Here is a 57,671-nt window from a genome sequence, read left to right as displayed (position 1 = left end):
GCATCGGCCCACTTGCAAGCGTTGTCCAGCAGATTGCCCAGCAGCTCCAGCAGGTCTTCCCGGTCCCAGGGCAGTTGCAGGCCGGGAGCCGCCTGATAGCTCAGGTCCAGGTGCTCGCCATGGATCATGCTCAGGGTCGCCAGCAGCCCCGGCAGCTCGGCGTCGCAATCGAACAGCGCGCCGGGTAACGCATCGCCGGCCAGGCGCGCGCGGTTCAACTCGCGGTTGAGCCGCTGCTGCACCTGCTCCAGCTGCTCCTCAAGCAACTGGCGCAGCTCCGGGTGCGCCTGCAACTTGGGGTTGGACGCCAGGCTCAGCAGCACCGCCAGCGGGGTCTTCAGCGCGTGCCCGAGGTTGCCCAGGGCATTGCGCGAACGCTTCAGGCTGTCTTCGGTATGGGCCAGTAAATGGTTGATCTGCGCCACCAGCGGTTCCAGCTCCAGCGGCACCTGCTCGTCCAGTTGCGAACGCTGGCCGCGTTGCAGCTGGGCGATCTGCTCGCGGGCCTGCTCCAGCGGGCGCAAGGCGCGGCGCACGGTGACCCGCTGCAGGATCAGGATCAGCAGCAGGCCGGCCAGACCCAGGCCCAGACCCACCTGTTGCATGCGCAGGAAGCTCTCGCGCACCGGGGTGTAGTCCTGGGCCACGCTGATGGAAATCGACTGCCCGAGGCGCCGGTAGTCGGTGCGCAGCACCAGCAGGCGTTGGCCTTCCGGCCCCAGTTGCAGGTTGCTGTGCAGGCCGGTCTGCGCCAGTGCAGGCAGGTCCTGGTCCCACAGCGAGCGGGAGCGCCAGTGCACGTCATCGAAGTCGATGCGAAAGTAATGCCCGGAAAACGGCCGCTGATAAGCCGGCGACAACCGCCGCTCGTCCAGCTGCAAACCCTGGGGGCCCCGGACCAGCGCCACCAGCAGGCTTTCGCTGTCGTTGCGCAGGCCGGCTTCCAGGTAGCGTTGCAAGCCCATCTCGAACAGCCACAGGCTGGTCTGCGCCAGCACCAGGCCGACAATCACCATCACGCTGATCAGGCCCAGGCTCAGGCGGCGCTGGATCGACCTCACTGGGCGTTCCCGCCGAACAGGTAGCCCTGGCCGCGGCGGGTTTCGATCACGCTGCGCCCGAGCTTGCGCCGCAGGTGGTTGACGTGGACTTCCAGCACGTTGGAATCGCGCTCGGTCTCACCGTCGTAGAGGTGTTCGGCCAAATGGCTTTTCGAAAGGATCTGTTCCGGGTGCAGCATGAAGTAGCGCAACAGGCGGAATTCGGCGGCGGTCAGCTGGATATCCACGCCGTCGCGCACCACGCACTGGCGGCCCTCGTCGAGGTGCAGCCCGGCGGCCTGCAATGTCGGCTGGTTGGCCTGGCCGTGGGAACGGCGCAGCAGCGCCTGGATGCGCAGGTGCAATTCTTCCGGGTGGAAGGGTTTGGTCAGGTAGTCGTCGGCACCGGCCTTCAGGCCTTCGATGCGCTCGGCCCAGGACCCGCGGGCGGTGAGGATCAGCACCGGGGTCGCCAGGCCGCCGGCGCGCCATTTGGCCAGCACTTCCAAGCCCGGCACCCCGGGCAGGCCGAGGTCGAGCACGATCAGGTCGTAGGGCTCGCTGGCACCCTGATACAGCGCGTCACGGCCGTCGGCCAGCCAGTCCACGGCGTAGCCCTGGCGGTTGAGCCCGGCCAGCAGTTCGTCGGCCAGGGAGACGTGGTCTTCCACCAGGAGCAGGCGCATCAGTCATCTTCCTTGTCTTTCAGTAAGCGGCCGGTGGTGGCCTCCAGGTCCAGCTCGCGGACCACGCCCTCGGCGGTCAGCAGCTCGACTTCATAGATGTAGACGTCGTGTTTTTCTTCCAGCTCGGCTTCCAGCAACTTGGCCCCGGGATAACGGTCCAGGGCCTGCTGCAGCAATTGTTCCAGCGGCAGGATCACCCCTTGCTGGCGCAGGCGCAGGGCTTCGTCCTGATCCAGGTCGCGGGCCAGCGCCACCGAGCAAAAAGCCAGAAACGCCAGGGCCACCCTGCTGCCGGCGCGTAGATTCACCTTCATTACGTATCCTGATGATCCTTGAGCACCTGGCCGCTCACTGCGTCCAATTCCAGGTCCCACTCAACCCCTTGAGGGTCGCGCATCTCGATCTGGTAGATGTACTTGCCGTACTCCTCTTCCAGCTCGGTTTCGGTGATGGTCGCGCCCGGGTGCTTGGCCAATGCCGTGGCATTGAGTTTTTCAAAGGACACAATGGTACCAGCGTCGCGCAGTCTCAGGGCCTCGTCGGGCCCCAGGTCGCGGGCATGGGCCAGGCTGGCGGTCATGCCGATGAGGGTCGCGGTGAACAGGGCAGTCAGGGTTTTCATGGGGTGTCTCCGAATTTCTCGTTATGTGTTGCTACGGGGCTCACGATAGCCGGTCGAACTTAATTGAAACTGAATGGCCATCATCGGCGCCGCGCAGGTTTCATTCGGCGCCGCGGGCCCGAGCTTTTATACTCGGCTGTCGCTCGAGATTGAGGCCGGTATGACCGCTATCCACATCAAGTTCCCTGCCCTGACCCTCAAGGCCGGCCCACGCGCCCTGGCGCGCATTCGCGCCAACGGCCTGAGCGCGGCCGAGGTCGGCACCCTGCCCGGCGCCGCCGGCGGGCCGAAAGCCCTGGGCATCCAGGGGCTAGACCTGGCGCTGTTCGGCGAATGGCTGCCAGCGGCGCCACGGGAACGCTCGCTGATTGGCGCCTCGGTGGGTTCCTGGCGCTTCGCCAGCGCCTGCCTGCCGGACGCCGCCGAAGGCATCCGGCGCCTGGGCCAGCTGTACAACGCCCAGAGTTTCGCCAAGGGCGTGACCATGGCGCAGATCAGCCAGAGCTCGCAGCGCATGCTGCACGAGCTACTCGACGGCCGCGACGCGAGCATTCTCGACAACCCGCACTACCGGCTGAACATCATGGTGGTGAAAAGCCACGGCCTGCTCGCCGACGACCATCGCGGGCGGCTGGGCCTGGGGCTGTCCTCGGTGATCGCCGACAACCTGCGTGGTCGCGCGCGCCTGGCGCGGCACTTCGAACGCCTGGTGCTGCATGACCCGCGCCTGGCGCCGCCGCTGCATGCCCTCGAAGACTTCCCCTCGCGCTTCGTGCCGCTGGACACCGGCAACCTGCGCCAGGCCCTGCTGGCCTCGGGTTCGATCCCGATGGTCATGCAAGGCGTGCGCGACCTGCCCGGCGCCGGGGCCGGCACCTTCCGCGACGGCGGCCTGCTGGACTACCACCTCGACCTGCCCTACAGCGGCGACGATATCGTGCTCTACCCGCACTTCACCGACCGGGTGATTCCCGGCTGGTTCGACAAGACCCTGCCCTGGCGCCGCGGCAACCCGGGCCGTTTGCAGGACGTATTGCTGCTGGCACCGTCGAAGGAATACCTGGCGCGCCTGCCCTACGGCAAACTGCCGGACCGCAACGACTTCAAGCGCTTCATGGGCGACGACGCCAGCCGCCAGAAATACTGGCGCAGCGCGATGGACGAAAGCCGGCGCCTGGGCGACGAGTTCCTCGAGCTGGCCGGTAGCGGTCGTCTCGGCGAACAGCTATTGACCCTTTAGTCAGTGTTTTCCCGCAACCGTATAACCAAGCTGGTAAACTCGCCGCCTGCCTTACATCGCCCGCGGCGATAGCCACCTGACCGAGCTGACCGACACTGTGGAAATCTTCAAAGAATTTACCTTCGAATCCGCCCACCGCCTGCCCCACGTGCCTGCAGGCCACAAGTGCGGGCGCCTGCACGGCCACTCGTTCAAGGTGGCCATCCACCTGAGCGGCGACCTCGATCCGCACACCGGCTGGATTCGCGATTTCTCCGAGATCAAGGAGATCTTCAAGCCGCTCTACGAGCGCCTGGACCACAACTACCTGAACGACATCCCCGGCCTGGAAAACCCCACCAGCGAAGTGCTGGCCAAGTGGATCTGGAACGAGCTCAAACCCCTGCTGCCGGAGCTGAGTGCGATCCGCATTCATGAGACCTGCACCAGCGGCTGCATCTATCGCGGCGAATAAACCGTCGCCCGCCTGAAAAAAACCACCGCCCGCGGTGGTTTTTTTATGCCTATGCTTGCCCGCTCGGCCCTCGGGTCATAGCCACATCCGGCTTTACACCAACCCAGCCATGAGCAAAAACATCGCCTGTGCTCGCGCCGCGCTTACACCGAGACTCAGCGCGCCGAGGAGCATGGGCTGCGCCGGGCCTTGCATGAGCAAGGCGCCGGACCGATCACCCGCAGAGGACCACAACATGAGTGACTGGCCGCTGGATCGAACCTACAGCTTCAACGGACAAAAGGTGCGCTACGCCATTCAGGGTGACGGGCCGCCTCTGGTGTTCGTGCATGGCACGCCGTTTTCTTCCTACGTCTGGCACCGCATCGCCCCGCACTTCAGCGCCAGCCACCGGGTGCACTATTTCGACCTGCTGGGCTATGGCCAATCGGAACAGGCCGCCGGCCAGGATGTGTCCCTCGGCGTGCAGAACCGGCTGCTGGCCGAACTGCTGGAGCACTGGGGCCTGGAACGCCCGGACGTGGTGGCCCACGACTTCGGTGGCGCCACCGCCCTGCGCACCCACCTGCTCAACGGCAAGGACTACCGCAGCCTGACCCTGCTCGACCCGGTGGCGCTGTCGCCCTGGGGCTCGCCGTTCGTGCAGCACGTGCGCCAGCATGAACAGGCCTTCAGCGGCGTGCCGGACTATATCCAGCGCGCCATAGTCCCGGCCTACATCCGCGGGGCAATCCAGCGCGAAATCCCCGACCGGGAACTGGCGCCCTACGTCCAGCCCTGGCTCGGCGCCAGCGGCCAGGCCGCCTTCTACCGGCAGATCGCGCAAATGGACGAGCGCTATACCGCGGAGGTGGCCGGGCTTTATCCGAGCATTCGCTGCCCGACCCAGATCCTCTGGGGCGAGGACGATCAGTGGATCCCCATCGAACGCGGGCGCCAGTTGCACCGGCTGATCCCCGGCTCGCGCTTCCAGGCGGTGCCCAACGCCGGCCACCTGCTGCAGGAAGACGCCCCGGAAGCCATCATCGCCGCGCTGCTGCGCTTTCTGCCCCAGGCCGGGAGCCAGGCATGAACCCACGCATCTACCTCGCCGGCTTCGACCTGTTTCGCCGCGATGCCATCGCCCGCGGCGAATACCTCAAGCACCTGTGCCACGCCCAGGGCCTGCAAGGCCTCTACCCCTTCGACCAGCAGGTGCCGGCCCAGCCGACGCCGGAGCAGACCGCGCAGCTGATCTGCCAGCAGAATATGCAGATGATCCGCGACTGCGACGCGGTGCTGGCCAACCTCAACGACTTTCGCGGCCTGGAGCCGGACTCCGGCACCGCCTTCGAGGTGGGCATGGCCATCGCCCTGGGCAAACCGGTGTGGGCCTGGTTCGAGGTGCCCGCGACCCTGCGCGAACAAGTGCCCCATGACGCCGACGGCCGCGACGTCGAAGGTTTCCTGGTGGAGGACTTCCACCTGCCACGCAACCTGATGCTGGCCTGCACCTGGGCCGGCCACAGCCGCAGCGCCGAAGAAGCCCTGCCGCGCCTGGCCGCCTACCTCGCCCAGCAACCACCGCCCCGTCCCCTGTAGGAGCGAGCTTGCTCGCGATAAGTCTTCAAGGCCGATGCAATACTCAAGGGCCTCATCGCGAGCAAGCTCGCTCCTACAGTGATGGATTTGGCCCCAGCGATTACGTAAGGACACGCACCATGGAAAACACCTGGCTCACCCACGCCAAACGCTTGCAGGCCCTGGCCTCCACCGGGCTGCATTTCTGCAAGGACCCGTTCGATCGCGAGCGTTACCAGGAAGTCGCCGACATCGCCCACGACATGCTCGCGCAACTGGCCGACGTGCCCCTGGAACGCATCGCCGGCCTGGTGTCGGACTTCGCCAAACGCTACTCGACACCCCTGGTGGATGTGCGCGGCGCCTTGATCGAAGACCAGCGCATCCTCCTGGTCCGCGAACAGACCGACGGCCGCTGGGCCATGCCCGGCGGGTATGCCGACATCGGCCTGTCGGCCGCCGAAAACATCGTCAAGGAGATCCACGAAGAGGCCGGGCTCAGCGTCTCGGCCCGCGCCCTCTACAGCGTCCGGCACAAGGCCAAGGGCCCCTTCACCCCCGACACCCGGGACTTCTACAAGCTGTATTTTCTCTGCGAGCGCAGTGAGCGCAGCGCCCCGGTGGCCGGCTCGGAAGTCAGCGACGCCGGGTTCTTCGCCCTCGACGCCCTGCCCGAACTGTCCCGCGGCCGCACTGTGGAAAGCGATATCGAAGCCGCCTTTGCCTTCCACCGTGGAGAAACCCGCCTGACCCTGTTCGATTGATCGGGCGTCCGTGATCCAATTTGTCTCACCGACGCACCGCTTTCGCGCCTGAGCCGGCCAATCGGCCACGCCGGAAAGCAAAAATCCCCTGCTTGTCTATAAATCTCCTGCAGGTTGCACAACGCCAGCCGGGCGCCCCTGACCCTGGGGGCGTTGGCACGGCGACTGCAGCAGATGCCTGCGTCGCTTACGCACCAGGCCACGCCTGGGCCAATCAGGGGAAGGCAGATGACGCAGAACGATCCAGGTAACGACTACCCGCTCAGCGAAGTGCCGATGCATGCGCGCAAGGGCCTGGCCTCCACGGCCATGGTGCTGCTGGGCTTCACCTTTTTCACCGCCACCATGTTCGCCGGCGGCAAGCTCGGCGTGGCCTTCAGCTTTGGCCAGATGCTCGGGGTGATCGTCCTCGGCAACCTGCTGCTGGGCCTGTACGCGGCGGGCCTGGGCTATATCGCCTTCAAGAGCGGCCTGAACTCGGTGCTGATGGGGCGCTTCTGTTTCGGCGAGGTGGGCAGCAAGCTCAGCGACCTGATCCTCGGCTTCACCCAGATCGGCTGGTACGCCTGGGGCACCGCCACCGCCGCGGTGGTGCTGGGCAAGTATTTCGAGCTGGGCCAGGACACTGTGCTGGGGCTGATGGTGCTGTTCGGCCTGATGTTCTGCGCCACCGCCTACGTCGGTTATCGCGGGCTGGAAATCCTCTCCTGGATCGCGGTGCCGGCCATGGCCCTGCTGCTGTTGCTGTCGATGTGGGTGGCCACGGTCAAGGTCGGCGGCCTCGATGGGTTGCTGGCCGTGGTGCCGAGCGCCAGCCTCGACCTGTCCACGGCCATCACCCTGGTGTTCGGCACCTTCGTCAGCGGCGCCACCCAGGCCACCAACTGGACGCGCTTTTCCCGCTCGGCCAGGGTCGCGGTGCTGGCCAGCCTGATCGGCTTTTTTATCGGCAACGGCCTGATGGTGCTGATCGGGGCCTACGGCGCCATCGTCTACCAGCAGCCGGACGTGGTCGAAGTGCTGCTGTTGCAGGGCTTCGCCATGGCCGCCATGGCCATGCTCCTGCTGAATATCTGGAGCACCCAGGACAACACCATCTACAACTTCGCCGTCGCCGGCTGCAACCTGCTGCGCACCGGCCGACGCAAGACCGTGACCCTGGCCGGCGCGGTGATCGGCACCCTGCTGGCGCTGCTGGGCATGTACGACATGCTGGTGCCCTACCTGATTCTGCTGGGCACGGTGATCCCGCCGATTGGCGGGGTGATCATGGCCGACTTCTTCTATCGCTACCGCGGCCAGTACCCGCGCCTGGCCGACAGCAAATTGCCGGCGTTCAACTGGGCCGGCCTGGGCGCCTATGCCATCGGCACCGTGGCGGCCTTCGGCTCGCCCTGGGTCGCGCCGCTGGTAGGCATCGCGGCCGCCGCCCTGAGCTACATGCTGCTGAGCAGCCTGCTCGGCGCACGCGCCACCACCGCCGCGGACATCCAGGCATGAGCCCGGGCCACGCGACGTTGCGGCCGCCGGCCCGAGCGCCGTACCCTGACCGCCTGGATTGAAAAAGGAATCGCTCCGATGCTCATCATCAACGCCCGCCTGCGCAACCGCGAAGGCCTGCACGAACTGCACCTGGAGAACGGTCGCATCGCCAGCATCGCCCGGCAGACCGAAGCCCCGACCCTGGGCCCCGACGACCTCGACGCCGGCGGCAACCTGGTGGTGCCGCCCTTCGTCGAGCCGCACATTCACCTGGACGCCACCCTCACCGCGGGCGAGCCGCGCTGGAACATGAGCGGCACCCTGTTCGAAGGCATCGAATGCTGGGGCGAGCGCAAGGTCACCATCACCCAGGAAGACACCAAGGCCCGCGCCCGGAAAACCCTGCGCGCCCTCGCCGCCCACGGCATCCAGCACGTGCGCACTCATGTCGATGTCACCGACCCGGAGCTGACCGCGCTCAAGGCCATGCTCGAAGTGCGCGAGCAAAGCGCGCACCTGGTCGACATGCAGATCGTCGCCTTCCCCCAGGAAGGCATCGAAAGCTACCGCAACGGTCGCGAACTGATGGAAGAGGCGATCCGCCTGGGCGCCGATGTGGTGGGCGGTATCCCGCACTTCGAGTACACCCGCGACCAGGGCGTCAGCTCGGTGAAGTTCCTCATGGACCTGGCCGAACGCACCGGTTGCCTGGTGGACGTGCATTGCGACGAGACCGACGACCCGCACTCGCGTTTTCTCGAAGTGCTGGCCGAGGAAGCCCGCAGCCGCGGCATGGGTTCGCGGGTGACCGCCAGCCATACCACCGCCATGGGCTCCTACGACAACGCCTACTGCGCCAAGCTGTTCCGTCTGCTCGGCCACTCGGGCATCAGCTTCGTTTCCTGCCCCACCGAAAGCATCCACCTGCAGGGGCGCTTCGACAGCTTCCCGAAACGCCGCGGCGTGACCCGGGTCAACGAGCTGCTGGAAGCCGGAATGAACGTGTGTTTCGGCCAGGACTCGATCGTCGACCCCTGGTACCCCCTGGGTAACGGCAACATCCTGCGGGTGCTGGAAGCCGGCCTGCACATCTGCCACATGCTCGGCTACCGCAACCTGCAGAGCGCCCTCGACCTGGTCACCGACAACAGCGCCAAGGCCCTGGCCCTGGGCGAGCGCTACGGCCTGGAGGAAGGCCGGCCGGCCAACCTGCTGATCCTGTCGGCCGACAGCGACTACGAAATGATCCGCAGCCAAGGCTTGGCGCTGTACTCGATCCGCGACGGCAAGGTACTGATGAAACGGCAGATGGCCCAGGTCGAGCTGCCGGGCGATGCGGGTTTTGTGTAACGGCCACTGACGTCATCACCTCCCCTGTAGCCGCTGCCGCAGGCTGCGATCGACCGGCACGGTCGCAGCAATCTCAAGGACGTCGGAAGATCCTGCGGATCTTTACGCAGCCTGCGGCAGCGGCTACAGGGCGCGGGCGGTACCGAACAGGCTGACCCGCACCAGCTCCCCACCCCGTTCCTCCAGGCGCAGCGGCGCGGTGCCGCCGGGCATCACCACCGCGACTTCGCCAGCCTTGACCCAACCGACCCGCCACGCCGCGCTGGCCACCGCGCTGGCGCTGGTGCCGGAGGATGCGGTGGGGCCCTCACCGCGTTCGAACACCCGCGCGGCGATGCGCTGCGGGCCCGCCAGCCACGCCCATTGCAGGTTCACCCCGGCCGGACAGGGTTCACCGCTGCCGGTGGGCAGGGCGTAGGCGATGCGGGTCAGGGCCTCGGCCAGGGGCGCTTCGCTCATCTGCCGGTTGCCCGGCAAGGCGCTGGCGTCGTTGACCAGGGTCACACAATGGGGGTTGCCGATACGCACGAACTGGCTACGGCACCATTGCGGGTGCAACCGCGCCAGCCCGCGCACCCGGCTCAGGTCAACGCAGCTCGAACCGTCATGCTCGACCCCTTGCTGCGCACCCACGGCGTGCGGGCCGAACGCCGGTTGCCCGAGGTCCAGCCAGAAGCCGGACACCCCGGCGACCTGCGCCGGCTCGACCAGGGTCGCCAGCGGCGACACCCCGTCCGGCTTGTCGTGATGCACCCGCAGCTGCGCAGGTCCCTGGGCCGGCAGCAGCCCTTGCTCGGTCAAGGCCTGGGAAAAGATGGTCAGGCCGTTGCCGCTGCGCTCGGCCAGGGTGCCGTCGGTGTTGACGATCAGCAGGTCGAACGGCGGCGCGTCCTGGAACGGCCCGACCAGCAAACCGTCGCTGCGATGGGCCTTGGCCCCTTCCGGCCGGGTGCCGGAGGGCCAACTGCACAGGGCTTCGATGGCCTGCTCGCTCCAATTGGCCCGGGCCAGCGCCGCCTCGGCCGCGCTGGCCGGCAAGGCGATCCCCAACCGGCGTACCGCGTCGGGCGCCACCACGCCGTAAAGATTGCCGCGGGCATCGTAGAAAGCAGTCATTGCAGGGCTCCAAAAGCAGACGGGCCGCTGACATTACTGTGAATGCAGCGGCCCGGCCAAGCCCCTCCTGCCTGGCTCAGCGCACCAGGCACGGCTGCTTGTTGTCGAAGCGCCAGCCCGGGATCAGGAACTGCATGGCCACGCTGTCGTCCCGCGCCCCCAGGCCCCGGCTGTTGTACAGCTCATGGGCGCGGGCCAGCGCGTCCAGGTCCAGTTCGACGCCCAGCCCCGGCGTCTGCGGCACCGCCACGCAGCCCTCGACGATCTGCAGCGGATTGCGGGTCAGGTGCTGGCCGTCCTGCCAGATCCAGTGGGTGTCGATGGCGGTGATCTCGCCCGGCGCCGCGGCCGCCACATGGGTGAACATGGCCAGGGAAATGTCGAAGTGGTTGTTGGAATGCGAGCCCCAGGTCAGGCCCCATTCATGGCACATCTGCGCCACCCGCACCGAACCCTGCATCGTCCAGAAATGCGGATCGGCCAGGGGAATGTCCACCGCTTGCAACTGGATCGCGTGGCCCATTTCCCGCCAGTCGGTGGCGATCATGTTGGTCGCGGTGGGCAGCCCGGTGGCGCGGCGGAATTCGGCCATCACCTCGCGCCCGGAGTAACCGTTTTCCGCGCCGCAGGGGTCTTCGGCATAGGCCAGCACCCGGTGTTGATCGCGACACAGGGCGATCGCCTGCTTCAGCGACCAGGCACCGTTGGGGTCGAGGGTGATGCGCGCCTTGGGAAAGCATTCGGCCAGGGCGGTGACGGCCTCCATTTCCTCTTCGCCGCGCAGCACGCCGCCCTTGAGCTTGAAGTCGTTGAAGCCATACCGCGCCTTGGCCGCCTCGGCCAGGCGCACGATGCTCTCGGCGTTCAGCGCCGGTTCATGGCGCAGGCGCAGCCAGGCATCGTCGGCCTCGGCTTCGTTGCGGTAGGCCAGGTCGGTCTGGTGCCGGTCGCCGATGTAGAACAGGTAGCCGAGCATCTTCACCGATTCGCGTTGCTGGCCTTCGCCGAGCAGCGCCGCCACCGGCACCCCGAGAAACTGGCCGAGCAGGTCGAGCAGCGCCGCTTCCAGCGCGGTCACCGCATGGATGGCGATGCGCAGGTCGAAGGTCTGCTGCCCCCGGCCGCCGGCATCGCGCTCGGCAAAGCGCTGGCGCACCTGGTTGAGCAGCTTCTGGTAATGGCCGATGGGCTGGCCGACCAGCAGTTCGCGGGCCTCCTCGAGGGTCGCGCGAATCCGCTCGCCCCCCGGCACTTCACCGACCCCGGTGTTACCGGCGCTGTCGGTAAGGATCACGATATTGCGGGTGAAAAACGGGCCATGGGCGCCGCTGAGGTTGAGCAGCATGCTGTCATGCCCGGCCACCGGCACCACTTGCAGTCGGGTGACAAGCGGTGTCTGGGCGGGCTGATTGAGGGTGGTGTCGAGAGTCATGGGTCGGTTCCTGTCGGCAAAAGTCAGTGGGTTTTGTCCAGCAGCGGGCGGGCATCGTCCAAGGGCGTCGGCATGACATGGGCCTTGGGCCGGGTGCGGGCGAAAAACACGATGATCGCGGCGATGATCGAGGTCGCCGCCAGGCCGTACAGGCCCCCCTGGATCGACCCGGTGCGCTGCTCCAGCAGGCCGAAGGTGGCCGGGGCGACGAAGCCGCCGAGGTTGCCGATGGAGTTGATCAGGGCGATCACCGCGGCGGCGATGCGCGCATCCAGGTAGGCCTGGGGAATCGGCCAGAACAGCGCGGATGCCGACTTGAAGCCGATAGCGGCGAAGCACACGGCGACGAAGGCGAACACCGGTCCGCCGGTGGTGGACAGGAACATCCCCGCGGCCGCCACCAGCAAGGCGCTGGCGACCCAGGCCTGCTGGAACTTCCATTTGCCGGACGCCGCGGCGAAGGCATACATGGCGATGATCGAGATCAGCCAGGGAATGGAATTGAAGAAGCCCACCTGCAGGTCGCTGAGGTCGCCCATCTTCTTGATGATGCTCGGCAGCCAGAAGGTCGCCGCGTAGATGGTCAGTTGGATGCAGAAGTAGATCAGGCAGAACAGCAGGATCTGCCGGTCCTTGAGCAGGGTCCAGAGCGACGGCTTGACCGGCATCGCCGCTTCGCGCTCGCGCTGTTCGCTGTCGATCGCCAGCACCAGCGCTTCCTGTTCGCCGGCGCTCAGCCACTTGGCGTCGCGGGGCGTGGAGTCGAGCCAAAACCAGACAAAACCGCAGAGCAGCACCGAGGCCATGCCCTCGACGATGAACATCCACTGCCAGCCGTGCCAGCCCAGGCCTTCGATCTGCAACAGCGCTCCGGACAGCGGGCCGGAGACCAGCGAAGCCACGGCCGAACCGCTTAGGAAAATGGCGATCGCCTTGCCCCGCTCCACGCCGGGCAGCCAGCGGGTGAAGTAGTAGATCACCCCGGGGAAGAACCCGGCCTCGGCTACCCCCAGCAGGAAGCGCAGCACATAGAACTGGGTTTCGTTCTGCACGAAGGCCATGGCCGTGGCCACCAGCCCCCAGGTGAACATGATGCGGGTCAGCCAGATCCGCGCGCCGACCCGCTGCAACAGCATGTTGGACGGCACTTCGAACAGCGCGTAACCGATGAAGAACAGCCCGGCGCCAAAACCGTAGGCCGCGGCACCGATACCCAGGTCATGTTCCAGGTGGGTGCGGACGAAGCCGATGTTGACCCGGTCGATGTAGTTGACGATGAACATAATGACGAACAGCGGCAGCACATGGCGCTTGACCTTCGCCACGGCGATGGCCAGCAGGGAATCGTCGCCGGCCGGATTGAGGGTGGTATTCACGATGCCTCTCCCACTTGTTTGTTTTTGTGTGCGGGTGACTGGGCGAGCGCCCTAGTTGACAGTCATCATACAAGTATAAAAATAGCGTCACAAGCGCAGACTCGTCGCAGAAGTCGGTACGCGAGGCTTTGCTGATCGAAGAGAATGTTGAAAAATAAAATTAACTGATTGATTTAATTCATATAAATAAAAAACACAGGCACAGAAATATTTTTCAGGCTGCATTCGCACTGAGAACCTGCACTGAACCCTGAAGTGACTTATCCGATAACTTGTCATACATATCAGACAAGTTGCGCCCTGCCCGGCCACTTCGGTGATAAGCTTTTTGCTTCCTCCCCGCGTGACCTTGCCATGAGCACCGAATCCGATATCGCCCCGGGCCGACGTCGCCCTTCCACCAACCTGGCCCATGACCTGGTCAGCGACCTGACCCAACAGATCATGCGCGGCCTGCTCAAGCCCGGTGACAAGCTGCCGTCGGAAAGCACCATCGTCCGCGCCCATGGCGTCAGCCGCACCGTGGTGCGCGAAGCCATCTCCAAACTGCAGGCCGCCGGCTGGGTGGAAACCCACCATGGTGTCGGCAGTTTTGTCCTGGAGCGCCAGGACACCCACGGCCTGCGCTTGAACGTCGGCACCGCCCTGAGCGTGCGCGACATCCTCGAATTGCGCCTGGGCCTGGAAACCCAGGCGGTGGCTCTCGCCGCCCGTCGGCGCAGCGCCGAGCAACTGGCGCAGATGCGCCAGGCGCTGGACGACTACCAGCAACTGCTGGCCAACAACGACAGTTGCGTGGAGGCCGACCAGCGTTTCCACCTGCTGATCGCCGAAGCCACCGGCAACCCCTATTTCGTGCAGATCCTGCAATCGTTGGGCAACGCCCTAATCCCCCGGACCCGGGTGCGCGACGCCGAGCGCGGCGATGTCGACCTGGCGCAACTGGCGACCCTGGCCAACCAGGAACACGAAACCCTCTACGCCGCCATCCGCCGCCAGGACCCGGATGCCGCGCGGGCGGCGATGTGGACCCACCTGAGCAACAGCCGGGAGCGGTTTTCGGCGGGGTGAGGGCATGCGCCCGCTTCTACCGGGATAGCGACGCTCAGCCTGTTCCGTGCCGGGCGAAATAGCGCCCCGGCGTCACCCCGAACTGACGGCGGAACATGGCGATAAAGGCGCTGACATTGTCGTAGCCCAGGTCCAGCGCCACCCGGGTCACCGCATCGCCCGCCGCCAGGCGCTCCAGGGCCCGCAGCAATCGCGCGCGCTGCCGCCACTGGCTGAAGGCAAAGCCGGTCTCGGCGACCAAACGCCGGGCCAGGGTTCGTGGCGAGATCCCCGCCCATTGCGCCCAGGCCTCCAGGCCGCGGCTGTCCGCCAGGTCGTCGGCCAGCGCCTGGCAGATCCGCCGCAACCGCGGGTCCACAGGCAATGGCAGGCCAAACGGTTCCACCGGCAGGCTGCCCAGTTCATCGAGGATCACCCGGGCGATGCGCAATTGCGGCTCATCCAGCGCGCCTTGTGGCCAGCTCGCCGCACGCATCACCGCCTCCCGCAACAGGCCTGAGGTGGCAATGATCCGTGGTTGCGCCGGCAGTTCGTGGCAGGCCTCGGGCTCGACATAGATGCTCCAGCCGTCGAACGGGCCATGGGAACGCAGGGCGTGTTCGCAGCGGGGCGGCACCCACACCGCATGGGTCGCCGGCACCACCCACTGGCTGTCGGCCGCCGTCACCGACAACAGGCCGCGCCGGGCGCCGAGCAGTTGGCCGCGGGCGTGGCTGTGGGCGGCGGTCTGCCGTTCGATCGGGCTGTGTTGCCACGCCGCGACCAGCAGCGGGCCGCTCTCGGCTTGAGCGAGCAAGGGGGAAACCAAAGGTTGGGACATTGGCTGTTTCACGTTATTCAACGGCAAGAACCAGGCAGTTTAGCCAATCCTTGGGCCGCAGACTGAACGCTCATTCACACGAGGATCAATCCATGCGCGCCGAAGACCTGTTACCCGATCAACTCAACCATGGCGACTTCAATGGCACCCAGGTACGCAAAGGTACGGTGGGGGCCTTCCTGATCAATGCCCGGCTGTGGAGCGACCCGGGCACCTCGGCGCAGCAGCGCCGCGTGGCCGAGGAAGATCTGCTGGCCGCCCTGCCGGCGCTCAGGGCCCTGGGGCTGTTCGAGCTGATGCAAGTGCGCGACCCGGCCCTGCGGGCGTTATGCGAACAGGACTAACCCTGCGCCCCACTAACGCCCCCCCCTGTAGCCGCTGCCGAGCCCGCGAGGCTGCGATAGACCCGCAGGGTCTCGGCGCCCGCAAAATCCCCGCGAGCGTACCGCTCGATCGCAGCCTGCGGCAGCGGCTACATAAACATCGGGGCCGAGCGGAATATCGAGGGTGCCCCCCATCCCTGTAGCCGCTGCCGAGCCCGCGAGGCTGCGATAGACCCGCAGGGTCTCCAGCGCCCGCAAGATCCCCGCGAGCGTGCCGCTCGATCGCAGCCTGCGGCAGCGGCTACACAAGCATCGGGGCTGAGCGGGCGGCAGCGGTTACAGGTCGCATGGCAGGCGGCTAGCGAATCGGCAAGGCAATCGGCCGAATCGGCGCGGCATCGGCACCGCGCAACTTCAACGAGGCGCCGATAAAGGCGAACTGGTACACCCGGTCCCGCGACAGGCCTTCGAGATTGACCAGCTCCAGGATCGGCGCGCCCTGCATCGCCAGCAGGTAGGTATGCAACGGCAAGTAGTTGCCTTCCACCTCCGACGGGAAGGTCTCGAAACTGAGGTTATCGGCGCCCACCACCATGGCACCGCCCTCCTCCACCAGGAACTTCGCCGCGTCCAGGCTCATGCCCGGCGGGTTGGCCATATAGGCCTGGGCCTTTTCATAGTCGCGCATGCGCCCGGTGCGGATCAGCACCACGTCGCCCTTTTCCAGGCTGACCTTCTGCGCCTTCAGCGCCTGTTGCAGGTCGGCGCGGGTCACCCGGTAATTGTCCGCCAGCATGTCCACGCCCTTGGCCGCGGCGACGTCGATCAGCACCCCGCGGGCAACGATCGGCGGCAGTTTTTCCGCGCCGGTGACGTTCCAGCCGCGATCGCCCAGGTGCTGGTCGGCGCGAAAGCCGTTCCAGATCTTGCCGTCGAGGCCGAAGTGGTTGAGCGCATCGATATGGGTGCCCATATGGGCGTACATCGACACCGCCGAGCCGGTATAGCTGACATGTCGGTTCATCGGCTCGCCGACCTGCATCGGGTCGGCGATCACATTGCCGTGGGGGGTGTGGGTCATCCACATCTGGTACGGCGGATCGCCCGCCGCCTGCCAGCTGGGCATGCCGACGAAATACTCGACCGCCAGGTCGTAGGCCTGGCTGCCGCTGACCCGGGCCATGATCGCCGCCCGCGACTGCTCGGTGATCAGGTTCAGGCGGCCGATCTCATCCTTCGGCCCCCAGGGGCTGACGCCGACTTCGGCCTGGGGCGCGGCGCCACACAGCGCACTGAACAGCGACAAGGCGGCCAGGCCGGGGATGACAGGCAACAAACGGGAAACAGCCATGACGACACTCCTGTGAAATGAAGTGCCCATGGTATGGATTAACAATTCGGCGATAATCAGCCGTTTCGTTAAGACATATTCAACCCAGGAGAAACAATATGGATGTGCTGGCAGCCATGCGCACCTTTCGCCGCGTGGTGGAGCGCGCCAGCTTCAGCCTCGCGGCCAACGACCTGGGGCAATCCACCGCCGCGGTCAGCAAGCAGGTGCGCCAGCTGGAGGAACACCTGGGCAGCCTGTTGCTGTTGCGTACCACGCGCCGCATGAGCCTGTCGGACGCCGGCCAGGCCTACTTCAGCGAATGCTGCCACCTGCTCGACGAACTGACGGCCCTGGAATGCGCGACCCGCGCCGGCACCCGCGAGCCCGGCGGCCGCTTGCGGGTCAACGCGCCGCTGTCGTTCGGCCTCAAGGTGCTGTCGCCGATCCTGGCCGACTTCATGCGGCGCTACCCGCAATTTCGCATCGACCTGACCCTCGACGACCGCCTGCTGGATGTGGTGAGCGAAGGTTTCGACGTGTCGCTGCGGATACGCCGACAGTTGACCGACTCGTCGCTGATCGCCCGGCGCCTGGGGGAAATCGAACAGGTGATCTGCGCCGCCCCGGTCTACCTGCAGGCCAAGGGCAGCCCACAGACGGTCGATGATCTGCGCGAGCACAGCTGCCTGGCCTATCGCCTGGCCGAACACCCCGGCCACTGGCAGCTGGAAGGCCCGCAAGGCAGCAGCCGCCTGGAACTGCCGGTGCGTTTTGCCGTGGACAACAGCCTGATGCTCAGCGACATGCTCCAGGCCGGGCTGGGCATTGGCGCCCTGCCCTCGTTCATCGCCCAGCCGCTGCTCGACAGCGGCCAGTTGCAGCGGGTCCTGCCCTGCTATTCCATGCCACGCCGGACCATCTATGCGGTGTATGCCAGCAATCGCCATGTGTCGCAGAAAATCCGCTTCTTCGTCGACTTCCTGGCCCAGGCCCTCGGCCCGCTCCAGGAAGCCGATCAGGCAATGCCTCAGGCGGACTGAGCCTGGGCCACCAGCCAATCGATCAGCCAGGACGCCGCCGGCCCCGGTGGCGTGTCGAGGCGGTAGATGGCGTCGAAGCCGTAAGGCAGGCTCTGGCTGCCCGGCAGATCGAGTTGCACCAGGCGCCCGCTGGCCAGGTCCTCTTCGACCATCGGTGCCGGCATGTTGCCCCAGCCGATGCCTTCCCTGAGCAGCATATGCTTGGAGCCCAGGTCCGCCAGGCGCCAGCTGTGGGTGCCGACCACGCCGAAATCCTGGTTGCGCGTCAGCTCGGAACGGTCCGACAGCACCAACTGCACATGCTCGCGACCAGCCCCCGGCAGGTTGACCGATGCTTGCGCCAGCGGATGCTCCGGAGCCGCCACCGGGATCAATTGAACAAACCCCACCTGCACCCGCTCGATACCGCCCAGATCGCGATGCACCATGCCGCTGACACCTACCGCGGCGCGCCCCGCCAGCACCATCTCGGCCACCGCGCCCAGGGCCTCCATGTGCAGGTGCAGCTGCACCGTGGGGAACTCGCGGCGGAAGTTTTTCAGCGCATCGACGATGCGCGCCGCCGGGAACATCACGTCGATCACCAGGTGAACCTCTGCTTCCAGGCCTTGCAGCAGCCCCTTGACCTTGGCCCGCAGGCCGTCGATGCCGTTATAGATGCTCCGCGCCTCGGCCAGCACCGTGCGCCCGGCCTCGGTGAGCTGGGGTTTGCGGGTGGTCTTGCGGTCGAACAGGCTGACCCCCAGTTGCAGCTCCAGGTTGGCCATGGAATAGCTGATCACCGAGGTGGCGCGATGCAGCTTGCGCGCCGCGCCGGCAAAGCTGCCGACCTCGACGATGGTGAGGAAGATGCGCAATTGATCGAGGGTGGGCGTACCGGGGTTGCTGGACATGGGGCTGTTCTCGCAAAGGCTACGTTCTAAAAAATCGAACCTGACACTCGAAATTATTCGGCTATTACGTTCATAACGCCAGTGGCAAACTTCTCTCCATCGCGGCGCACCAAGGTGGTGAGGCCGAACCCACTGAGAGAATCCAGCATGTCCACACTGACCAACAGCCTGTCCACTACCTCGAACAGCAACGCCAGCATCAGCCTGATCGGGCGCGTCCTGCTCAGCGCCATTTTCATCCTTTCCGGCTTCTCGAAAATCGCCGCGCCGGCCGCCATGGTCGGCTACATCCAGTCGGTCGGCCTGCCCTTCCCGCAACTGGCCCTGGGCATCGCCATCGCCGTGGAACTGGGTGGCGGCCTGCTGCTGATCGCCGGCTACCGCACCCGCCTGGTCGCCCTGGGCCTGGCCGTGTTCAGCGTGGCCACCGCCCTGGCCTTCCACAACAACCTGGGCGACCAGAACCAGTTCATCCACTTCTTCAAGAACATCGCCATGGCCGGTGGCCTGCTGCAAGTGGTGGCCTTCGGCGCCGGCCGCTTCAGCCTGGATGCCCGCCGCCAGGGCTGATCGGCCGCCCCCACGACAACGCGGCGCCCAAGGGCGCCGCGTTGTCGTTTTGTTTCGTGACAAGAGCCCCCTTGCCCACCTTAAGACATACAAGCGAGCTTGCTCGCGATAAAAATCCCGGATGCACCGCCATGTCTTTCAGCCTGGCGGCTGATCGCGAGCAAGCTCGCTCCTACAGGGAATTAAGGTGTTTCAAGGGATGGTCGGCACATCCAGCCCGACCTTGACCCGACTCATGGCCACCAGGGTTTTGAAGCGCTTGACGTTGTTGTTCTCGAAGAACAGCTCACGAGTCAGTTCGTTGTACTGGGCCATGTTGCGCACGGTGAAGATCAGCACAAAATCGCACTCGCCCGCCACGTAGTAGCACTGCTGCACCTGCGGGCAGGCCTGGAAGCTGCGCTTGAGCGCATCGAGCTGATCGATGCGTTCACTCTCCACCTCCACCTCGACAATGATGCTCAGCTCATAGCCCAGGGCCTCGGGAGCGATGACCGCGCTGTAGCGTTCGATCACCCCTTCATCGCTCAGGCGCTTGAGGCGCCGGTTGACCGCCGCGGTGGATAGGTTCACCCGCAACCCCAACTCGCTTTGCGGGGTGCGCGCATCGCGTTGCAGTTCGGCGAGCAGTTTCAGGTCGTAGGTATCCAGGCTGGTGGTCATGCGGGCAATCCATGGGCGGGCAATCAGTGGTGGGCAATCAATGGAATGAAATTGTGCAAAGGCTGGCGATTATGCGAAACAAATTCGCCAGCCACGCAATATTATTTCCAGGGCTGCGAGCCGGGGCCTGGCCAGTGGCGCGCTGGACTCGTCGATGGCTGGCCCGGCCTGGCGCTTCCTGCAACCTTCGAACGATTGCCTGGTCACACTCCCCGACGTGCTCGCCGCCGGCGCCATGTGCCAGCTGGCCACCGGCAGCGCCCGGGACATTCCCCTGCTGGCCGGCGAATCCGCTGCCGCGGGCCTCGCGGGACTGAGCCTGATGTGCAAGGATGGCGCGCGGCGCAAAGTCGCGCACCTCGACGCCCACTCGCGCGTCCTGCTTATCCACACCGAAGGCGCCATGTCGCCGGCGGTGTATCAACAACGGGTCGGTGAAACGGCCGGCCCGGTCCTCCAGCGGCAACCGCCGATTGCCCGACAGGCGCCTGGAGCTGACCGCCAAGGATTTTTATGACAGCCCTCAACACCCACACCTCAGAGCAACAGATCAGCCCCGGCCGCCTGGAACAGATGGCCACGCGCATCGCCTTTTTCATCGCCGGTTTCGGCATCGCCGCCTGGGCGCCGCTGGTGCCCTACGCCAAGGCCCGGGCCGGGCTCGATGAAGGCACCCTGGGCCTGTTACTGCTGTGCCTGGGCGTGGGTTCGATCCTGGCGATGCCGATCGCCGGGGTGCTTGCCGGGCGCTTCGGTTGCCGGCGGGTGATGGCCGCCGGCAGCCTGCTGATCTGCCTGGCCCTGCCGCTGCTGGCCACGGTGAGCACGGTGCCGCTGCTGATCGCCGGGCTGTTCATGTTCGGCGCCGGGCTGGGCACGGTGGATTCCACGGTGAACCTGCAGGCGGTGATCGTCGAACGGGCCAGCGGCCGGCCGATGATGTCGGGCTTCCATGGCCTGTTCAGCCTCGGCGGCATCGTCGGCGCGGCCGGGGTCAGCGCCATGCTCGGCCTGGGCCTGTCGCCGCTGGGCGCGACCCTGGTGGTGGTGGCCTTGCTGATCATCGCCCTGCTCAAGGCGGCGCCGCACATGTTGCCGTACGGCAGCCAGAGTTCGGGCCCGGCCTTTGCCGTGCCCCACGGCGTGGTGCTGTTCATTGGCTGCCTGTGCTTCGTGGTGTTCCTCGCCGAAGGCGCGGTGCTGGACTGGAGCGCGGTGTTCCTCAGCGCCGAGCGCCAGGTGGATGCCGCCTATGCCGGCCTGGGTTACGCGGCCTTCGCCCTGACCATGACCGTCGGCCGCCTGACCGGCGATGCCATCGTGCACAAGCTGGGGGCCACGCGAGTGATCGTCATGGGCGGCTCGGTGGCCGCCGCGGGCCTGCTGCTGGCGACCCTGGCACCGGCCTGGGAAGCCGCGCTGGTGGGTTACGCGCTGGTCGGTGTCGGCTGCTCGAACATCGTGCCGGTGCTGTACACCGCGGTGGGCAAACAGACCGTCATGCCCGAAGCCATCGCCGTGCCGGCCATCACCACCCTGGGTTACGCCGGCATCCTCGCCGGCCCGGCGCTGATCGGCTTTATCGCCCACGGCAGCAGCCTGAGCATCGCCTTCGGCCTGATCGCGGTGATGCTGATTGGCGTGGCGGCCAGCGGGAAAGTGTTGAAGGTCTGAGCCCTTTTGCGGGCCATCGAACGTCCACTGTGTTTTCGAGATCGCAGGAAGGCCCTGCGGGCCTTTGCGCAGCCTGCGGCAGCGGCTACATAAACATCGGGCCTGACCGGAATATCGAGGGCGTCACCGCTCCCTGTAGCCGCTGCCGAGCCCGCGAGGCTGCGATAGACCCGCAAGGTCTCCAGCGCCCGCAAGATCCCCACGAGCGTGCCGCTCGATCGCAGCCTGCGGCAGCGGCTACAGAGGTTTGCGCCGGGCATAAAAATCGCGGGCAAGCCTCGCTTCTGTAGGAGCGGCCGGTCGACGCTCGATTGCCCGCGATGGGCACGACGCGGTCGGTCAGAAGCCGACGCTGGCCTGGACGAAGAAGGTCCGTGGCGCGCCGACATAGATGCCGGAGTTGTTGTCGCTGGAGCGGGTGAAGTACTGCTTGTCGAAGAGATTCTTCACCCCGGCGCCGAGCTTGAGGTTCGACAGCTGCGAACCGAAGTCATAGCCGCCACGCACGTTCCAGGTGACGTAGCCCGGCATATCGCCGTACTGGCCGTCGGCGCTGCCTTCGGTGATGTAGTTGTCGTTGAAGCTGCCGTCGGCGTTGACCATGCTGCCCGGCGAGCGCTGCTTGGACTGGGCGAAGGCATCGATGTTGTAGGTCCAGCGGTTGATGTCGTAACGCAGGCCGAGCGTCGCCACCTGGCGCGAGTAGAACGGCAGGTCGCGATCCTTGAACGCCGAGCTGCCACCTTCATAGGTCGCGCGGGTGTAGGTGAAACCGGCATTGGCGGTCAGGCCGTCGAGGCGCGGGTCCAGCGCGGCCAGGTCGTAGTGCACCGACGCCTCGATCCCCTGGTGCTTGGTCGCGCCGAGGTTGGTCCAGCCGACATCGTTGCTGATGTATTGCAGCTCGTCCGAGAAGTCGATGTAGAACGCCGTCAGCTCACCGCCCCACACCTCATCGTTGTAGCGCGTACCGATCTCGTAGGTCTTGGCCTTCTCCGGGTTCAGGCCGTTGGCGGTCTGGTCGCCCACCCCGCCCTGGCCCAGTTGGAAGTACTGCAGGCTGCCGAACGACGTCTCGTAGTTGGCGAACAGTTTCCACGCATCGGAGAGGTGGTACATCACGCTCAGCGCCGGCAGCGGCTCGTTGCTGTTGATCTCGCGGCGCTTCTCCTGCACCGGCACGCCATTGGTGCCGGCCACCGGGCGGTCGTGCCATTCGGTACGGATGTTCTCGAAGCGGATCCCCGGGGTGATGGTCCAGTTGCCGACGTCGATCTTGTCGTCGATGTAGAAGGCGGTGGCCTCGGTGCCACCGGTACGGTCCTGGTACACATGGCCGTCGGAGCCCGGGCGCACCACCGGCTGGTTGTTGACCAGGGCCAGGCGGCTGGCCTCTTCGTGCATGCCTTCTTTCAGGTAGCGCATGCCGACGCTGGCTTCCTGGGTGGTCGGGCCGAGGTCGAACACATGGGACACCCGCGGCTCGATGCCGAAGGTGTAGTAGGTGCGCGGATAGGACACCAGGGTCTTCTGGTCGCGGGCGGCGATGGTGCTGCCACGGAAGCTGTCGGAGTAGTAGGTCAGCACTTCGAACTGGGTGCGGTCGTCGATCTGACGCAGGTACTTGAACGACACATCCTTGCGGCGGCCGCTGAAGTTGTCCCAGTCGCGGTCCGACTGGTAGGGGTCGGCGTCGTACTGCTTTTGCGTCAGGCCGCCGGGCATGTCGGCCTTGGCGTCGTAGTAGTGGAAGTTGAGGCTGAAATCGTCCTGGTCGGTGGGCGCCCAATGGGTCTTGAGGATCACGTCGTCGATGTCGTTGCCGTTGTTGCTGGCGCGATAACCGTTGCCGTTGACCCCGGAGTACAGCAGCGCGGCGCCGATGCCGTTGTCCGCGGTGCCACCGAGAAAGGCCGTGTCGATATGCTTCCAGCCGCCGCGCTGGGAGGTTTCCAGGGTGGTGCCGATTTCCCCGGTGGCTTTTTCCGGGATGGCCCGGGTCACGAAGTTGATCACCCCGCCGACGTTCTGCGGCCCATAACGCACGGAACCGGCGCCACGCACCACGTCAATGCTGTCGAGGTTGCCCGAGGAGATCGGTGCCATCGACAACTGTGGCTGGCCATAAGGCGCGAAGGCCGCCGGCACGCCGTCGATCAGCACCGTGGAGCGCGGCGACAGGCGCGACGTCAGGCCGCGCACGCCAACGTTGAGGGAAATATCGCTGCCGCCGGTGCCGTTGGCGTCCTGCACCTGCACCCCCGGGACCCGACGCAGCACGTCGCCGACGTTCATCGCGCCCTGTTCGAGCATGGCTTCACGGCGGATCACCGTACGCGCGCCGGGGTGGTTCTGCACCACCGCCGCGTTGGCGTCGCCCAGCCAGTCACCCACCACGCTGATGCTGGTGGCGCCCAGCTCCAGAGGGCCGCCACTCGCCGCCGACGGCGCCGGGCTGAGGGTCACCGAGCCGCCGTCGATCTGGTATTGCAGGCCGCTGCCTTGCAGTAACTGGCGCAGCGCCTGCTCCGGCGACAGCTTGCCGTCCACCGCCGGGGCCTGCTTGCCGGCCACCAGCTCAGGGCTGAAAAACACCTGCAGCGAGGTTTGCAGCCCCAGCTGGCTCAGGGCCTGGCCCAACGGCTGGGCCTGGATGTGGATAGCGCTCGGCGCCTGCTCGGCATGGGCCTGGGGCAGCGCGGCACTGACCGCCAGGGCCAGGGCCAGCGGCAGCCAGCGGGTGGAAGGCGAGCAAGGATTGTTGTTATTCAGGTCGAGGCGTTTCAAGTTCGAGCAGTCCTGTTGATCGCAAGAAGATGCGTCTGTTAATGAAAACCAGTTGCAGTTGGACAAGAAGACGAAGAACTCGAAAAAAACCTGAATCTATCGCGCAATTATTTCCTGGCTACCGTCGGCGTGGGTCTTCACCGCCACCGGCAGGATGCTCGGCAAGGCCTTGAGCAGCGCGTCGGTGTCGTCGGCCTTGAACACGCTGGTCAGGCGCAGCCTGCCCACCGCCTCGCTGCCGACCCGCAGCGGCTGGTCGCGATAACGCGACACCTCGGCGGCCACCTCGTTGAGGCTGGCGTTATTGAACACCAGCTTGCCACTGCGCCAGGCGGTCAGCGCCTGGGGATCCACCGCGTAGGCCGCGGCCACCTGGCCCCGGGCATCGACCGCGGTGCCCAGGCCCGCGGTCAGGTTGACGAAGTCGCTGTCGGCGGCGTCGCGCCCCTGCACCCGCACCGTGCCCTGCTCCACCGCCACCCGGGTCTGGCTGGCGTCGCGGCGCACATCGAAGCGCGTGCCGGTGACCGTGACCTTGCCGGGCCCGGCCGCCACCACAAAGGGCCGGCTGCTGTCGTGCTCGACACTGAACATTGCCTGGCCTTCGCTCAACTCGACGCTGCGCAGGCCTTTTTCATAACGCACCAACAAGCGGCTGCGGCTGTTCAGGTCGACCTGGGAACCATCGGGCAAGGCCACATGGCGGCGCTCGCCCGGGGCCGTGGCGAACTCGGCGCTGTACCCGGCAGGCTGGTTCAGGCCGCTGAACAACCCCAGGCCCACGGCCACCGCCAGCACACTGGCCGCCACCGCATAACGCAACAGCGGGCGACGCCTGATGCTCGGGCTCGGGCTCGGGCTCGGGGTTGCGCATAGCGCCTGCAAACGCGCCCTGGGCACCCGATCCGTGGCCGCCCACAGGGTGTGCAGCAGCTGGAATTCATCCCGATGCGCCTCGTGCTGCGCCAGCCAGGCGTCGAAACGCTGCCGCTCCTCGGCATCGATCGCCGGTTCTTGCAGGCGCACAAACCACAGCGCCGCCTCATCGCGAACCGTCGCCTGCCCGCACGCGCACTCACGAGTCTGCGTCATGGAACATCCTGTTGGGCTGGGGGTGAAAAAGTCATGGCATGCATCAGCGCGGCCCGTCCACGCGCTCGCGCAGATGCCGCAGGGTGCGGATCATATACTTTTCCACCATGTTTTTTGACAGCCCCAGGCGCTCGGCAATCTCGGCCTGGGTCAGGCCTTCGAGCTTCTGCCAGACAAACACCTTGCGGCAGTTCAACGGCAACTCGCCAAGGGCCCGTTCGATAGAATCAGCCAGCTGGATCGCATGCATGAAATGCTCCGGGTCGCCGCTGGGCGACGCAACTGGATACACCGCCTCCAGCTCCATGGCGCCGCGCCGATCCTCGCGGCGATAGGCATCCACCGCGATATTGCGCGCTGTCTGATGCAGATACGCCCGCGGCTGCTGCACCGCCGCCGCATCCGACTCCAGCACCCGGACAAAGGTGTCATGGGCCAGGTCTTCCGCCTGCGAACGGTTCTTCAGCCGACGCGTCCAGGTGCCGATCAACTCTTCGTAGTGCTCGAAAAAGCCTGATCGGCGGGGAGGCTTGGGGGTCATTGCGCTGTGCTGAGGGTGGGGAGGCGTGAATAGTAATGCTTCTTATTAAAGGCGGCAATGGATTCGGGTGCTGGGAGTTGAAGGGGGTTAGATGGTTGTCGGTGGGTGGGCTGGTGACAGGAGCACTCGTCGTGGAAGGGTTACTGGCGGGGCATCATTAGCAGCGTACGCTGGCCGATGTACACGGGGCATATGGAAGGCATAAACAATCGAATAAAGGTCATCAAGCGGATGGCGTACGGTTACCGGGACAGCGAGGAAAGAGAGTTGGGTAACAACGGGTATTGCTACCTACCTTCCACTGAAAAGCTCTCGTCGCTAAAAAGGAGGGGAGTTGCATTATTTCGAACAACTATACTAATCTAAGTTCACACCCCAGAAATATGACAGTCATGAGCCTAGAAAATATTCGTTACTATTTATCTGTATCCCTTTTGGTTTTCGGCTGCTCAATCCCAATTATGGGAATAATTGTTTGGGCCATCACAGAAATAATCCCGCTAGATGGAAGCGCATTAAAGGTTACATACGCAATCACATACATTCTTGTCGCTACATTTGGTTTACGCTTCTATATCCCAAGACTACGTGGCACGGCATAATATTCGTTATGCCGCACAATATCACTTGCCTCCCAACATTGGTCTTTCTTCTTTGACCATAGAGTTCAACGTTATCGCATCAACCAACCCCTCAAAAAACAAGGCCAGCTTTCCGGCTTGTTGGTAGGCTTTTTCATTGCTGACTGGGTCGTATCTAAATAGTTGTACCGATCCTGGCGCTCGTACCGATCTGAACATGCCGTACCCCGACAAAAACAAGTCTGTAGAGTAGTACGCCTTATCACCTTTATACGTATCCCTGAAAAGGGTTTGATAGACGCGCCTCATAGGCCCTTGTGCGCCTAGCATATTGGGGCCGTTATAGATATTCGCCACACCTTCGGCAATGTTGTTAGCCCCATGACCGACTAGAAGCGCTCCGGGCACAATCCCAATCCCGCCTGATGCTCCTGTAATCGCGATACCTGCTTCAATTTGCATCCCCCCAGCCAAGACCCCTACGCCGTTTTGAGCATAAAAAAGCGCCGTGGACGATAGTTCTGCATACTCGGCTCTGATCTCTTGTAGTCCCTGCCACGCACTGATTACTTCATTATCAACAGCACGGATAATCTCATTGGCATAGTCTGAAATAATCGAGCCAAATTGAAGTCGCGTAAACCCGTCAAGGAAATGCGTCATACCTATATCGCATCCGACTGAAACTAGATCGGATGCAGCCTTGATCACGTCGTGAATGTCGCATGAAGTCTCATTCACGCTCACTCCCCCATGTACTTTGCGCGCTTGTGCCCCCTGGAATGTGCACCCAAGTAATGTCTCTATACCGAATGGACACCCTTTCTTGCGGTTCCGCATCATTCATATGAATAGCGTGAGGGACCTGTTGGCTGATATGCGCAATACGCGCACCTGCAAGGTGTATTGAATAGTATTTTTCCTGCCCCCCAGTCGGCGTAGTTCGGTAAAGATTGATCGTGCACTCCACTTCTTCTCGCTCATGTAGCGCACTCGCCAATAGTGGCGATGCTTTATCTATACCCTTGGTTATTACAATAGGCATATGCTGACCACGACCACCTGCCACGCTGCCATCATTGCCCGTCATCATGTCGTGTGTGTAAGCCAGCACCATGATTTCGTCTTGGTGACCGATCTGGCATTTGTTACCGATAGAGCTTGGACCCGAGCAACCGAAAGAAATCAATCCTTGTCGTTTACCGGAAATACTCATGTAGCTATGACTTGCCATCCGTACCACTCCTTATCTTCGGAGGGCTAGACTGATGAAGAAAGCACCAAGCCTGCTATCAGAGAAGTCCTAATAAATCGGAGCTCCATCTCATTTACAAAAAGAAAACGGAGGCTATGCCATTGTCTGACCACGAACAAAAAAGAGCTCCATATCCGCGGGGCTCTTTCACGACTACCTACAACTTCTCCCCTCCTCCCACTCCAACACCGCCTCCACCAGCACCTGCGCCATCTCAATCAAGCGCACGCCTGCCAATACCACCTTGTGGCTGGTCGCGGGCATGTCTTCGGTAGATTGATAAGTGGCGCTTGCTGGCGACTCGAGGATTTCGCAAGCGTTGCTCAATGCTTCTTCGGTACTCAGGTTGGGGTTCACTCGGAACAGCTTTCCCGGGCGGTTGCGAGAAACGGGGACGTCACCCTCGCGACCAAACGAAAAGAAGGTGGCCGTATGCAGGTTGGTAGACCGGTGCAGCAGGAACCCGGCGCGCACGAATGCGCCCTACGCACGACCGCCCTGGAAGCGTAGGCCGAAAAAAGGCGCCTCGTTGCAAACGGCGCCTGTTTGTATCCAGGGATTAATGACGGCTTACCTACCCGCCCATTCCCAACCAAAAACAAAAAAGGGCCCGCGATCTCCATCGCGGGCCCTGTTAGTGAGTCACGTTACGCGGTCACGTCCAGTTGGCCGCCAGCACAGGCTGCAAGGCCTGTTGCTCGGCAGCGCCGAAGGTCATGGTCGCCGGTGCTGCCGGCGCGAACGCCGCCATGGCCTGGACCAGGTTTTCCACATTGCGCTCCAGCAACCGGTGACGGTCGCCGGTCATGATGTCCCGTGGACGCTCGGGGGTCGCGGCGTACCAGTTGTGCAGCGTGACTTCCTGCTGGCTGCCGATCACCGAGATCTGCAGGTCCTGCCCTTCATGCTGGAACCACAGGCGCTCGGGGCTGATGTCCTGGCCGAACACCAGTTGGCCCATGCTGCCGCTGAACTCGAGGTCGTTGACCCCGTGCCCGACTTCCACGGTGGGCATGCTGCCGCTGACCAGCACCTTGTTGTTGCCATCGCCCAACTTCACCGTGGCGAAGGAGCCGCTGTCGGTGATGCTGTTGTTGCCATGGCCGACCGTGAGCTTGTTGATGTCGCCGGCGATCACGTTGTTGCCGTTGCCCAGGGTGATCTCGGCGCGGCTGCCCGTCACGTTGACCTTGTTATCACCGTTGCCGGCCACCAGCTTGGCGCTCGACGCCTCGACGTTGATGGTCTTGCTCTCGTCGCCCAGGGTGACATTGGCGAAGAACCCCTTGACCGTCATGGTATTGGGATCGCTGGCCACGGGCGCGGGATCGACGCTCGGCAACGGGCTCAGCGTGAGCGGGTCGCGCGACGAGCTGGTCACCGGGTCCACGGTGGTGGGCGTTGGACGCGAACGGATTCTGTCGCGGATCGAAGCGTACGAGAAATCCTCGGTGTCAGTCACCGATGGCACCGGGTCATCGAACTTGAGCCACGGGTTCGACGCCGTCGGGATATCGGGCACGGTGACCCGCGGACGACTCGGAATATCCAGGTCGCGGTGGCTGGTATCGACCACCGGGATATCGGGAATCACGATCGGCCGCGGGCTCGGCACATCCACCGGCGTGCGTCCCCCTTGATCGCGGCCGACCGGGCCGATATCCGGCAGCTTTGAAGGCTGCAACGAACCGACGCCACGCTCGGCGAGAATCTGCTCGATGGTCTTGTGCTCGGGAACCGTCGGCCCCTGGTTGCCGCCACGCTCGGCCAGGATCTGCTCGACGGTCTTGTGTTCCGGCACTTTCGGATTCAGGTCGACACCGCGTTCGGCGAGGATCTGCTCGATCGTCTTGTGTTCCGGCAGGGTGATGTCCGGGATCGTCACCGAAGGTTGCAGCACCGGATCGACCACTGGAACGCTGACGGTCGGATGCAGATCGACAGGCGGCAGCGGCGGCACCACGACAGGCTTGTCGACACCAGGACGCTCGACAATCGGCGTCAGCGTACCCGGTACAGTCACCGTCGGCTGTTCCACCGGAGCCACCACCGGGCCGACTGGCGCCACCACCTGCGGCGCAGGCTCGGCGAAGATGAAGTCCGAGGCGCTGACCTGCGCCACATCCAGTGCATCCAGGTACAGCAGGTTGACGTTGGAGTCGGCGCCCTGGGCGCCGGTACGCGTCACATACACCCCGTGAATCTGCGTCAGGCCGTTAAGGGTCGCGCGATTCTTGTGCTCGAGGGTCAGCTGGCTGAAATCGGTCACCCCGGTCTGGCGCAGGTCGATCTTGTCGATGCCATGACGGAAGCCGCGCAAGGCGTTGTTGTAGTCCTTGACACCCGACTGGGCCGCCACCACGAACACATCCGAAGTCGCGCTGTCATGGCTGTAGATAGTGCCGCTCAGCGAAGCCACCATCTTGCCCTGGGCGTCGCTGCTGTACATCACGCCCTTGCCGCCGCCGTTGAGCAGCACCGTGCCCAGGCCTTCCTGCGGCTGGACCGCCGAGGCATCGCTGTTGACGTAGGCCGTCGGGGCGACAAAGGTGTCCTGGAACTTGAAGTTCGCCGCGCCGATCCCGGCCAGCGACTGGTTCTTCAGGACAATGCTCTGGCCCTTGGCCAGGTCGATCTTGACGTCCGCGCCTTGCTGGCTGAGCACCAGGTCGGTGAACTTCTTCCCGGCAAAACCCACCAGGTCGATGATCTCGCCACGGGCGGCCTCGAAGTGGTTGATGACATCGCTGCCGCCATCGCGGCGATGGACCACAAAGAAGTCCTTGCCCGCGCCCCCCGTCAGGCTGTTGTTGCCACGCCCGCCGTCGAGCAAGGCATCGGCATTGCCAGCCACCAGCACATCGTTGCCGTCGCCGGTGACGATGTTCTGAATGCTCGGCGGATTTTTCACCGTCAACGCCGCGCCGCCGAGGCTGGCGACACCGGTCAGCAGGTTGATCGAGCTATCCCCCGACACCGCCGCCGCGTTGAGGGTATTGCGCCCGCCCGCGACACCGTTGACCGCGTCGTCCAGGACGCCACGGTTGGCATGCCCGACCACCGACTTGAGGTATTCGTCGGTGTAGAAGTAGGTGTCGTCCGGGGTGCTCTTGCTGCCGTACAAACGCAGCGACCAGGCATTGAGCGTGACCGGCAGGCCGGAAGCCGAATCGCTCACCTGCAAGGTCCAGTTGCCCGCCGAGCGCTCGCCGAAGTCATGGGTCGTCATGAAGGTGTATCTGAACGCTCCCGACTGCGTGCTGCCAAGGTCCGTGGCGCTCGCCCCCGGCATGCCGTCCGGCACCTTGCCCTGGCGGTTGAGCAGGACGCTCTGGGTACCGTCGGGCGAGATCAGCTTGAGCGTCAGGTCGCCAAGGCGGCCCACCTGGGCGTCGAAATCGATCTCGACATGCTCCACATTGAGGCCGGCATTCATGGCGATGGACGAGCTCAGCGTGCCCCCCGCCGCCAGGTTCTTGCCCAGGGCGCCGCTGGAGGCGCTGTAGACATACTCGTTGGCCCCGGTGCTCTGGGTCATCCAGGCTTCGGCCAAGCGCACCGCGGCCCGCGCATCGACTTCGCCGAAGCCGTAGTCGTTGCTGGTATGCATGCCGCCGCCGTTCCAGTGGTGGGCGGCGTTGTCGCTCCACTGCGTGGACGGGTCGTTGATCTGGCGCGCCGAGAGCGCAAGGATCTGCTGCACGTCGCGGTAGCCCAGGTTCGGGTTGGCCTCGAGCATCAGCGCGACGATGCCGGAGACGATAGGCGCGGCAAAACTAGTGCCCTGCATGCTGGTGTAGTCGTTGCCGAAGGTCGAGCCACGGTCGGTTTCCAGCATATGGCTGGTGGACACCACGTTGCTGCCCGGCGCCGACACCAGCAGGCTGGCGCCCGGGTTGGAGAACGGCGAGGAGCCGATCTGCAGGGTCGACAAGTCGCCCTGGGCATTGATCGCGCCGACTTCCACCGAGAAGCGGTTGTTGTTGGTCAAGGAGCCCTGGGCATTGCCGCCGGTCGCGCGGCTGTTGCCGCCGGCCGCGACAATGATCGTGCCCAGGCCACCGCGACCGTTACTCGCGGCGTACTGGGCATTCATGCTCAGCGCCGTGGCGGTGTTGACGAAGCCGTCCTGGAAGCTGCTGAGGGCGAAATCGTTGGTGAAGCCCCAGCTGTTGTTGGCAATGTCGAAGCTGACCATGTGCCCCAGCCCGGCGAGGTCGGCGCCGCTGTTGGCCAGGTAATAGCCGCCCAGCGTCGCGCCGTAGGCCACCCCTACCCCGCCCGTGCCATTCTTGGCCGCGACCATCACCCCCGCCACCATCGTGGCATGGTTGGACACCAGGCCCGGCAAGCTGCCGTTGCTCTGTTGGGTCTGCAGCCAGGCCTGGTCGACGTTGGCGGCCAGGTCCGGATGGGCGATGTCGAAGATCTCGGGCGCGGTAGCGAACTGGCCGCCCGGCTCGAACTGGCCGATACGCACGCCCTTGCCGGTGTAGTCCTGCCAGACCGGCAGCACATTGGTATCGCTGAGGTACCACTCCTGGGCCGCCAACGGGTCCAGCGGCACTTCCGGCGTCAGCAAGGTCACCCCGGCGCGCATCGGCGCGGTCTGCCCGCTGCTCAGGTCCACCACCGAAGCCGACAGGTTGCCGGCGGCATCGACCACGCCGTACTTGAAGCTGAGCAGACCGGTGTAGCGGGCATCCGGAGTGAAGAGCACGTCGCCCTGGGCCGTGAGGCTGACAGAGCCGCCAACCGCGTCGCCGACGTTGGCGATGCGCAGCGCGCCCTGGCTGTTGAGGTGTTGATCGTTGGCCAGCAGGCTCTGCGCGGCAATCAGGTGAGGCTGGGTCCGGTTGAAGGCCTTGCCGTCCTGGTCGAGGCTCAGCACATCGGCCACCGGCATGGCGTTGGGGGTCTGCAGATCGACCGCCGAGATATCCGAGAAATTCAGCTTCTGGATATTTTTCAGGGTCACCGTACCGTCGCGCCCGGCGACCTTGTCGGCCACTTCATAGCCGCTGGCGGTGCGGGTGATGCGGTAGTCGCCATGGTTGCCGTGCAGGGTCACCAGGTTGATCCCGCCGTCGCCGTCGATGGTTGCGTTGCCGTGGCCGACTTCGATCACGTCATTGCCCGCGCCACCGAAAATCCGGTCGGCGCCGCCACCGGCGTGAATGATGCTGCCGCCTTCGGCGGCGTAGATCACGTCGCCCTGGGGCCCGGCGTAGATCACCGCCTTGCCGCTGCCGCCGATAATGGTGTTGTGGCCGCTGCCGCCGACCAGCACGTCGCTGCCGCCACCGCCCACCAGGGTCGAATTGCCGGAGCCGCCCTTGATGAAGGCGCTGCCGCTGCCGCCGCTGATCAGGGTGTCGTCGCCGCTGCCACCCTGGGCGATGGTCAGGCCGGCCTGGGCCATGTTCAATACCACGCCTTTGTCGCCGACGACGATCGCCGTATCGTGGCCGCCGTTGCCGTGGAGGTTCTTCATGTCGTCCGAGGCGCTGACCACAAACACGTCGTCGCCCTTGCCGCCGACATAGGTGTTGCTGCCGCCGCCACCCACCAGCCAGCCGCCGGCCGGCGCGGCAATCAGCGTGTCGTTGCCGCTGCCGCCGTACAGGTTGCCCACGCCCAGCTGCGCCGCGTCCAGGGTTTCACCCGTGGTGCTCTGGCTGGCATAGGCGGTGGTGGTGATGCCGTTGCTGGTCGAGGTCACCTTGGTGCCCGCGCCCTGGGTGCTCAGGGTATTGCTGACCGGATCACCGAGGAAATCCACCGCCAGCGCTTCCTGGCTCTTGCCATTGATGGTGAAGGAACCGGTGGCGAGCACCCGATTGCCGTCCCGCACTTCGGTTTGAGTGGACGCCGCAGCCCGCACGTTGATCTGGGTGATGCCCAGCTCGGCCAGGGTCTTGAGTTCGCCGGCATCGACTTTCGCGTCATGGGTGCCGTCGACCCAGACCCGCAGCTTGCTCCAGATCGGATCGCGCTGATCGATCACGCCATCCTTGTTGCCATCCTCGCTGGCCAGGGCGGCGAACCCGTCCTTGAACTTCGCCTCGCCCGCCGCGCCGTTCACGCCGGCCTTGCCGCCGTAGTACTCGGAGAACATCTGGCTGACGTCCTTGATCTGGCCGCTGCCATCGTCGATCACCAGCATGCCGGTGCTGCGATCGGCCCAGCCGCTGCGTTTGAGCGTGCCGCTGTGGTCGGTGTCGAACAGCACGCCGTCACGGATGTCGGTCATGTGCACGCCGTTGCCGGTCAGGTCCAGCAGCAGCGGATCGACGTAGGTGTTGAAGGTGGTCATGGCCGACAGACCGTTCAGGGTCACGGCATTGCGCAGGCTGAAGTCCGGCTTGGTGCTGTCCGGAGTCTGGTAGAAATTCGACAGGTAGGTGTTAGGCCGGGCGTTGAGGTCGAGCTGCATCTCACCGGGACGAATACCGCCCGAGGCCAGGCTGGCCATCTGGGTCGAGGTGAAGTCGGTTTTGTTGAGAATGCCGCCAACGGCAAAGATATTGTGCGTCGCGGCGTTCTGGATATAACCGTTGGCGACGTCCTGCTGGGCTTTGCTTTCGCCCTGGATGTGCTGTTGGGGTTGGGGGGATGGGTTGATATCAATATGAATCAGGTCTGTAGGTGTCGGATTTACAGGCACACTGACAGACGCGTCCCCCGTCCCCTCAAAAAGACGGTAAAGAACATCTGGAAGCAACTTGCCCATTTCGCGGGCAAACTTCCATTTCGGATAAGAATCGAGTGGCGTATCCCTATCCAGAAACCGGTTGATACCTGCAGAGTTCTGCAGAACAGCGATAACAAGATGCTTGCTGTATTCGGCCTTGGAGTCGCCGGTTATCTGCACATAATCATGCCCCAGCCCGCCAAACATTGGCCAAAGAACGTCGCCAATAGTCCCCGCCCAGTTCCAGCGGTTCAGATCCAGCCCCTGCACAGCTGAATTGACGTCTGCGTTAATAATCTGCTGGATCGGCGGCATTCCTTTGGCACTCAGCACATGCGCAGACACTTCAAGTGCCAATCCGTCCGAGGCCTTTTGGAAGTCGGCATCCGTTAAGAGTCGCCCTGTCGTCGCCACTGCAAATTTCATGGAGCCGCGAACCACATCGCTTTGAAAGGTTCGGTCGTTCGAGTTGATCGACTTAGCTGCATCCAGCCATGTGGCAATGGACTTCATTTCCGCAAGGGCTGTGGGATCCTGCGAACTCTTTATCTCTCGAGTCACAATCTCATGCATATATCCGTACACAGCAGGATAATTTTTCTGCTGCTGCAATTGCTGCAATTTTACCAGCTCATCCGAACTAAAGTTAACAACATTCATCCCTAAACCCTTACCTAACTATTACCTGCTCAAGAAAACTCATTACAAACCTGTCCATAAACTTTATGTCTTCATAGTTACGCGCATACTGATAAGACACCCGCAAATCTTTAAACAAACGCTTAGCCAGCCAGAAGCGCTCATGATCAGTGGCAAATACAGTCTCGCCTTCACCTCCGTCAAATGTGCGGGTAATAAATCCCCCGTAGTCGTAGAATTCGACTCCCTCAACAACCTTGAACGGTTTCACCCCGTCTAAAAATGCCCCTTCCCGAAAAGATGGTCGTAAAATCGGGAACATTCGAATCGTGATAACTGAGTTCCCTACTCGCGGCTTTACGACTTTCATGCTGGGGTACTCGATTGAAAGCGTCATGACTTCACCGCCCCCATTGTCCACCCAGCGACATTCGGACTCAGGAAGATTCAGCTCATATGAGTGACGACCATCCCTTCCCCCCTCAAACCTGCAGGACGCAGTAACCGAAGCAGAAAACAACAGGATTACAGCGATCAGCAAACTGCGTTGAACGTGGATTATCGATAACATCTCCTGATCCCTTAATAATTAGTCAATGGGGATAGATTTATTTTTCAGAGCTGGATTCACCTAAAAACAAATCTGTCCCTTCAGTGCGTTACCAACTTACAAAAACGATTCAATGCTTGGGATTGTAATAACTAAACTCTACGTAGCTCTCAATACTGCGAAATGCCTGTACTTCCCCAAGAGTGCCGACTTCAACCGAATATCTCCCAGGTGACAATTCCAATGTCTTGATCAAGCGCACCGTCGTGTTGATTCGCTGCCCCTGATAATCAAACGTCTGCCCCCAGTAAATCCCTGTGGTCACTATGTCCTCGTCAAACACCGGTGTTCCATCTTTCAAGACCCGAAGATGCACAGGAATCGCGACACCTTCCTTGTGGCTGGTGCCCCAGATTTCTTCCCGGCTGATTATTTCAGCCAGGGTGTTTCCCTGAATAAACAGCAAAGCGAATCTATAGTCAGCCGACTTGCTGACTACAAAGTCTGCTGTGACTCTTTGTTCGGCCTGTGAAATATCAATGGGCTTGACCACCCATACCGGTGCGGAGCATGCCGACAGCCAGATACAACTGAAAAAAATCAAGAACTTGAGCCAGACCTCGACCCTTGAAGCAACATTAAGAACCTTGCCAACCGAATAATATTTTTATCCAAAAAACGCGAAGGCCCTTGTAGCTGGTCGTCATTAAATGCGATCAATTCCACACACCACCTCCTTATCCAGCCAATACCTTACCGAGGGCACCGAGAACAAAATCGTCCACGACCCTTACATCCGTAAGTTCCTTTGGGTATTGGTAGAAAACCCATAATCCGCTGCCATACAGGCGGTTCGCCCGGACCGTCGCCACATAGTCCGAGACATACACCGAGACACCATCTTTCCCTGTGAACTTGCGCTCCTGGAAACCACCGACCTCATAACCCTCGACCCCGTCCGCCAGCGCCACGGGATGCTTGCCGCGCAGGTGCCTGTCGGCGTCGAAGCCTTCCATGGAGATACGTTGGATAAACAAGGCTATCGGGTAACGGCTGCCCTTGGCGTCGTCGCTGACCACCTCTGCCGTTGGATACTCGAGGGTGAATTCGATGCCGCTGCTGCCGTCATAACGCACCAGGCGACAGGCCTGCGGACTCATGGAGAATCGAAAGGCAGGCACGTCGTGCTTGATGGATGAAAACTCACACCCGGTAAAAACACTGCCCTCCCCCGTTGAATGAAGTTTCATATAGGGTCTGTCTTGCGTGGTTGGCAGCAAGGAGTACAGAAGCAGCACGACTGCCGCTCCCGCACCCAGCCAATACAGACCTCGGCTTACGGATCTGGCCATACCGGTTATTCCCCACACACTGAAAAAATCATTGATGCCTGGCGATACGCCGGGAACTTCACTTCAACCGTCCTAGCGCTCGCGCAGACTCTCATCCACATGCTGTTGCAAGGGGCTCAGGAAGTAGTCGATCACCCGGCGCTGGTCGGTCTTCACTTCCGCGGTGATCGACATGCCCGGCGACAGCGCCACGCGCTGGCCATTGACCATCAGGTGGTCGGACTTCAGGCGAATGCGGCTGCTGTAGATCGGCCCGCGCTTCTCATCTTCGATGGCGTCGTTCGAGACATTCAGTACTTCGCCGTCGACGGTGCCGTACTTGGTGAAGGTGAAGGTTTCCACTTTCACCGTGACCGGCTGGCCGGCGCGGACGAAGCCCACGTCTTTGTTTTCCAGCATCGCTTCGACCTCGACCGGCTGGTCCGCTGGTACTATGACCATCAGCGGCTGGGCCGGGGTGACCACGCCGCCGACGGTGTGGATCGCCAGTTGTTGCACGGTGCCGTCCACCGGGGCCTTGAGGCTGGTCAGGGTTTCCTGGTAACGGGCCTTGGCCAGTTCCTGGACCAGGCTCGCGGCTTTCTGATTGGCTTCCTGTTGCAGGTCGAGCATGGCCCGGCGGTTCTGCGCCACCACGCCTTCGCGCCGGCGCCGCGCTTCAGCCTGGGCGGCGCTGGACTGCAAGACACTGGCCTGCTGCACGCTCAGCTGGCGCAGCAGGTCGAGACGCGCCTGCTCCTTTTCCAGGTACTCATGGCGCGCCACGTACTGTTGCTCCAGCAGCCGCCGGTAGTCCTCGGCCAATTGCGTGGCGATCGGCACCGTTTGCCGCAGGCTGGCCACCTGGGCCTGGGCCGACTGGATTTCGGCGCTGCGCTGGAGGATTTCCGCGTCCACCAGTTCCAGGTTGCTGCGGTACTCCTGGTACTGCCCCTGCAACCAGCGCTGGGCGCTCTGCACCTGCTCCGGGTTGGCGTTGGCGCCGGCGTTGGCAAGCGGGCCGAGCAGCGAGGCCGGCGGCTGTTGCTGGTTGATCGCATCGAGCATGGCCGCGCCACGGGCGCTGTCGACGCGGGCCGCCAACAACTCGCTCTGGATCCGCCTGACGTCGGCATCCGCCGCCGTCGGGTCGAGCTCCACCAGCAGCTCGCCGACTTTCACCGCCTGGCCGTCACTGACATGGATCGCCCTGACCACCGCCGTTTCGCTGGACTGAATCAGCTTGGTCTTGCCATTGGGCACGATCTTGCCCGGCGCCACCGCCACCACTTCGATCTTGCCGATAAAGGCCCACAGCAAGGCCAGCACGGCAAAGCCGAGGATGCTCCAGATAAAGATCCGCGGCGCCGGGTGCACGGGGGTGTCCTGCAACTCCAGGGCGGCGGGCAAAAACTGCGCCTCATGGGGCAGGCGCTGCACGCTGTCCATGCTTTTGCGCTGGCGCCAGGCGTGCTGCCAGGCGTCGCGGTAGCGCTGCAATAACGAAGGAGTGGCGCTCATGGGCAATCGGTCCTTGAATCCGGATGGCATCCAGCCCCGCCCCCTGCGGCGAGGGCGTTGGCCGAACAAATAACCTGTGAATCGGGCGGTGTTCAGCCCTGCTGCATGCGGTGCAGGCGCGAATAGTGGCCGGCCTGGTGCGCCAGCAGTTCGGCATGGTTGCCCTGCTCGACGATCTGCCCGCGGTCGACCACCAGGATGCGATTGGCGTCGCGTACCGCCGACAACCGGTGAGCGATGATGATCACCGTGCGCCCGGCGCAGATGCTTTGCATGTTCTGCTGGATGATCCGTTCGGACTCGTAGTCCAGCGCGCTGGTGGCCTCGTCGAAAATCAGGATCCGTGGGTTGCCGATCAAGGCCCGGGCGATGGCGATGCGTTGCCGCTGGCCGCCGGACAGCGAGGTGCCATGTTCCCCGACCATGGTGTCGTAGCCTTCGGGCAACTCCAGGATGAATTCGTGGGCCCCGGCCATGCTGGCGGCATGCATTACCGTTTCCAGCGGCGCGCCCGGATCGCTCAGGGCGATGTTTTCGCGGATGCTGCGGTTGAACAGCATGTTGTCCTGCAACACCACGCCGATCTGCCGGCGCAGCGAGGACACGTCCGCCAGCGCCAGGTCCATGCCATCCACCAGCACCCGCCCACGCTCGGGCACGTACAAGCGCTGGAGCAGGCGGGTCAGCGTGCTTTTGCCCGAGCCGGAACGCCCCACCACGCCAATCACCTCGCCGGCGGCGATCTGCAGGTTGATCCCACGCAGGATCTCCGAGCCGTCGGCGCGATAACGGAAATGCACCTGGTCGAACTCGATCTGCCCCCTGAGCGGCGGCAAGGCGCTGCGGGTGGCCTGGGAAAGCTCGGTACGGGTGTTGAGGATATCGCCCAGGCGCTGCACGGAAACGCCGGTCTGCTGGAAGCTGGTCCACAACTGCGCCAGGCGCATGATCGGGCCGCTGACCCGGCCGGCCAGCATGTTGAAGGCGATCAGTTCGCCCACCGAAAGCTGTCCGTCGATCACCAGCCGCGCGCCCAGCCAGAGGGTCGCCACCGTGACCAGCTTGCCGATCAGCGACACGCTCTCGTTGGCGATGGTGGACAAGGTCTGGGTCTTGAACCCGGCCGCGACATAAGCCGCCATCTGGTTGTCCCACTTGCGAATCGCCTGGGGCTCGACGGCCATGGATTTCACCGTGTCGATGCCGTTCACCGTCTCCACCAGGAACGCCTGGTTCTCCGCGCCGCGGGTGAAACTGTCCTGCAGGCGGGCGCGCAGCAGCGGGGTGACAAACAGCGAGACCAGCACGTACAGCGGCAGCGACAACAGCACCACCAGGGTCAGCCAGCCGCTGTAGTAGAACATCACCAGGATGAACACCAGCGAGAACAGCACGTCCAGCAACAAGGTAATGGCGTTGCCGGTCAGGAAGCTGCGGATGTTCTCCAGCTCACGCACCCTGGCCACCGAATCGCCGACCCGGCGCGCCTGGAAATACGCCAGCGGCAGGTTGATCAGATGGCGGAACAGGCGCGAGCCCAGCTCCACATCGATACGGCTGGCGGTATGGGCGAACACGTAGCTGCGCAAACCGCTCAAGGCCGACTCGAACAGCATGATGCCGAGCAACCCGGCGGCGATGACATCCAGGGTGGTCAGCCCGTGGTGCACCAGCACCTTGTCCATCACCACCTGGAAAAACAATGGCGTCACCAGGGCAAACAGCTGCAGGGCAAAGGACACCAGCAGCACTTCGCCCAGCAACTTGCGGTATTTGACGATGGCGGGAATGAACCAGGTGAAGTCGAACCGCGAGGTTTCCCCCGGCAACCCGGCTTCGGAGCGCAGCAGCACCAGCTTGCCGGTCCAGCGCGCGGCCAGGGTTTCGAAGGAGATCACCTCAGGCCGATCCGCACGCGGGTCCTGGATCAGCGCCTGGCCCTGATCCAGCTTGGCGATGATGAAGAATGTGCCGTCGCCATCGGCCGCGATCGCCGGCAATGGCGTGCGCTCCAGGCGCGCGATGGAAGTGCTGACCGACTTGGCCCTGAGCCCCAGCTTGCGGGCGGCGAGCAGCAGTTCGCGCTGGGTGAACGGCTGGTTCTCTGGAGCGAATTCGTGGGCCAGTTGCTCGGCGGACGCCGCCACCGAATGAAACCGGGCCAGCATCACCAGACAGACCAGGCCAGTGTCTGGCGTGGGCGACTCGGCGCCCCTTCCTTGTTCGCTCATAAGCTTCCATGCATGCCGCGTTGCGGCCGTAAAGTCCTAATATTTCAAGATGTTATATCAAACAAGAAACAATTAGTATCAATACGACATCATTGATTGAGATTTATTTCACTCAGCTGTATGAGTCGCCCGTCAGAGCGCCTTGCGCTCCTGCGGTGGCAGGAAATCCCGATCGGCGTCGTAGTCTTTCGTCAGGTACATCGCCAGGTCGCTCAGGTCCTTCGGGCTCAGGGTTCCCGCCGCCTGCTTGAGCTTGAGGGTGTCGATGATGTAGTCGTAGCGCGCGTTGTTGTACTCCCGTACCGCGTTGTACAGCTGACGCTGGGCATTGAGCACATCCGCGGTGTTACGCGAGCCCAGGTCCCGCCCTACCTGGTTGGCCTTGACCGAGGCCTGGCCGGAACGAATCGTCTGCCGCCGGGCAATGACCTGCTCGATATCGGAATTCACCGCGCGGTAGAAATTGCGCGTGTTCTGCACCACTTCACGGCGACGGTCCTCGCGCTCGTCTTCACTCTGGGCCAGCCGCTCGGTCGCCTCGCGTACCTGCGAGCGGGTCATGCCGCCGGAGTACAACGGAATATTCAGCTCCAGGCCGATGCTGCTTTGCGTGACATTGCCCCGATAGCCATCGCGTCCGAAATCGGTGGGGTTGCTGTAGCCGAAGCTGTCGTTTTCACCTTTGCGCCAGGACGCCACCGCATCGACGGTCGGCGCATAACCGGCCTTGCGCTGGCGGTTGGTCTGTTCGGCGGCCAGCACCGCATAGCTGCTGGCCTGCAACGCCAGGTTCTGGCGCACCGCGCGGCTGACCCATTCGTTGGCATCGTTGGGCACCGGCAGTTCCACCGGCAGCTGATGCTGAATGCCCTCGATCGTCGAATAGTCCTGGCGGGTCAGGCGGGACAAGGCCTCGAAGGCATCGTCGACCTTGCGCTCGGCGAGTTTGCGATTGGCCCCGGCGTTGTCATGGGCGGCCTGGGCGTCGAGCACATCGGTGATGCTCGATGCACCGTTTTCCAGGCGGGCCTGGGCCTGTTGCTGCTGGCGCTTGAGCGCCGCTTCCTCGGCCTTGGAGGCGGCGAGCAGGTCCAGGGCGCGCAAGGTTTCGAAATAGGCCTGGGCCGTGGTCAGCACCAGCCCCTGCTCCTTCGCGCTCAATTCAAGCTCGGCCTGGGCGGTGCTGGCATGGGCGGCTTCCAGTTGAAACCAGCGATCGGCACGAAACAGCGGCTGGTTGAGATTGGCCTGGAATACCCTGGTGCTGCGCGTGCGGGTCAAACCGGGCTCATCCCGCTCCAGGCGCACCGACTCCACGGTGCTGCCGGCATTGAGTGTGGGGAGCAAACCGGCCCGGGCCTGGGGGACGCTTTCGCGCTGGGCCTGGTACTCGTGGCGCGCCGCGGACAGCTGGGCGTCATGCTCGACGGCCTGGCGGTAAACCTGCAGCAGCTCGGCACGCTGGGCACCGGGATCGGCGAAAGCCGGCATCGTCGCCAGTGCCAGGATGAGCAACGGCGAGAAAAAACGGGGGGAGTGAGTCATAACAATCCATGTCGCATTCGGGTAAAACGGTTCAGCCAGGCTGATCAGGGCGCGCATCCTACGCCGTGACCAAGGCTGTCACAAGCGACAATTATGGCTACTAGCCATCATTTTTCTAAGGTATCGGATCAGATAAAACCGAATCCCCCCTGGCTTTGGCCTACAAAAAACCAGAATCGTCTTATTTATCGACCAGCTCAAACCCCGCATGCTTCGCCCCCGCAAATCTGCCCAGCACCTGAGCGCAACCTGGTTGTCCAGTCTCTGATCGGGACACGTTGCCGGCTCACACCTGCCCTGACCGCTGCCGCGTTCTCAACGCGCCACGCCACTCACCCACAGGACCCCAGCTGCCATGACTTTTACCCTCAACGGCCGCCGCCTTTTACTGGATCAGCTGCCGCCAAACACCCCATTGCTGTATGCCCTGCGCAACGACTTCGGCCTCAATGGCCCCAAGTACGGCTGCGGCCTGGGCCAATGCGGCGCCTGCACGGTGCTGGTGGACGGTGTCGCCGCCCGCTCCTGCACCCTGCCGCTGTCCAGCGTGCAAGGCAAGCACGTCACCACCCTGGAAGGCCTGGTGCAGGAAGAGCGCCCGCACCCGGTGCAACAGGCGTTTATCGATGAACAGGCCGCGCAATGCGGCTATTGCAGCAACGGCATGATCATGACCCTGGTGGCGCTGTTCGAGCGCGAACCCGAGGCCGACGAGCAACGAATCAAGAACGAGCTGGCCTACAACCTCTGCCGCTGCGGCGCGCACTTCGAGATCCTGCAAGCCGCGGCACGAGCCCGCCAACTGCTGGCAGAGCGGGGGCGGCCATGAACGACCTGCCGTTGACCCGTCGCCGCCTGCTCCAGGCCGGCGGCCTGATCATGATCAGCACCCTGCTGCCCAAACCCCTGCTGGCCACGGCCGAGATTCTTAACTCGAGCGCATTGCCAGCGGACCCGACGCCGGACCACGTCGACAGCTTTATCGCCCTGGACGCCGACGGCCATGTGACCGCGTTCTGCGGTCATGTCGACCTCGGCACCGGGGTACGCACCGCGCTGGCGCAGATCGTCGCCGACGAACTGGATGTCGATTTCGAACAGGTGCGGATGATTCTCGGCGACACCGCCAGGACCCCGGACCAGGGCCCGACCATCGCCAGCGCGACCCTCCAGGTCAGCGCCCTGCCCCTGCGCCAGGCCGCCGCCCAGTTGCGCCAGTGGCTGCTGGAAGGCGCAGCGGAAATCCTCGACCAGCCGATTGCCGAGTTGCGGGTCGAGCACGGACAGATCTACGCCAGCGCGCGCCCCGAACGACGCCTGGGCTACGCCGAACTGGCCCGCGGGCAAGACCTGCACCTGCCCCTGGACCCACGCGTCGAACTCAAGGCGGTCGGCGCCGGTCGCTATGTCGGCCAGTCCACCCCGCGCGTGGACATCCCGGCCAAGGTCACCGGCCAGCTGACCTATGTCCACGACCTGCGCCTGGACGGCATGCTCCACGGCCGCGTGGTACGCCCGCCCTACCCCGGCGCCGACGCCAGCGCGCCATTGGGCCACGCACTGATCGCGGTGGACGCAGCGTCCATCGCGCACTTGCCGGGCATCGTCAAACTGGTGGTGATCGGTGACTTTGTCGGCATCGTCACCGAGCGCGAGGAGCAGGCCATCGACGCCATGCGCCAGCTCAAGGTCCAGTGGAAACCCTGGGACGCGCTGCCCGACCTGCGGCCGGACATCCTGCGTGAAACGCTCCAGGCCCACCCCAAGCAGGACCGCGTGCTGCGTGACGATCCCGGCATCGACAGCAGCCTGGGCACGCTCAACAGCCCGCTCAATGTCGACTATGTCTGGCCCTACCACCTGCATGCCTCCATCGGCCCGTCCTGCGCGGTGGCGATGATCGACGCCGAGCGCGCCGAGGTCTGGACCGGCAGCCAGAACCCCCATGACCTGCGCAAGGACATCGCCCTGCTGCTGGGGCGCGCGCCGCAACAGGTGCAGGTCAACCGCATGGAGGCCTCCGGTTGTTACGGACGCAACTGCGCCGACGACGTGGCCGCCGACGCCGCCCTGCTCTCCCAGGCGGTCGGGCGCCCGGTGCGGGTGCAACTGATGCGCGAACAGGAAGCCGGCTGGGAACCCAAGGGCACCGCGCAACTGATGCAGGTCCGCGGTGGCCTGGACGGCAAACGCGAAGTGGCCGCCTACGAGTTGAAGACCTGCTACCCCTCGAACAACGCCCGCACCCTGGCGCTGTTGCTCACCGGCACCGTCGCCAACCGCCCCGACATCCAGCAGATGGGCGACCGCACGGCGATCCCGCAATACCGCTTCCCACAGATGCGCATCGTCTGCCAGGACGCCGCGCCGATCGTTCGCGCCTCGTGGATGCGCGGGGTCTCCGCGCTGCCCAATGTCTTCGCTCATGAATCCTGGATCGACGAACTGGCCTATATCGCCCAGCAGGACCCAATCGCCTTCCGCCTGCGCTACCTGGACGACCCGCGCGCCCTGGCACTGATCGAGGCGCTGAAAAAACAGGCCGGCTGGCAGGACGGCAGCGCCCACCGCCACCCCGCGCCGGCCTCGCAGGAATGGGTCAAGGGCCGGGGTTTTGCCTATGCCCGGTATTTCCACAGCAAGTTCCCCGGCTTCGGCGCCGCCTGGGCCGCGTGGGTCTGCGACCTGAGCGTCAACCGGCGCACCGGGCAGATTCGCCTGGACAAGATCTTCGTCAGCCACGACTGCGGGCGCATGGTCAACCCGGCCGGCGTGCGTCACCAGGTGCACGGCAATATCGTCCAGTCGTGCAGCCGGGTGCTCAAGGAATACGTCAGCTTCGACCGCTCCGGCAGCACCTCCCTGGAATGGGGCGGCTATCCGATCCTGCGCTTCGACGAATTGCCCGAGGTCGATGTGCAACTGCTGGACCGCCCGGAAGAACCGTCCATGGGCGCCGGCGAATCGGCCTCGGTACCCAGCGCGGCGGCCATAGCCAACGCGATCTTCGACGCGGTCGGCGTGCGCCTGCGGCAAGTGCCCTTTACCCCGGAGCGGGTGTTGCAAGCCTTGCAGCGAGCTCCCGAGACTGACCGCCCTGGCCAGGAGGCCCGCCCATGAGCAAATTCAAGAGCATCGCCGGCTGGAGCCTGACCGCCTTGAGCCTGGTTGCCACCGCAGGCGCCTTTCTCAGCTGGCAGCCTGCCATCGCGCCGCTGGACAATCACGACACCCAGTACTTCAGCCATGAGCAAGTCGCCCGGGGCGAGCAACTGGCGGCCGTGGGCGATTGCGCGGTCTGCCATACCGCACCGGGCGGCCTGGCCATGCGCATCCCGTTCGGCACCCTATACAGCACCAACATCACCCCCGATCCCGAGACGGGGATCGGCAGCTGGTCCTATCCGGCCTTCGAGCGCGCCATGCGCCACGGCATCGACCGCAGCGGGCGTTACCTGTACCCGGCGCTCCCCTACACCGCCTTCACCAAGACCCGCGACGAAGACCTCAAGGCGCTCTACGCCTACCTGATGAGCCAGCCGCCGGTCCACCACCAGCCACCGCCGACCGACCTGCATTTCCCCTTCAATATCCGCCCGGGCATCCTCGCCTGGAACTGGCTCTACCTCAGGCCCGGCGCCATGGCCGACGACCCCGGGCGCAGCGCCCAGTGGAACCGTGGCGCCTACCTGAGCGAGGGCCTGGGGCATTGCAGCGCCTGCCACTCGCCCCGCGACCCGCTGTTTGGCGAACGCGGCGGCCGGCGCCACCTGAGCGGCGGCGTTGCCGAAGACTGGAGCGCCCATGCCCTGGTCGGCGGCAATGCCCCGCTGGCCTGGACCGAACAGGACCTGCTGGACTTCCTGCGCCACGGCTACAGCCCGCGCCATGGCGTCGCCGCCGGCCCGATGGCGCCGGTGATCCACGAAGGCCTGGCGCAACTGCCGGACGCCGACCTGCAGGCCATCGCCCATTACCTGTCCCGCTTGCAGCCGGCCAGCACCCCGCAAGCCAGCGCCGCCACCCTGAACCACCAGGCCGAGCAACGCACCGAGCCGCTGGGCTCCCCCGGCGCCCGCCTGTTCTCGGGGGCCTGCATGGCCTGCCACGCCCAGGAAAAAGGCCCGACCCTGACCGGCGTGCGCCCTTCCCTGGCCCTCAACAGCAACCTCTACGCCGACAGCCCCGACAACGCGATCCGCGTGATCCTCGAAGGCATCGCCCAGCCGGCCAACCCGGAACTGGGCTACATGCCCGCGTTCCGCCACAGCCTCGACGACCAGCAGATCGCCGACCTGCTGCGCTTCCTGCGCCAGGATCTGGCAGGCCAGGCGCCCTGGAAAGAGCTGAAACAACGCGTCAGCCACATACGCGCCAGCCTGCCTCCGGGCTGACCTGCTCCCGGCCATGAAAAAGCCCCGCATGAGCGGGGCTTTTTTATCGTTTCTGTTTGGTGCTCAACCAGATAAGACATCACGCCTTGAAGCCCGGCAAACCATGCGCGGCACGCCATGCTTTTACAATTTGCGTGACACCTTCGGGCGAGTTATCTGCACCCTCTTCGGGGTAGTAGATGAGGTCGGAGCCTGCCGGGTGCTGGCTGACTTTCTTGAAGTGCAACAAAAGCACGTCCGCACGAGCGTCTGCTTCATCTTCCTCGTCTGCTCTACGAAGCTCCTCCAAAAGCTTGATGAACTCGGACTCTGTGTAATCAGAGAACGTGTTTTTCATGAGATCGTCTGTCATTGCTAACCTTTTTCACTTCCTATGAAGATCAATGTGATTTCGTGGTGTGTTGACTCTTAAGTTATCAATGTCATACACGCCACCACCCTCGGACACTCTTTCGAGGTGGTGTAACTCATACGACATTCTCCCACCAACGCTGTCTATCTCCCTTGCACGAGGAGCTCTGCCGCTACGCACACGACTAATGTTTTGTTTGACGAACTGCTCAACAATTGCCGTCTCTGCAATCGCTTTCCAAAAAGCGGCTCTGAATGCATTAAAGCTCTTAAAATCACGCCCTCTCAAGGCATCGCCAACCTCTTTCGGAATCGGCACCCCTACCCCCGAATTCGCACCGATCAACCAAACACCCTGTATGTCCTCACCCTCACCGGAAGCGGTTCCGGGAGTCTTCCGGACATTCATCACAATGTAGAGCGGCTGTACCCCTGAACCTGGCGGGAACACCAGGATGAAGTCCTGGTACTCCGGCGGATAGAGCGGATTGACGATGATGGTATCCGCCTGCTCGGTGGGCGGATAAATCCAGATAGGGGGCGCTTGCGGTGCAGCCTCTAACGGTGGGATACCCGAGGTGCCGGAAGGGTCGAGCGCCGGTGTCCAGATCAGGGTGACCCCATCGCCGAGGTCGGCCACCTGCTGCTGGTCCCGGATCTGAAACCGAACCACGGGGATCATTTCCCAATCGCGGCGTGTCTCGGTGTTGTAGCCATACCCCTTGAGCGTGCCATCGGCTTGCTCTTCGATATGCAATCGAACCCGGGTCCGGCCTGCATTGAGCGACTTGAGCTGTTCCTCCGTATACAGGGCGCTATCGCCCAGGCTCGACGGTGCGAGCATGGCGATAACACCGAGCAGGCTTCCCGCAACCACGCCAGAAGTAACAGCACCGCCTCCAACAGCAGAGCGGCAAAGACCGCCGCACGATACTCCAGCAGACGCCAGCGCATTTGCACCGAGCATGAAGCTGCCTGATGCCGCCGGGATGTTCCCGCTGATCTTCCTCAGACTGAGGTTTCCCACCGCATCGGTTTCACGCCCACCCAACAACGCAAACTCGCCGTACTCCTTGACGGCCTCAGTGGGGATGAAGGAGCTGGCGTAGTTGATAACCCCGTCAGCCAGCTTGCAGGGTTTGGTAAAGGAGCATCCTGCTGTCGGCGGTTGGGTTTCTGCTTTCGCCGGCAGATCCTTGTACTCCGCCCAGCGCTGGGCCCCCAGGTCGACCGGTTCGATCCCCTTGTTGCGATAGCCCTTCGGGCTATTGGCGACGTAGCCACTCATCCATGTTGCTCCCCATTCCCCCAAGAAAACCTCGCACCGGCTATGCCTTGTGCGAGGCCTCCTAACTTGGCGAATCGGGTGGTTCCTGGAAACTTGGAGAACTCTGAGATTGACGTTGACCGGTCTGAATGACCTGTAGTCCGGATTCCGGTCAGGGCCTGCGAACCAGCAGCAGTGATGGCAGGCCGCGGGGAGTCGGAGTGCGAGGGGGGCAAAGTCGGGAGATTGGGGGGGATAAAGGCAGCGGCAAAACGGGTGCCGCCGACGCGCCACCCCGCAGGGCGACGCGCAGCGGTCCGGGGGTTGTCAGAAGGTCACGCTGGCGCTCAGGCGTGCGGTGCGTGGCTCGCCGACGTTGACCTGCAGCTGGCTGCCGGTGGACGACGGGTAGTACTGCTTGTCGAACAGGTTGTCGACGTTGAACTGCAAACTGGTCTGGTAGCCGAACAGCGGCGATTCCCAACGCACGAAGGCATCGGCCACGGTGTAGCTGCTGAGCCAGAAGTCGTTGGCGTTGTTGGCCGCGCGCTCGCCGACATAACGGGCGCCGCCGCCCGCATGCCAGGCACCGAATTCCGCAGGTACGTTCAGGTGATGACTGAGGTACAGGCTGGCGGTGTGCTTGGGCGCGTTGGCCAGGCGGTGGCCTTCATTGCTCGGGTCGTCGAGGATCTCGCTGTGGTTGTAGGCGTAGGTGCCGATCAGGTCCCAACGCTCGGCGATGCGCCCGGTGACGTCCAGCTCCACGCCCTGGGAGCCGACCTTGCCGGCGGCTTCCGAAAGGCTCACGCCATTGACCGTGGTGGTGGTCACCACGTTCTTCTTCTCGATGTCGTACAGCGCCAGGTTGATGTTCAGGCCCGGCAGCGGATCGTACTTGGCCCCCACCTCGTAGCTGCGGCCCTCTTCCGGATCGAAGGTGTTGCCGGCGTCGTCGACATCGGTGTTGGGCTTGAACGAACGGCTGTAGTTGCCGTACAGCGACAGGCTGTCGGTGGCCTTGAACACCAGGCCGAGGAATGGCACGAAGGTGTCGCCGTTGCTGTCGCGGTTGACCTTGTAGCTCTTGCCCAGGCCCTGGTCGCTGTACTGGTCGTAATGCTGCTGGCGACCACCGAAGACCAGGATCCACTGTTCACTTAAATGCCAGTTGTCCTTGAAGTACAGCGAGCTCGAAGTCAGCTGGTTGCGCAGGTTGCTCTGGGCGGCGCTGACCAGGCTCGGCTCGGCCAGATTGCCGTAGACCGGCGCGGTAATGTTGAAACCGCCCTGGACGGTGTTGCGGTAGGTCTTGCCGCGGTACTGGTCGGAGTGCTCGCTGTCGACGCCCACCAGCAGGTCGTGGCGCTGGCCGAACAGCTCCTGCTGGCCGATGAAGTCCCAGCTGGCGTAGCGGGTTTCGTCGTCGTAGTGGGCGCCGTTGGCGGCCCGGCGCAGGGTGTTGCCGGTCAGGCTGTTGGGCTGGGCGATCGACAGGCTGTAGCGGTCGTTGTTCCAGCCGTAGGTGACGCGGGTTTTCCAGGCGTCGCTCAACTGGTACTCGAAGCGCGCGCTGGCCACTTCGCGAATGCCCACGCTTTTCGCCCAGCGTTCGTCCAGGCGCTTGTCGTAGTCGATGTCCGCCGGGTGCCCGTTGGTGAACACGGTGCCGCGGTCGAAGGGGCTGGAGTAGTCGTTGTATTCGTAGTTCAGGGTCAGGCTGGCGCGCTCGCCGGTCCAGGTCAGCGACGGCGCCACCAGGGTGTGCTCGTTGACTCCGTAGTTGCGCCAGTAGTCCTCATGGCCGCGCTCGGCGATCAGGCGGTAGGCCAGGCCGGTATCGCCCAGCGGCCCGGTAGTGTCCAGGGCCATGCTGCCGCCGCCTTCGCTGTAGGCCGAGCCGCTGAGGGTGGTGCTCTGGGAATACTGCGGCTGCTTGCTGATGATGTTCACCAGGCCGCCGGGTTCCAGGGCGCCGTAGAGCATCGACGCCGGGCCCTTGAGCACTTCGACCCGCTCGGTGGTGGCGCTGAAGTTCTGCCCCAGGTTGGAACGCACGCCATCGCGCAGGATCGAGCCGTCGTCGTTGGTGCCGAAACCGCGCTTGACCAGCGAGTCCCGGGAGCCGCCCAGGGTGTTGCCCTGGCTGACGCCGCTGACGAACTTCATGGCGTCGCTCAGCGAGCGCACCTGATAGTCGGCCAGGGTCTGCTGGGTCACCACGTTGATCGACTGCGCCTCCTCCTTGATCGGCACATTGCTTTTGCTCGCGGTGCTGGCTTGCGAGGTGGTGTAGCCGGTGTCCTGGCTGAGGCGATCGGCCTGGATATCGGTGGTCGGCAGTTCGACCGCCTCCTGGGCCCACAGCGGGCTGGCGACCAGACAACAGGACAGTGTCGGCAACAGGCGTTTGATCAGGGTTTTACGGCGGGCACGCGGACAGGATGACTTCAAGGTGTGCACTCAAGGGAGGGGAAGACATGAATAGCAATGATTATCATTGTAATCAGCGCCTGATTCTCAGTAAATCCCCTACCCCACGGGAGTTGGCGCTTTTTTAATCCTTCTCCCGAGCAACGGCGGGACTGATGGCCAGCCGGCCTGTCACTGCGCCACGGCCTGGGTCAGGTGATCGATCAGGGCCCGCGCCGCCGCCGACAGCTGGCGGTGCGGCGGGTAGATCACCGAGAAAGACCGCGAACGTCCGCCCGCCTGCGGCAGCAGTTCCACCAGGCGGCCGCTGGCGATCCGCTCGCGGACGATGAATTCGTAGGTCTGGCAAATGCCCATGCCGTGTTCGGCCAGGGACACGATGCCCAGCACATCGTCGGCCACCTGGATATTCGCCTGGGGCGTCCACTCCAGGTCCCGCCCCTGCTCGCGCAGCAGCCAGGCACCGACCCGGCCGCTGCTGGGCATGATGAACGGCAGGCAGGCATGGGCCGCCAGGTCCTCCAGGCGCCGTGGCGTGCCGGCGCGGCGCAGGTAGTCGGGAGACGCCACCAGGCACAGCGGCGCGTCCTCCAGCTTGCGCCCGACCAGGCCGCTGTCGGGCAGTGGCCCGAGGCGGATCGCCAGGTCGTAACCCTCGGCCACCAGGTCGACATTGCGGTTGCTGATGCTCAGCTCGATGCGCACCTGCGGGTAGTGCCGGGAAAAGCCCCCGAGCAGCGCCGGCAGCCGGTAATGGCCGTAGGTGGTCGGCACGCTCAGGCGCACCCGCCCATTCAGCTCGCCGTCCTGGCCCTGGATGCTGCGCTCCGCGCCGTCGATCAGCTCGAACGCCGCCCGCGACTGTTCCAGGTACAACAGGCCGGCTTCGGTCAGGCTCAGGCGCCTGGTGGTACGCCGTAGCAACTGCACGCCCAGGCGCGCCTCCAGCCGGGAAATCGCCCGGCTGACCACTGAAGGCGTGGTGCCCAAGGCCACCGCACCGGCGCTCAACGAGCCCTTTTCCACCACGCTGACGAATACCTCGACGTCAGCCAGATAATCGAATCGACGGCTCACCTTTATCTCCAGGGAACAAGTGATTTCCAGTGGCGCGAGTTTATCGCCCACAAAGGCATGAATACAGTGAATCACCCGTCGGCCACCGCCGGCTCCCTGACCTCACACTTTGGAAACCGCCATGCGCCCACTCAGCACCCTCGCTCTTGCCATGAGCATCACCGCCGCCACCTTCAACGCCCAGGCCGCAAACGTCCTGGTGGTGCTCTCGGACGCCGACCACCTCGACCTCAAGGACGGCAAGGTGTTTGCCACCGGCTTCTACCTCAACGAACTGATGCAGCCGGTGAAACAGCTGCTCGACGCCGGCCACTCGGTGACCTTCGCCACCCCGCAGGGCAAGGCCCCGACCCTGGACCGCTCGTCCACCGACAAGATGTATTTCAACAACGATGTCGCCGCGCTGCAGGCGCACCAGGCGCTGCTCGACCAGTTGAAAATCACCTCACCCGGCGAATCGCCGGTGATCAGCCTGGCCCGGGTCGAGCAGATCGGCTACGAGCATTTCGATGCGCTGTACGTGCCCGGCGGCCACGCGCCGATGCAGGACCTGCTGCACAGCCCCGAGCTGGGCCGGCTGCTGAGCAATTTCCATCAGAACAACAAAACCACCGCCCTGGTCTGCCACGGCCCGATCGCCCTGCTGTCGACCCTGCCCCAGGCGCAGGACTTCACCCGGCAACTGGCCAGCGGCGGCAAGGCCAGCGCCCCAGGCTGGATCTACGCCGGCTACCGGTTCACGGTGATCAGCAACCAGGAAGAGGAATTGGCCAAGGGCCTGCTGGGCGGCGGCGCCATGCGCTTCTACCCGCAAACCGCCCTGGAACAGGCCGGCGGCCTGTACCGCAGCAACCGCTCGCCATGGAGCGAGAACGTGGTGATCGACCGCGAGCTGGTGACCGGGCAGAACCCGGGCTCGGCCCAGGGCGTGGCCAAGGTGTTGCTGGAACGCTTGCAGGAGCGCGCCGGCAAAGGCGCGTAAAGGCCGGTGGATCCGACGAGCCGGCATGCCGCCAGCCGTCTGCCAGCGCGCTGGTTGTCTACGCTCAAATGGCTAGCCTGAAAGGAATCCCGTACTCGCCAGGAGCTGCCCATGAGCAAGACGCCAGATGCCGTTGCCACTGCCCGCCGAAGCAACATGGCCAAAGCCCTGCAACGCTGGAACCAGCAGGCCGGAGCACGCAGCGAATCGCAGTCGCGCATCCGCGAACTGGGCCCGGGCGCCGGCGACTCACCGCAGCAATTGGCCAAGTGGATCGCCCGCGAGAACGCCCGTGCCCTGTTGACCCGGGCCGGGCTGGAACGCCGGATCGGCACCTGGGACCCGACCTTCTACGCCCCCAGCGAGGCCGCCCGCCAGGCGGCAAGGCCGGTGGCGCGGTTGGTCAATGCGCCACGCCCGGGCACGGTGGTCGAGGGTTTCGCTACCGGTTTCCTGGTCTCGCCCAGCCTGTTGCTGACCAACCAGCATGTATTCCCCCGGTATGTGGATGCCGTGGATTGCGCCGCCAACTTTCTCTACGAAAGGCAGGAGCGCGGCATCAACGAAGGCACCTACTTCAACCTGCAGCCGGACCAGTTCTACTTCGCCGACGAGGCGCTGGACTTCTGCCTGGTGGCCATCTCCACGCAGGGCTCACGCGGCGAGGCGTTGTCGGACTACGGCTGCATCCGCCTGATCGAAGCCACCGGCAAGACCCTGCGTGGCCGGCCGATGAACATCATCCAGCACCCCGATGGCGGCCCGCGCCAGTACGCCACCACCCACAACCGGCTGCTGGACATCCTCGACCAGGGCTTCCTGCATTACGAAACCGACACCGCCGAAGGCGCTTCCGGCTCCCCGGTGTTCAGCGACAACTGGGAGCTGATCGCCTTGCACCACTGCGGCATCCCCAGGACCGACGAAGCCGGCAACATCCTCAAGACCGACCACAGCATCTGGAACCCCGAAGGGGACGAGGAAAGCACGGTGGACTGGGTGGCCAACGAGGGCACCCGGGTCAGCAGCATCATTGGCGCGCTCAAGGCCCTGCAACTGAGTGGCAGGCCGGCCGAGCTGCTGGCCCAGCTCATGGAGCTGACCCCCGACCCGCTAGCCGTGCTCAGCACCAACGAAACCCTGCCCGCGGCGCCACACCGCCCAGGAGCGCCCGATATGTCGCAGAACATCTTTCATATCTCCGGCCCCACCACCATCAACATCGTCAGCCACGCCGCGGACAGCCCGGCCAGCGTCATGCCCATCCTCAACCTGGCGCCTGCCGAGCCAGTGCCTGCCGCGCCGGCTCCGGCAGCCGCGGCGCTGGAAAAGACCCTGACCTTCGACCTCGACTACGCCGCCCGCAAAGGCTACGACCCGGATTTTCTTGGGGTGCCCGTCCCGCCGCCCGCTATCGAGGGCATGCGGCTGGCCCAGCTCTACCGGGTCGGCGACTACCGCGAACACCTCGCCTCGGCCCGCAACGTACCGCCAGTGCCGCTTGCCGGCCTGGATGACAAGGCGCCGCTGGCCCTGCCCTACCACCACTATTCGCTGGTGATGAACAAGGATTACCGCATGCCGATGTGGACCGCCTGCAATGTCGACTACCGGCCCGAGGTCCGTGGCGATACCCGCGCGCGCAAGAAGTACGGTGGCGAAAGCTGGCGCCTCGACCGCCGGGTGCCGAGCCGCTACCAGCTCACCAACGGCGATATCTACGGGCCGGCCGGCAACTTCGATCGTGGCCATATCGTGCGCCGCGAAGACAACTGCTGGGGGCAGCCGGGGCTCGATACCGAGTACGCCAACGCCGACACCTACCACTGGACCAACTGCACGCCGCAGCACGAGCTGTTCAACCAGGAATCGCCCGACGGTGCCGAATACCGCAATCGCAAAGGGGTCTGGGGTTACTTCGAAAACGAGCTGGCCGAGCAGATCGAAACGGGCGGCGGCCAGGCGATCATCTTCGCCGGCCCGGTACTGGACCAGACCTCCTGCGTGGAACAGGACTTCGGCAAGGGCCCGGTGCGCTACCCGACCCGCTTCTGGAAAATCGTCATAGTGCCCAAGGACGAATCGCGCACCCCGGAACTGCTGGCCTACGGATTCCTGTTCGATCAGAGCGAGGTCATCAAGGAGTTCGGCCTCAACGTCAAGGAAGCCGTCCAGGACCTGGCCAACACCTTCCAGAAGCAGAAGGTGCCGCTCACGGCCATCTGCCTGCTCACGGGGATTTCCCTGACGCCGTCGATCATGGCCGCCGACCAGTACAAGCAGCCTGACCGCCCGGTACCAGGGGTCTGGCGGCTGAAACCTGACAGGTGAAACCGAGCGGCCTCAGCCCTGCCCCAGGCGCTCGCGGACCAGGGCCTGGGCGTTGCGGGTCATCTGGTCGAGGTGGCGGTCACGCTGTTTTTCGGCATCGAGCATCGCCCGCTTGCCATGCTTTTGCAGCAGATAGCTATGGATCTGCCGCACCTCCAGGGATCGATAGATCGGCGCCGTGTCCAGCAGGCCCATCAAACCGTCGGTAGCGTGATCGCGGGTATTCATCAGCACCTGCGGGCCACGCACGCCCAGCACCTGGAAACCCAGCGCTTCGAACCAGGCCACCTTGCCCGCCGCGCAGGTCAGTTCGGCATGGGGGTAGCGCTCGCGCATCCGTGCCAGCAGCGCCCGCGCGATCCCCTGCCGGCGATGGCTGGCGCGCACCGCCATATAGGCCACGCCGCACGCCTCGGGATCGTCCTTGACCGGCAGGTACAGCACAAAACCCAACACCTGCTGCGGGTCGTCCTCGTCAGTGGCCACCAGCAGCTCCACGGCGATGCCCCGGGCGCCGTCCAGGGCCTGCAGATACAGATGCACCTCAAAGCCGATGGCGTACTGGTAGATGTTGTACAGCAGGTTGCTGGGCGGGATCGCTACCGCGCTGATATCGGTCAGGTAGTCGACCACCATTTGCAGGATCTGGCTGTTGACGGCTTCCGGGCACGGGGTCTGGAAGTGGCTGATGATCGGCATTGCGCGGTGGGCTCCAAAGGTTGAGGCACGCCTGGGACAGCAGGCGTCGGCGGCGGGCCGGCATGATACTCCGCCCGCGTATTTGACGCAGTTCCTGTAGGAGCGAGCTTGCTCGCGATGCGGCGTGTCAGCACGGACGCTATCGCGAGCAAGCTCGCTCCTACAGATGGCCTGGGTAAACCGGGCTAACGGGCACTGTCGCCTCGTGGCTTGTAGAACAGGAACTTGCCGGTCTCGGCGGTCTTGCGGTATTGCCTGGCCCAATCGGGCCGCACGCGCCGGTCATGGAAATACAGGGCGCCGTGGGTGCGGTCCGCAAGTTGCTGGTTGAGCGCCTTGCGCGCGATTTCCTTGGCCGCGACGTAGGGCTCATCTTCCTTCACCTGATCCGCACGCCCGTCGCACCACCAGGAAAACTGACAGGCACGTTGCTCCGAGCCCTGCTTGACCACCGCGCACACCGTATCGGGAAACCCCTCATGGCCGAGCCGGTTGAGCACCACGCTGGCCACGGCTTCCATGTCGGCGGCGGCCCCGCCCTTGGCTTCCCAGTAGATGGAGCGCGCCAGACAAGTAATGGCGTCGTCCAGCGGCGCGGCGCCCACCGGGTCCACCGCCTGGGCCTCGGGAGGGGTAATGGTTTCGCTGCGTGGCGCCGGCTGCTGGTCCGCGGCTTTCTGTTCCAGGACCTGGGCCTTGTCCTGCGCCACTTCGGGGTCCGCTGTTTCACCCGCGGCCATTGCCAGCCCCCCGCACAGGAGGATCAGAAAACCGCCGGCAATCGCTGTCGGGCGCATGCTCGTACCTTCGCCAAAAGCCCGATCCGGGCACGGGAAAGCCGCCGCCAGCCTGCCGGTTGGTAGCGACTGGACTTGAGTGTAGTTCGCCGCCGTCCGCCCGTAACCGGCGCCGCGCCGGCAGCGGCAAGGACGGATAACGGCGCCGGTTTTCGGCAAAAAGACCTTGCGCCGAGCGTGGCAAAATCGCGCATCATGGGCGCAATTCGCTCAAGGGAGATCTCCATGCGCTGCCTATCCTCCGTTCTGCCGCTGACCCTGTTGGCGCCCGCCCTGTTGTCGCTGAGCATGGCCTTCGCCACCGCTGCCGTGGCGAGCGACGAGACGCAACTGGTGACATCGATCAACAGCTACCGTAGCCAGGTCCAGCGCTGCGCCGGCCAGGTGTCCCAGGAACTGCCGCCGTTGGCCGCCGACCCGCGCCTGGTGCTGCCGGCCAATAGCATCGGCAATCTGCAACAGGCCCTGGCCAGCAGTGCCTACCCGATGGTCAATGTGCAGGCCATCAGCCTGTCCGGACCGCGCAATGCCCAGGCGGCCATGAAGGCGGTGCAGGAAAGTTTCTGCCAGGTGGTGCTGGACCCGCAGTTCGTCGATATCGGTGTCAGCCGCACCGGCCAGGAATGGCGCATCGTCCTCGCCCGGCCGCTGCTCACCGCACGCCTCGGCGACTGGCAGGCGGAAGGCCAGAAGCTTCTGGAAAGCCTCAACAGCGCCCGCGCGCAACCGCGCCAGTGCGGCAACCAGATCTTCGCCGCCGCCACCCCGCTGGCCTGGAGCGCCACCCTGGCCAGCGCGGCCCAGGACCATACCCGGGACATGGCCAATCACAACTTCTTCGACCATAAGGATCGCGACGGCCGCACCCCCGGCGACCGCGCCGAACTGGCGGGTTATACCGGCCAACAGATCGGCGAGAACATCGCCGCCGGCCAGGACAGCGTGCGCAAGGTGGTCGATGGCTGGCTGGCCAGCCCGGGCCATTGCGCCAACCTGATGAACCCGCAGTATCGCGAGCTGGGCGCGTCCTATGCGGTCGATCCGAAAAGCGATGCCGGCATCTA

General features: G+C 64.3%; 49 protein-coding genes and 1 pseudogene (1 of these 50 running past the window's edge). 20 read left to right on the top strand and 30 right to left on the bottom strand.

The features are described 5' to 3' along the window. The 4 genes in view from J4E58_RS17430 to J4E58_RS17415 are tightly spaced (each overlapping or abutting the next) and all read right to left on the bottom strand, a layout consistent with a single transcriptional unit that may run on beyond the window. Positions 1-1,061 carry the 5' portion of a sensor histidine kinase gene (locus J4E58_RS17430; protein WP_053261911.1) on the bottom strand. 253 nt of this gene lie to the left of the window's left edge, so 1,061 of the gene's 1,314 nt are visible here — the first part of the coding sequence; its start codon is at positions 1,059-1,061; its stop codon lies beyond the left edge, outside the window. Continuing rightward, positions 1,058-1,726 carry a response regulator transcription factor gene (locus tag J4E58_RS17425; RefSeq protein WP_009044669.1) on the bottom strand — a complete coding sequence of 223 codons (669 nt, stop codon included), beginning with the start codon at positions 1,724-1,726 and terminating at the stop codon, positions 1,058-1,060. The genes J4E58_RS17430 and J4E58_RS17425 overlap by 4 nt, the downstream gene beginning before the upstream one ends. After that, positions 1,726-2,040 carry a PepSY domain-containing protein gene (locus J4E58_RS17420; RefSeq protein WP_087091673.1) on the bottom strand — a complete coding sequence of 105 codons (315 nt, stop codon included), beginning with the start codon at positions 2,038-2,040 and terminating at the stop codon, positions 1,726-1,728. Before J4E58_RS17420 ends, J4E58_RS17425 begins: the two co-directional genes overlap by 1 nt. Further along, a complete protein-coding gene (locus tag J4E58_RS17415; protein ID WP_007930566.1) occupies positions 2,040-2,348 on the bottom strand; it encodes a PepSY domain-containing protein in 309 nt (102 codons plus the stop codon). The genes J4E58_RS17420 and J4E58_RS17415 overlap by 1 nt, the downstream gene beginning before the upstream one ends. A 160-nt stretch (positions 2,349-2,508) precedes the next feature. On the opposite strand from J4E58_RS17415, the gene J4E58_RS17410 reads away from it, so the two are divergent. The 7 genes from J4E58_RS17410 to codA all read left to right on the top strand — a co-directional run bounded on the left by J4E58_RS17410 (position 2,509) and on the right by codA (position 9,198). Beyond that, positions 2,509-3,588: a hypothetical protein gene (locus J4E58_RS17410; RefSeq protein WP_087091848.1), complete on the top strand. Its 1,080-nt coding sequence runs from the start codon at positions 2,509-2,511 to the stop codon at positions 3,586-3,588. 97 nt (positions 3,589-3,685) lie between these two features. Then, positions 3,686-4,042, top strand: coding sequence for a 6-carboxytetrahydropterin synthase QueD (gene queD / locus J4E58_RS17405; RefSeq protein ID WP_007930577.1), 357 nt, complete (start codon positions 3,686-3,688; stop codon positions 4,040-4,042). Positions 4,043-4,277: 235 nt separating this feature from the next. Continuing rightward, a complete protein-coding gene (locus tag J4E58_RS17400) occupies positions 4,278-5,114 on the top strand; it encodes an alpha/beta fold hydrolase (RefSeq protein WP_087091674.1) in 837 nt (278 codons plus the stop codon). Then, positions 5,111-5,623 (top strand): nucleoside 2-deoxyribosyltransferase, encoded by a 513-nt coding sequence (locus J4E58_RS17395; RefSeq protein WP_087091675.1) that lies wholly within the window; start codon positions 5,111-5,113, stop codon positions 5,621-5,623. The genes J4E58_RS17400 and J4E58_RS17395 overlap by 4 nt, the downstream gene beginning before the upstream one ends. Positions 5,624-5,742: 119 nt before the next feature. Further along, a complete protein-coding gene (locus J4E58_RS17390) occupies positions 5,743-6,366 on the top strand; it encodes an NUDIX hydrolase (RefSeq protein WP_087091676.1) in 624 nt (207 codons plus the stop codon). 228 nt (positions 6,367-6,594) lie between these two features. Then, positions 6,595-7,866 (top strand): cytosine permease, encoded by a 1,272-nt coding sequence (gene codB, locus J4E58_RS17385; protein WP_053261916.1) that lies wholly within the window; start codon positions 6,595-6,597, stop codon positions 7,864-7,866. A 78-nt stretch (positions 7,867-7,944) separates the two neighbouring features. After that, positions 7,945-9,198, top strand: coding sequence for a cytosine deaminase (codA, locus tag J4E58_RS17380; RefSeq protein WP_087091677.1), 1,254 nt, complete (start codon positions 7,945-7,947; stop codon positions 9,196-9,198). Positions 9,199-9,321: 123 nt separating this feature from the next. Here the strand turns inward: codA and J4E58_RS17375 are convergent, their stop codons facing one another. The 3 genes from J4E58_RS17375 to J4E58_RS17365 all read right to left on the bottom strand — a co-directional run bounded on the left by J4E58_RS17375 (position 9,322) and on the right by J4E58_RS17365 (position 13,122). Beyond that, positions 9,322-10,314, bottom strand: a complete 993-nt coding sequence (locus tag J4E58_RS17375; protein WP_087091678.1) for a hypothetical protein — start codon at positions 10,312-10,314, stop codon at positions 9,322-9,324. Positions 10,315-10,390: 76 nt separating this feature from the next. Then, complete coding sequence (gene gudD / locus J4E58_RS17370; protein WP_087091679.1) at positions 10,391-11,746, bottom strand: glucarate dehydratase; 1,356 nt, start codon at positions 11,744-11,746, stop codon at positions 10,391-10,393. Positions 11,747-11,769: 23 nt separating this feature from the next. Then, positions 11,770-13,122 (bottom strand): MFS transporter, encoded by a 1,353-nt coding sequence (locus tag J4E58_RS17365; RefSeq protein WP_087091680.1) that lies wholly within the window; start codon positions 13,120-13,122, stop codon positions 11,770-11,772. 354 nt (positions 13,123-13,476) lie between these two features. Between J4E58_RS17365 and J4E58_RS17360 the strand changes: the two genes are divergently transcribed. Continuing rightward, positions 13,477-14,193 (top strand): FadR/GntR family transcriptional regulator, encoded by a 717-nt coding sequence (locus J4E58_RS17360; RefSeq protein ID WP_087091681.1) that lies wholly within the window; start codon positions 13,477-13,479, stop codon positions 14,191-14,193. Positions 14,194-14,227: 34 nt separating this feature from the next. Here J4E58_RS17360 and J4E58_RS17355 read toward each other — a convergent pair whose 3' ends face one another. Then, complete coding sequence (locus tag J4E58_RS17355) at positions 14,228-15,013, bottom strand: helix-turn-helix domain-containing protein (protein WP_087091682.1); 786 nt, start codon at positions 15,011-15,013, stop codon at positions 14,228-14,230. Between the two features lie 92 nt (positions 15,014-15,105). Here J4E58_RS17355 and J4E58_RS17350 point away from each other — a divergent pair, with 92 nt between their 5' ends. After that, on the top strand, positions 15,106-15,357 hold the full coding sequence (locus J4E58_RS17350) for a hypothetical protein (protein ID WP_087091683.1): 252 nt from the start codon (positions 15,106-15,108) through the stop codon (positions 15,355-15,357). Positions 15,358-15,694: 337 nt separating this feature from the next. Here J4E58_RS17350 and J4E58_RS17345 read toward each other — a convergent pair whose 3' ends face one another. Continuing rightward, positions 15,695-16,687 (bottom strand): cyclase family protein, encoded by a 993-nt coding sequence (locus tag J4E58_RS17345; RefSeq protein WP_007932749.1) that lies wholly within the window; start codon positions 16,685-16,687, stop codon positions 15,695-15,697. A gap of 98 nt (positions 16,688-16,785) precedes the next feature. Here J4E58_RS17345 and J4E58_RS17340 point away from each other — a divergent pair, with 98 nt between their 5' ends. Then, on the top strand, positions 16,786-17,709 hold the full coding sequence (locus J4E58_RS17340; RefSeq protein WP_087091684.1) for a LysR family transcriptional regulator: 924 nt from the start codon (positions 16,786-16,788) through the stop codon (positions 17,707-17,709). On the opposite strand, the gene J4E58_RS17335 is transcribed toward J4E58_RS17340, so the two are convergent. After that, positions 17,697-18,602 carry a LysR family transcriptional regulator gene (locus J4E58_RS17335; protein ID WP_087091685.1) on the bottom strand — a complete coding sequence of 302 codons (906 nt, stop codon included), beginning with the start codon at positions 18,600-18,602 and terminating at the stop codon, positions 17,697-17,699. The genes J4E58_RS17340 and J4E58_RS17335 overlap by 13 nt on opposite strands. A gap of 147 nt (positions 18,603-18,749) precedes the next feature. On the opposite strand from J4E58_RS17335, the gene J4E58_RS17330 reads away from it, so the two are divergent. Then, positions 18,750-19,172 carry a DoxX family protein gene (locus J4E58_RS17330; RefSeq protein WP_007932743.1) on the top strand — a complete coding sequence of 141 codons (423 nt, stop codon included), beginning with the start codon at positions 18,750-18,752 and terminating at the stop codon, positions 19,170-19,172. A 192-nt stretch (positions 19,173-19,364) separates the two neighbouring features. Here the strand turns inward: J4E58_RS17330 and J4E58_RS17325 are convergent, their stop codons facing one another. Further along, a complete protein-coding gene (locus J4E58_RS17325; protein WP_087091686.1) occupies positions 19,365-19,835 on the bottom strand; it encodes an Lrp/AsnC family transcriptional regulator in 471 nt (156 codons plus the stop codon). Positions 19,836-19,989: 154 nt separating this feature from the next. On the opposite strand from J4E58_RS17325, the gene J4E58_RS17320 reads away from it, so the two are divergent. Together J4E58_RS17320 and J4E58_RS17315 are read left to right on the top strand one after the other, a co-directional pair. Next, positions 19,990-20,352, top strand: coding sequence for a hypothetical protein (locus tag J4E58_RS17320; RefSeq protein ID WP_087091687.1), 363 nt, complete (start codon positions 19,990-19,992; stop codon positions 20,350-20,352). Next, positions 20,349-21,509, top strand: coding sequence for an MFS transporter (locus J4E58_RS17315; protein ID WP_087091688.1), 1,161 nt, complete (start codon positions 20,349-20,351; stop codon positions 21,507-21,509). The genes J4E58_RS17320 and J4E58_RS17315 overlap by 4 nt, the downstream gene beginning before the upstream one ends. Before the next feature lie 339 nt (positions 21,510-21,848). Here J4E58_RS17315 and J4E58_RS17310 read toward each other — a convergent pair whose 3' ends face one another. The 3 genes from J4E58_RS17310 to J4E58_RS17300 all read right to left on the bottom strand — a co-directional run bounded on the left by J4E58_RS17310 (position 21,849) and on the right by J4E58_RS17300 (position 25,929). Continuing rightward, complete coding sequence (locus tag J4E58_RS17310) at positions 21,849-24,296, bottom strand: TonB-dependent receptor (protein ID WP_172963007.1); 2,448 nt, start codon at positions 24,294-24,296, stop codon at positions 21,849-21,851. A 96-nt stretch (positions 24,297-24,392) separates the two neighbouring features. Then, positions 24,393-25,388, bottom strand: a complete 996-nt coding sequence (locus J4E58_RS17305) for a FecR family protein (protein ID WP_087091689.1) — start codon at positions 25,386-25,388, stop codon at positions 24,393-24,395. Positions 25,389-25,431: 43 nt separating this feature from the next. Then, positions 25,432-25,929 (bottom strand): sigma-70 family RNA polymerase sigma factor, encoded by a 498-nt coding sequence (locus J4E58_RS17300; RefSeq protein WP_087091690.1) that lies wholly within the window; start codon positions 25,927-25,929, stop codon positions 25,432-25,434. A gap of 135 nt (positions 25,930-26,064) precedes the next feature. On the opposite strand from J4E58_RS17300, the pseudogene J4E58_RS17295 reads away from it, so the two are divergent. After that, positions 26,065-26,187 (top strand): annotated as a pseudogene (locus J4E58_RS17295) (transposase); the annotation flags it as partial. 365 nt (positions 26,188-26,552) lie between these two features. Here J4E58_RS17295 and J4E58_RS17290 read toward each other — a convergent pair. From J4E58_RS17290 to J4E58_RS17245, 10 genes are all read right to left on the bottom strand, one after another. Next, positions 26,553-27,251: a DUF4225 domain-containing protein gene (locus J4E58_RS17290; RefSeq protein WP_256583156.1), complete on the bottom strand. Its 699-nt coding sequence runs from the start codon at positions 27,249-27,251 to the stop codon at positions 26,553-26,555. Beyond that, complete coding sequence (locus J4E58_RS17285; RefSeq protein ID WP_087091693.1) at positions 27,244-27,744, bottom strand: Hcp family type VI secretion system effector; 501 nt, start codon at positions 27,742-27,744, stop codon at positions 27,244-27,246. Before J4E58_RS17285 ends, J4E58_RS17290 begins: the two co-directional genes overlap by 8 nt. 174 nt (positions 27,745-27,918) lie before the next feature. Beyond that, positions 27,919-28,239, bottom strand: coding sequence for a DUF6124 family protein (locus J4E58_RS17280; protein ID WP_256583157.1), 321 nt, complete (start codon positions 28,237-28,239; stop codon positions 27,919-27,921). Positions 28,240-28,420: 181 nt separating this feature from the next. Next, positions 28,421-34,240, bottom strand: coding sequence for a S8 family serine peptidase (locus J4E58_RS17275; protein ID WP_087091851.1), 5,820 nt, complete (start codon positions 34,238-34,240; stop codon positions 28,421-28,423). 889 nt (positions 34,241-35,129) lie between these two features. Continuing rightward, positions 35,130-35,468 (bottom strand): hypothetical protein, encoded by a 339-nt coding sequence (locus J4E58_RS17270; protein WP_143481896.1) that lies wholly within the window; start codon positions 35,466-35,468, stop codon positions 35,130-35,132. Between the two features lie 310 nt (positions 35,469-35,778). Further along, on the bottom strand, positions 35,779-36,252 hold the full coding sequence (locus J4E58_RS17265) for a DUF5625 family protein (protein ID WP_087091695.1): 474 nt from the start codon (positions 36,250-36,252) through the stop codon (positions 35,779-35,781). A gap of 133 nt (positions 36,253-36,385) precedes the next feature. Then, positions 36,386-36,946, bottom strand: a complete 561-nt coding sequence (locus tag J4E58_RS17260; protein WP_256583160.1) for a hypothetical protein — start codon at positions 36,944-36,946, stop codon at positions 36,386-36,388. 126 nt (positions 36,947-37,072) lie between these two features. Further along, entirely contained in the window at positions 37,073-38,500 is a 1,428-nt protein-coding gene (locus tag J4E58_RS17255) for an HlyD family type I secretion periplasmic adaptor subunit (RefSeq protein WP_087091697.1), read from the bottom strand. Positions 38,501-38,592: 92 nt separating this feature from the next. Further along, positions 38,593-40,731 carry a type I secretion system permease/ATPase gene (locus J4E58_RS17250; RefSeq protein ID WP_087091698.1) on the bottom strand — a complete coding sequence of 713 codons (2,139 nt, stop codon included), beginning with the start codon at positions 40,729-40,731 and terminating at the stop codon, positions 38,593-38,595. Between the two features lie 132 nt (positions 40,732-40,863). Further along, positions 40,864-42,276: a TolC family outer membrane protein gene (locus tag J4E58_RS17245; RefSeq protein WP_087091852.1), complete on the bottom strand. Its 1,413-nt coding sequence runs from the start codon at positions 42,274-42,276 to the stop codon at positions 40,864-40,866. A 355-nt stretch (positions 42,277-42,631) separates the two neighbouring features. On the opposite strand from J4E58_RS17245, the gene J4E58_RS17240 reads away from it, so the two are divergent. Genes J4E58_RS17240 through J4E58_RS17230 form a run of 3 tightly spaced genes read left to right on the top strand, consistent with a single transcriptional unit; the run spans position 42,632 to position 46,670 of the window. Then, entirely contained in the window at positions 42,632-43,105 is a 474-nt protein-coding gene (locus J4E58_RS17240) for a (2Fe-2S)-binding protein (protein ID WP_087091699.1), read from the top strand. Continuing rightward, the gene (locus tag J4E58_RS17235; protein WP_087091700.1) at positions 43,102-45,396 is read left to right on the top strand and encodes a molybdopterin cofactor-binding domain-containing protein; all 2,295 of its coding nucleotides are present in this window, start codon (positions 43,102-43,104) and stop codon (positions 45,394-45,396) included. Before J4E58_RS17240 ends, J4E58_RS17235 begins: the two co-directional genes overlap by 4 nt. After that, complete coding sequence (locus J4E58_RS17230; protein WP_087091701.1) at positions 45,393-46,670, top strand: cytochrome c; 1,278 nt, start codon at positions 45,393-45,395, stop codon at positions 46,668-46,670. The genes J4E58_RS17235 and J4E58_RS17230 overlap by 4 nt, the downstream gene beginning before the upstream one ends. Before the next feature lie 79 nt (positions 46,671-46,749). Here J4E58_RS17230 and J4E58_RS17225 read toward each other — a convergent pair whose 3' ends face one another. From J4E58_RS17225 to J4E58_RS17210, 4 genes are all read right to left on the bottom strand, one after another. Next, positions 46,750-47,022: a bacteriocin immunity protein gene (locus J4E58_RS17225; protein ID WP_087091702.1), complete on the bottom strand. Its 273-nt coding sequence runs from the start codon at positions 47,020-47,022 to the stop codon at positions 46,750-46,752. A 12-nt stretch (positions 47,023-47,034) separates the two neighbouring features. After that, positions 47,035-48,309: an S-type pyocin domain-containing protein gene (locus tag J4E58_RS17220; RefSeq protein ID WP_087091703.1), complete on the bottom strand. Its 1,275-nt coding sequence runs from the start codon at positions 48,307-48,309 to the stop codon at positions 47,035-47,037. Positions 48,310-48,615: 306 nt separating this feature from the next. Then, a complete protein-coding gene (locus tag J4E58_RS17215) occupies positions 48,616-50,742 on the bottom strand; it encodes a TonB-dependent siderophore receptor (RefSeq protein WP_087091704.1) in 2,127 nt (708 codons plus the stop codon). A 150-nt stretch (positions 50,743-50,892) separates the two neighbouring features. Then, on the bottom strand, positions 50,893-51,798 hold the full coding sequence (locus J4E58_RS17210; RefSeq protein WP_087091705.1) for a LysR family transcriptional regulator: 906 nt from the start codon (positions 51,796-51,798) through the stop codon (positions 50,893-50,895). Between the two features lie 121 nt (positions 51,799-51,919). Between J4E58_RS17210 and J4E58_RS17205 the strand changes: the two genes are divergently transcribed. Both J4E58_RS17205 and J4E58_RS17200 read left to right on the top strand, forming a co-directional pair. Continuing rightward, a complete protein-coding gene (locus J4E58_RS17205; RefSeq protein ID WP_007922829.1) occupies positions 51,920-52,780 on the top strand; it encodes a type 1 glutamine amidotransferase domain-containing protein in 861 nt (286 codons plus the stop codon). Positions 52,781-52,891: 111 nt separating this feature from the next. Next, the gene (locus tag J4E58_RS17200; RefSeq protein ID WP_087091706.1) at positions 52,892-55,111 is read left to right on the top strand and encodes a DNA/RNA non-specific endonuclease; all 2,220 of its coding nucleotides are present in this window, start codon (positions 52,892-52,894) and stop codon (positions 55,109-55,111) included. A 12-nt stretch (positions 55,112-55,123) separates the two neighbouring features. Here J4E58_RS17200 and J4E58_RS17195 read toward each other — a convergent pair whose 3' ends face one another. After that, a complete protein-coding gene (locus tag J4E58_RS17195; protein ID WP_087091707.1) occupies positions 55,124-55,810 on the bottom strand; it encodes a GNAT family N-acetyltransferase in 687 nt (228 codons plus the stop codon). A gap of 185 nt (positions 55,811-55,995) precedes the next feature. Continuing rightward, positions 55,996-56,607 (bottom strand): cell wall hydrolase, encoded by a 612-nt coding sequence (locus J4E58_RS17190; protein WP_087091708.1) that lies wholly within the window; start codon positions 56,605-56,607, stop codon positions 55,996-55,998. Positions 56,608-56,832: 225 nt separating this feature from the next. Between J4E58_RS17190 and J4E58_RS17185 the strand changes: the two genes are divergently transcribed. Continuing rightward, on the top strand, positions 56,833-57,671 hold an 839-nt coding region (locus J4E58_RS17185; RefSeq protein WP_207255318.1), incomplete at its 3' end, for a CAP domain-containing protein.

This window comes from Pseudomonas sp. FW305-25 (assembly GCF_017351415.1).
In the GTDB taxonomy this organism is placed as follows: Bacteria; Pseudomonadota; Gammaproteobacteria; order Pseudomonadales; family Pseudomonadaceae; genus Aquipseudomonas; species Aquipseudomonas chlororaphis.
Note: the sequence above shows the minus strand (reverse complement) of the source record. Positions and strands in the feature narration are given on the sequence as shown.

What these genes read in the sequence shown, in the direction of transcription:
- J4E58_RS17190 (WP_087091708.1), bottom strand. Translation starts at nt 56,607, where the DNA reads ATGCGCCCGACAGCGATTGCCGGCGGTTTTCTGATCCTCCTGTGCGGG.
- J4E58_RS17350 (WP_087091683.1), top strand. Translation starts at nt 15,106, where the DNA reads ATGCGCGCCGAAGACCTGTTACCCGATCAACTCAACCATGGCGACTTC.
- gudD (WP_087091679.1), bottom strand. Translation starts at nt 11,746, where the DNA reads ATGACTCTCGACACCACCCTCAATCAGCCCGCCCAGACACCGCTTGTC.
- J4E58_RS17275 (WP_087091851.1), bottom strand. Translation starts at nt 34,240, where the DNA reads ATGGCCAGCCTGGCCTCGGGCGGTATTCGTCCCGGTGAGATGCAGCTC.
- codA (WP_087091677.1), top strand. Translation starts at nt 7,945, where the DNA reads ATGCTCATCATCAACGCCCGCCTGCGCAACCGCGAAGGCCTGCACGAA.
- J4E58_RS17355 (WP_087091682.1), bottom strand. Translation starts at nt 15,013, where the DNA reads ATGTCCCAACCTTTGGTTTCCCCCTTGCTCGCTCAAGCCGAGAGCGGC.
- J4E58_RS17225 (WP_087091702.1), bottom strand. Translation starts at nt 47,022, where the DNA reads ATGACAGACGATCTCATGAAAAACACGTTCTCTGATTACACAGAGTCC.
- J4E58_RS17205 (WP_007922829.1), top strand. Translation starts at nt 51,920, where the DNA reads ATGCGCCCACTCAGCACCCTCGCTCTTGCCATGAGCATCACCGCCGCC.
- J4E58_RS17315 (WP_087091688.1), top strand. Translation starts at nt 20,349, where the DNA reads ATGACAGCCCTCAACACCCACACCTCAGAGCAACAGATCAGCCCCGGC.
- J4E58_RS17245 (WP_087091852.1), bottom strand. Translation starts at nt 42,276, where the DNA reads ATGACTCACTCCCCCCGTTTTTTCTCGCCGTTGCTCATCCTGGCACTG.
- J4E58_RS17395 (WP_087091675.1), top strand. Translation starts at nt 5,111, where the DNA reads ATGAACCCACGCATCTACCTCGCCGGCTTCGACCTGTTTCGCCGCGAT.
- J4E58_RS17235 (WP_087091700.1), top strand. Translation starts at nt 43,102, where the DNA reads ATGAACGACCTGCCGTTGACCCGTCGCCGCCTGCTCCAGGCCGGCGGC.
- J4E58_RS17330 (WP_007932743.1), top strand. Translation starts at nt 18,750, where the DNA reads ATGTCCACACTGACCAACAGCCTGTCCACTACCTCGAACAGCAACGCC.
- J4E58_RS17425 (WP_009044669.1), bottom strand. Translation starts at nt 1,726, where the DNA reads ATGCGCCTGCTCCTGGTGGAAGACCACGTCTCCCTGGCCGACGAACTG.
- codB (WP_053261916.1), top strand. Translation starts at nt 6,595, where the DNA reads ATGACGCAGAACGATCCAGGTAACGACTACCCGCTCAGCGAAGTGCCG.
- J4E58_RS17220 (WP_087091703.1), bottom strand. Translation starts at nt 48,309, where the DNA reads ATGAGTGGCTACGTCGCCAATAGCCCGAAGGGCTATCGCAACAAGGGG.
- J4E58_RS17195 (WP_087091707.1), bottom strand. Translation starts at nt 55,810, where the DNA reads ATGCCGATCATCAGCCACTTCCAGACCCCGTGCCCGGAAGCCGTCAAC.
- J4E58_RS17360 (WP_087091681.1), top strand. Translation starts at nt 13,477, where the DNA reads ATGAGCACCGAATCCGATATCGCCCCGGGCCGACGTCGCCCTTCCACC.
- J4E58_RS17300 (WP_087091690.1), bottom strand. Translation starts at nt 25,929, where the DNA reads ATGACCCCCAAGCCTCCCCGCCGATCAGGCTTTTTCGAGCACTACGAA.
- J4E58_RS17250 (WP_087091698.1), bottom strand. Translation starts at nt 40,731, where the DNA reads ATGAGCGAACAAGGAAGGGGCGCCGAGTCGCCCACGCCAGACACTGGC.
- J4E58_RS17230 (WP_087091701.1), top strand. Translation starts at nt 45,393, where the DNA reads ATGAGCAAATTCAAGAGCATCGCCGGCTGGAGCCTGACCGCCTTGAGC.
- J4E58_RS17415 (WP_007930566.1), bottom strand. Translation starts at nt 2,348, where the DNA reads ATGAAAACCCTGACTGCCCTGTTCACCGCGACCCTCATCGGCATGACC.
- J4E58_RS17420 (WP_087091673.1), bottom strand. Translation starts at nt 2,040, where the DNA reads ATGAAGGTGAATCTACGCGCCGGCAGCAGGGTGGCCCTGGCGTTTCTG.
- J4E58_RS17320 (WP_087091687.1), top strand. Translation starts at nt 19,990, where the DNA reads ATGGCTGGCCCGGCCTGGCGCTTCCTGCAACCTTCGAACGATTGCCTG.
- J4E58_RS17375 (WP_087091678.1), bottom strand. Translation starts at nt 10,314, where the DNA reads ATGACTGCTTTCTACGATGCCCGCGGCAATCTTTACGGCGTGGTGGCG.
- J4E58_RS17325 (WP_087091686.1), bottom strand. Translation starts at nt 19,835, where the DNA reads ATGACCACCAGCCTGGATACCTACGACCTGAAACTGCTCGCCGAACTG.
- J4E58_RS17400 (WP_087091674.1), top strand. Translation starts at nt 4,278, where the DNA reads ATGAGTGACTGGCCGCTGGATCGAACCTACAGCTTCAACGGACAAAAG.
- J4E58_RS17255 (WP_087091697.1), bottom strand. Translation starts at nt 38,500, where the DNA reads ATGAGCGCCACTCCTTCGTTATTGCAGCGCTACCGCGACGCCTGGCAG.
- J4E58_RS17240 (WP_087091699.1), top strand. Translation starts at nt 42,632, where the DNA reads ATGACTTTTACCCTCAACGGCCGCCGCCTTTTACTGGATCAGCTGCCG.
- J4E58_RS17410 (WP_087091848.1), top strand. Translation starts at nt 2,509, where the DNA reads ATGACCGCTATCCACATCAAGTTCCCTGCCCTGACCCTCAAGGCCGGC.
- J4E58_RS17335 (WP_087091685.1), bottom strand. Translation starts at nt 18,602, where the DNA reads ATGTCCAGCAACCCCGGTACGCCCACCCTCGATCAATTGCGCATCTTC.
- J4E58_RS17345 (WP_007932749.1), bottom strand. Translation starts at nt 16,687, where the DNA reads ATGGCTGTTTCCCGTTTGTTGCCTGTCATCCCCGGCCTGGCCGCCTTG.
- J4E58_RS17390 (WP_087091676.1), top strand. Translation starts at nt 5,743, where the DNA reads ATGGAAAACACCTGGCTCACCCACGCCAAACGCTTGCAGGCCCTGGCC.
- J4E58_RS17270 (WP_143481896.1), bottom strand. Translation starts at nt 35,468, where the DNA reads ATGAAAGTCGTAAAGCCGCGAGTAGGGAACTCAGTTATCACGATTCGA.
- J4E58_RS17200 (WP_087091706.1), top strand. Translation starts at nt 52,892, where the DNA reads ATGAGCAAGACGCCAGATGCCGTTGCCACTGCCCGCCGAAGCAACATG.
- J4E58_RS17340 (WP_087091684.1), top strand. Translation starts at nt 16,786, where the DNA reads ATGGATGTGCTGGCAGCCATGCGCACCTTTCGCCGCGTGGTGGAGCGC.
- J4E58_RS17305 (WP_087091689.1), bottom strand. Translation starts at nt 25,388, where the DNA reads ATGACGCAGACTCGTGAGTGCGCGTGCGGGCAGGCGACGGTTCGCGAT.
- J4E58_RS17285 (WP_087091693.1), bottom strand. Translation starts at nt 27,744, where the DNA reads ATGGCAAGTCATAGCTACATGAGTATTTCCGGTAAACGACAAGGATTG.